This is a genomic window from Niastella yeongjuensis (assembly GCF_900110245.1).
Taxonomy (GTDB): Bacteria; Bacteroidota; Bacteroidia; order Chitinophagales; family Chitinophagaceae; genus Niastella; species Niastella yeongjuensis.
This window is the reverse complement of record NZ_FOCZ01000022.1, coordinates 57,672-107,713: the sequence shown is the minus strand read 5'-3', so window position 1 is coordinate 107,713 and position 50,042 is coordinate 57,672. Positions and strand designations below refer to the sequence as shown.

General features: G+C 44.5%; 44 protein-coding genes, 1 tRNA gene and 1 pseudogene. 18 read left to right on the top strand and 28 right to left on the bottom strand.

The features are described 5' to 3' along the window. Positions 1-267 precede the first annotated feature (267 nt). Both era and der read left to right on the top strand, forming a co-directional pair. Positions 268-1,137, top strand: a complete 870-nt coding sequence (era, locus tag BMX95_RS32710; protein ID WP_081197005.1) for a GTPase Era — start codon at positions 268-270, stop codon at positions 1,135-1,137. Positions 1,138-1,156: 19 nt separating this feature from the next. After that, positions 1,157-2,473: a ribosome biogenesis GTPase Der gene (der, locus tag BMX95_RS32705; protein ID WP_081197006.1), complete on the top strand. Its 1,317-nt coding sequence runs from the start codon at positions 1,157-1,159 to the stop codon at positions 2,471-2,473. Positions 2,474-2,545: 72 nt separating this feature from the next. On the opposite strand, the gene BMX95_RS32700 is transcribed toward der, so the two are convergent. The 5 genes from BMX95_RS32700 to BMX95_RS32680 form a co-directional block, all read right to left on the bottom strand. Further along, positions 2,546-3,337, bottom strand: a complete 792-nt coding sequence (locus BMX95_RS32700; protein ID WP_081197007.1) for a PASTA domain-containing protein — start codon at positions 3,335-3,337, stop codon at positions 2,546-2,548. A 192-nt stretch (positions 3,338-3,529) separates the two neighbouring features. After that, complete coding sequence (locus BMX95_RS32695; RefSeq protein WP_081197008.1) at positions 3,530-3,835, bottom strand: rhodanese-like domain-containing protein; 306 nt, start codon at positions 3,833-3,835, stop codon at positions 3,530-3,532. 17 nt (positions 3,836-3,852) lie between these two features. Next, positions 3,853-4,644 (bottom strand): PASTA domain-containing protein, encoded by a 792-nt coding sequence (locus BMX95_RS32690; RefSeq protein ID WP_081197009.1) that lies wholly within the window; start codon positions 4,642-4,644, stop codon positions 3,853-3,855. Between the two features lie 72 nt (positions 4,645-4,716). After that, on the bottom strand, positions 4,717-5,709 hold the full coding sequence (locus BMX95_RS32685) for a D-alanine--D-alanine ligase (RefSeq protein WP_081197010.1): 993 nt from the start codon (positions 5,707-5,709) through the stop codon (positions 4,717-4,719). Between the two features lie 283 nt (positions 5,710-5,992). Further along, on the bottom strand, positions 5,993-6,340 hold the full coding sequence (locus BMX95_RS32680) for a 4Fe-4S dicluster domain-containing protein (RefSeq protein WP_081197011.1): 348 nt from the start codon (positions 6,338-6,340) through the stop codon (positions 5,993-5,995). A gap of 81 nt (positions 6,341-6,421) precedes the next feature. Between BMX95_RS32680 and BMX95_RS32675 the strand changes: the two genes are divergently transcribed. After that, entirely contained in the window at positions 6,422-7,420 is a 999-nt protein-coding gene (locus tag BMX95_RS32675; RefSeq protein WP_081197012.1) for an acyl-CoA reductase, read from the top strand. A gap of 267 nt (positions 7,421-7,687) precedes the next feature. Continuing rightward, entirely contained in the window at positions 7,688-9,187 is a 1,500-nt protein-coding gene (locus BMX95_RS32670; protein ID WP_081197013.1) for a trypsin-like peptidase domain-containing protein, read from the top strand. An 82-nt stretch (positions 9,188-9,269) separates the two neighbouring features. Here BMX95_RS32670 and BMX95_RS32665 read toward each other — a convergent pair whose 3' ends face one another. After that, complete coding sequence (locus tag BMX95_RS32665; RefSeq protein WP_242672950.1) at positions 9,270-10,541, bottom strand: alpha-amylase family glycosyl hydrolase; 1,272 nt, start codon at positions 10,539-10,541, stop codon at positions 9,270-9,272. A gap of 86 nt (positions 10,542-10,627) precedes the next feature. On the opposite strand from BMX95_RS32665, the gene BMX95_RS32660 reads away from it, so the two are divergent. Together BMX95_RS32660 and BMX95_RS32655 are read left to right on the top strand one after the other, a co-directional pair. After that, on the top strand, positions 10,628-11,857 hold the full coding sequence (locus BMX95_RS32660) for a 4-hydroxy-3-methylbut-2-enyl diphosphate reductase (RefSeq protein WP_081197014.1): 1,230 nt from the start codon (positions 10,628-10,630) through the stop codon (positions 11,855-11,857). A 125-nt stretch (positions 11,858-11,982) separates the two neighbouring features. Then, entirely contained in the window at positions 11,983-12,273 is a 291-nt protein-coding gene (locus BMX95_RS32655) for a hypothetical protein (protein ID WP_081197015.1), read from the top strand. Positions 12,274-12,348: 75 nt separating this feature from the next. Here the strand turns inward: BMX95_RS32655 and accC are convergent, their stop codons facing one another. The 5 genes from accC to BMX95_RS32630 form a co-directional block, all read right to left on the bottom strand. Next, positions 12,349-13,686 carry an acetyl-CoA carboxylase biotin carboxylase subunit gene (gene accC, locus BMX95_RS32650; protein WP_081197016.1) on the bottom strand — a complete coding sequence of 446 codons (1,338 nt, stop codon included), beginning with the start codon at positions 13,684-13,686 and terminating at the stop codon, positions 12,349-12,351. 90 nt (positions 13,687-13,776) lie between these two features. Continuing rightward, entirely contained in the window at positions 13,777-14,271 is a 495-nt protein-coding gene (accB, locus tag BMX95_RS32645) for an acetyl-CoA carboxylase biotin carboxyl carrier protein (protein WP_081197017.1), read from the bottom strand. 173 nt (positions 14,272-14,444) lie between these two features. After that, positions 14,445-15,011: an elongation factor P gene (gene efp, locus BMX95_RS32640; RefSeq protein ID WP_081197018.1), complete on the bottom strand. Its 567-nt coding sequence runs from the start codon at positions 15,009-15,011 to the stop codon at positions 14,445-14,447. 95 nt (positions 15,012-15,106) lie between these two features. After that, the gene (locus BMX95_RS32635) at positions 15,107-16,909 is read right to left on the bottom strand and encodes a M56 family metallopeptidase (protein WP_081197019.1); all 1,803 of its coding nucleotides are present in this window, start codon (positions 16,907-16,909) and stop codon (positions 15,107-15,109) included. Between the two features lie 73 nt (positions 16,910-16,982). Next, a complete protein-coding gene (locus tag BMX95_RS32630) occupies positions 16,983-17,348 on the bottom strand; it encodes a BlaI/MecI/CopY family transcriptional regulator (RefSeq protein WP_081197020.1) in 366 nt (121 codons plus the stop codon). 227 nt (positions 17,349-17,575) lie between these two features. Here BMX95_RS32630 and BMX95_RS32625 point away from each other — a divergent pair, with 227 nt between their 5' ends. From BMX95_RS32625 to BMX95_RS32610, 4 genes are all read left to right on the top strand, one after another. Further along, positions 17,576-18,082 carry a TlpA family protein disulfide reductase gene (locus BMX95_RS32625; RefSeq protein WP_081197021.1) on the top strand — a complete coding sequence of 169 codons (507 nt, stop codon included), beginning with the start codon at positions 17,576-17,578 and terminating at the stop codon, positions 18,080-18,082. A gap of 85 nt (positions 18,083-18,167) precedes the next feature. Further along, a complete protein-coding gene (gene mdh / locus BMX95_RS32620; protein ID WP_081197022.1) occupies positions 18,168-19,097 on the top strand; it encodes a malate dehydrogenase in 930 nt (309 codons plus the stop codon). A 196-nt stretch (positions 19,098-19,293) separates the two neighbouring features. Beyond that, entirely contained in the window at positions 19,294-20,067 is a 774-nt protein-coding gene (locus BMX95_RS32615; protein ID WP_133053814.1) for a discoidin domain-containing protein, read from the top strand. Between the two features lie 154 nt (positions 20,068-20,221). Next, positions 20,222-20,740, top strand: coding sequence for a hypothetical protein (locus BMX95_RS32610; protein WP_081197024.1), 519 nt, complete (start codon positions 20,222-20,224; stop codon positions 20,738-20,740). A gap of 9 nt (positions 20,741-20,749) precedes the next feature. Here the strand turns inward: BMX95_RS32610 and BMX95_RS32605 are convergent, their stop codons facing one another. From BMX95_RS32605 to BMX95_RS32590, 4 genes are read right to left on the bottom strand one after another with little or no spacing between them, the layout of a single operon-like run. Continuing rightward, positions 20,750-21,760 carry a glycosyltransferase family 9 protein gene (locus BMX95_RS32605; protein ID WP_081197025.1) on the bottom strand — a complete coding sequence of 337 codons (1,011 nt, stop codon included), beginning with the start codon at positions 21,758-21,760 and terminating at the stop codon, positions 20,750-20,752. Between the two features lie 14 nt (positions 21,761-21,774). Beyond that, positions 21,775-22,995, bottom strand: coding sequence for an MFS transporter (locus BMX95_RS32600; protein ID WP_081197026.1), 1,221 nt, complete (start codon positions 22,993-22,995; stop codon positions 21,775-21,777). Positions 22,996-23,000: 5 nt separating this feature from the next. Beyond that, a complete protein-coding gene (locus tag BMX95_RS32595; protein ID WP_207631440.1) occupies positions 23,001-23,975 on the bottom strand; it encodes a DedA family protein in 975 nt (324 codons plus the stop codon). A gap of 34 nt (positions 23,976-24,009) precedes the next feature. After that, a complete protein-coding gene (locus BMX95_RS32590; RefSeq protein ID WP_081197027.1) occupies positions 24,010-25,518 on the bottom strand; it encodes a dicarboxylate/amino acid:cation symporter in 1,509 nt (502 codons plus the stop codon). A gap of 198 nt (positions 25,519-25,716) precedes the next feature. On the opposite strand from BMX95_RS32590, the gene BMX95_RS32585 reads away from it, so the two are divergent. The 3 genes from BMX95_RS32585 to BMX95_RS32575 all read left to right on the top strand — a co-directional run bounded on the left by BMX95_RS32585 (position 25,717) and on the right by BMX95_RS32575 (position 28,812). Beyond that, positions 25,717-27,405: an amino acid permease gene (locus BMX95_RS32585; RefSeq protein WP_081197028.1), complete on the top strand. Its 1,689-nt coding sequence runs from the start codon at positions 25,717-25,719 to the stop codon at positions 27,403-27,405. 182 nt (positions 27,406-27,587) lie between these two features. Next, a complete protein-coding gene (locus BMX95_RS32580; protein ID WP_081197029.1) occupies positions 27,588-28,310 on the top strand; it encodes a YebC/PmpR family DNA-binding transcriptional regulator in 723 nt (240 codons plus the stop codon). A 91-nt stretch (positions 28,311-28,401) separates the two neighbouring features. After that, positions 28,402-28,812, top strand: a complete 411-nt coding sequence (locus BMX95_RS32575) for a thiol-disulfide oxidoreductase DCC family protein (RefSeq protein ID WP_081197295.1) — start codon at positions 28,402-28,404, stop codon at positions 28,810-28,812. On the opposite strand, the gene BMX95_RS32570 is transcribed toward BMX95_RS32575, so the two are convergent. From BMX95_RS32570 to BMX95_RS32560, 3 genes are all read right to left on the bottom strand, one after another. Next, positions 28,809-29,123 carry a hypothetical protein gene (locus BMX95_RS32570; protein WP_081197030.1) on the bottom strand — a complete coding sequence of 105 codons (315 nt, stop codon included), beginning with the start codon at positions 29,121-29,123 and terminating at the stop codon, positions 28,809-28,811. The two genes, BMX95_RS32575 and BMX95_RS32570, sit on opposite strands and share 4 nt — an antisense overlap. 12 nt (positions 29,124-29,135) lie before the next feature. Then, positions 29,136-29,927 carry a PhzF family phenazine biosynthesis protein gene (locus tag BMX95_RS32565; protein WP_081197296.1) on the bottom strand — a complete coding sequence of 264 codons (792 nt, stop codon included), beginning with the start codon at positions 29,925-29,927 and terminating at the stop codon, positions 29,136-29,138. A gap of 146 nt (positions 29,928-30,073) precedes the next feature. Further along, positions 30,074-32,467 (bottom strand): alpha-ketoacid dehydrogenase subunit alpha/beta, encoded by a 2,394-nt coding sequence (locus BMX95_RS32560; RefSeq protein ID WP_081197031.1) that lies wholly within the window; start codon positions 32,465-32,467, stop codon positions 30,074-30,076. Positions 32,468-32,690: 223 nt separating this feature from the next. Here BMX95_RS32560 and BMX95_RS32555 point away from each other — a divergent pair, with 223 nt between their 5' ends. From BMX95_RS32555 to BMX95_RS32545, 3 genes are all read left to right on the top strand, one after another. Next, positions 32,691-33,143, top strand: a complete 453-nt coding sequence (locus BMX95_RS32555; RefSeq protein ID WP_081197032.1) for a DUF1573 domain-containing protein — start codon at positions 32,691-32,693, stop codon at positions 33,141-33,143. Between the two features lie 13 nt (positions 33,144-33,156). Continuing rightward, a complete protein-coding gene (locus BMX95_RS32550; RefSeq protein ID WP_081197033.1) occupies positions 33,157-33,603 on the top strand; it encodes a DUF1573 domain-containing protein in 447 nt (148 codons plus the stop codon). Between the two features lie 236 nt (positions 33,604-33,839). Then, complete coding sequence (locus tag BMX95_RS32545) at positions 33,840-35,033, top strand: pyridoxal phosphate-dependent aminotransferase (RefSeq protein WP_081197034.1); 1,194 nt, start codon at positions 33,840-33,842, stop codon at positions 35,031-35,033. 565 nt (positions 35,034-35,598) lie between these two features. Here BMX95_RS32545 and BMX95_RS32540 read toward each other — a convergent pair. The 9 genes from BMX95_RS32540 to BMX95_RS32500 all read right to left on the bottom strand — a co-directional run bounded on the left by BMX95_RS32540 (position 35,599) and on the right by BMX95_RS32500 (position 47,754). Continuing rightward, positions 35,599-38,817: a T9SS type A sorting domain-containing protein gene (locus tag BMX95_RS32540; protein WP_081197035.1), complete on the bottom strand. Its 3,219-nt coding sequence runs from the start codon at positions 38,815-38,817 to the stop codon at positions 35,599-35,601. Between the two features lie 134 nt (positions 38,818-38,951). Beyond that, positions 38,952-39,959 carry an AAA family ATPase gene (locus BMX95_RS32535; RefSeq protein WP_081197036.1) on the bottom strand — a complete coding sequence of 336 codons (1,008 nt, stop codon included), beginning with the start codon at positions 39,957-39,959 and terminating at the stop codon, positions 38,952-38,954. Further along, a complete protein-coding gene (gene pnuC / locus BMX95_RS32530; RefSeq protein WP_242672951.1) occupies positions 39,952-40,584 on the bottom strand; it encodes a nicotinamide riboside transporter PnuC in 633 nt (210 codons plus the stop codon). The genes BMX95_RS32535 and pnuC overlap by 8 nt, the downstream gene beginning before the upstream one ends. Continuing rightward, the gene (locus BMX95_RS32525; RefSeq protein ID WP_081197037.1) at positions 40,581-42,569 is read right to left on the bottom strand and encodes a TonB-dependent receptor; all 1,989 of its coding nucleotides are present in this window, start codon (positions 42,567-42,569) and stop codon (positions 40,581-40,583) included. Before BMX95_RS32525 ends, pnuC begins: the two co-directional genes overlap by 4 nt. Positions 42,570-42,633: 64 nt before the next feature. Beyond that, positions 42,634-43,431: a helix-turn-helix domain-containing protein gene (locus BMX95_RS32520; RefSeq protein ID WP_081197038.1), complete on the bottom strand. Its 798-nt coding sequence runs from the start codon at positions 43,429-43,431 to the stop codon at positions 42,634-42,636. Between the two features lie 34 nt (positions 43,432-43,465). Beyond that, positions 43,466-44,347 carry an oxidoreductase gene (locus BMX95_RS32515; protein ID WP_081197039.1) on the bottom strand — a complete coding sequence of 294 codons (882 nt, stop codon included), beginning with the start codon at positions 44,345-44,347 and terminating at the stop codon, positions 43,466-43,468. 95 nt (positions 44,348-44,442) lie between these two features. Further along, the gene (locus BMX95_RS32510; protein ID WP_081197040.1) at positions 44,443-45,192 is read right to left on the bottom strand and encodes an SDR family oxidoreductase; all 750 of its coding nucleotides are present in this window, start codon (positions 45,190-45,192) and stop codon (positions 44,443-44,445) included. Between the two features lie 70 nt (positions 45,193-45,262). Further along, on the bottom strand, positions 45,263-45,850 hold the full coding sequence (locus BMX95_RS32505; protein WP_081197041.1) for a TetR/AcrR family transcriptional regulator: 588 nt from the start codon (positions 45,848-45,850) through the stop codon (positions 45,263-45,265). A gap of 83 nt (positions 45,851-45,933) precedes the next feature. Continuing rightward, positions 45,934-47,754 (bottom strand): UvrD-helicase domain-containing protein, encoded by a 1,821-nt coding sequence (locus BMX95_RS32500; RefSeq protein WP_081197042.1) that lies wholly within the window; start codon positions 47,752-47,754, stop codon positions 45,934-45,936. 324 nt (positions 47,755-48,078) lie between these two features. Here BMX95_RS32500 and BMX95_RS32495 point away from each other — a divergent pair. Together BMX95_RS32495 and BMX95_RS35915 are read left to right on the top strand one after the other, a co-directional pair. Further along, a tRNA-Met gene (locus BMX95_RS32495) sits at positions 48,079-48,152 on the top strand. 282 nt (positions 48,153-48,434) lie between these two features. Continuing rightward, a pseudogene (locus tag BMX95_RS35915) lies at positions 48,435-48,587 on the top strand (DUF262 domain-containing protein); the annotation flags it as partial. A gap of 7 nt (positions 48,588-48,594) precedes the next feature. Here BMX95_RS35915 and BMX95_RS32485 read toward each other — a convergent pair. Then, positions 48,595-50,013 carry an AAA family ATPase gene (locus BMX95_RS32485; protein ID WP_081197043.1) on the bottom strand — a complete coding sequence of 473 codons (1,419 nt, stop codon included), beginning with the start codon at positions 50,011-50,013 and terminating at the stop codon, positions 48,595-48,597. Positions 50,014-50,042 lie beyond the last annotated feature (29 nt).

Below are 50,042 nucleotides of genomic sequence, written 5' to 3'. Positions count from 1 at the left end.
GAACCGCGTCCGCCAGCTGGCGGATATGAGCCCGACGAGCTACCGCTGCTCTACTTCGCGATGTATATTTTTCGAATATCGCTATTTACTTCGCGATATAATAAGTTAAATAAATCTGCTTTTAAGAACTTCCCAATCACCTAACATCTTTATTCCCAACCCTTCTTCACTAAACCGTCTTCGTTAATTGGAGTGCAAAGATAAAGGTATATATGTTTGCCACCAAACTTATTTTAATCTTTTACCTTTGCAGGAATTTAAAAATAGATGAAAGCGGGTTTTGTTAGCATATTCGGACGCCCCAACGCGGGTAAAAGCACTTTGCTCAACGCTCTTATGGGCGAAAAGCTGGCTATTGTATCTCCCAAAGTGCAAACCACCCGCCACCGCATCAAGGGCATTTTAACCGAGCCAGAGTACCAGATCATCTTTTCCGACACCCCCGGTATCATTGAACCTAAGTATAAACTCCAGGAAAAAATGATGCACGCAGTAAAACAGGCCCTCGAAGATACCGACGTGGCCCTCCTGCTGGTGGATGTGAACGAAAACCACGAAGAAGTAAATGCCATTTTTGAAGCACTACGGCTAAAAGTACCCGCCATCATCGTCATCAATAAACTGGATGAAGCGTCTGAGGCAAAAAAGAAAGCGGTGTTCGAGCTCTTTGGGGCCAAATCCTATTGCAAGGGCCTGGTAGGCATCTCAGCCCTTAATAAAACAGGGTTGAAGGATTTGATCGACGCCATCCTGAAATTGCTTCCCGAAAATCCACCTTTCTTTGAAGGCGATGAAATGACCGATCTTCCCACCCGCTTTTTTTGCGCGGAAATGATCCGGGAAAAGATCTTCTATTTATACCAGGAAGAAATACCTTATCATACAACGGTTATTGTGAACGAGTTCAAAGAGAAGTCATCACTGATAAAAATTGCTGCTGACATAATCGTGAACCGGGAAACCCAGAAAGGCATTTTACTGGGCGTTGGTGGTAAAATGATCAGACAGTTAGGTACGGAAGCAAGAAAGGATATAGAGCAGTTTCTTGGACAAAAAGTGTTTCTGGAACTGTTTGTTAAAGTGCGGCCCAAGTGGCGCGATAACGAGTACATGTTAAAAGAATACGGCTATCACTAATAATTTTTGAGCAAACAATATGGCAGGTTTTACAGTAGCAATAGTTGGAAGGCCCAACGTAGGTAAAAGCACCTTTTTTAACCGCTTGCTTGAGCAGCGTAAAGCAATCGTAGATGATGTAAGCGGTGTTACCCGCGACCGGCAATATGGTGTGGCCGAGTGGAATGGTAAATCATTCAACGTCATAGATACCGGTGGTTTTGTACCGGAAAGTGAAGAGGCTTTTGAAAAAGAGATCAATAAACAGGTAATGATCGCTGTTGAAGAAGCGAACGCCATGTTATTCATGGTTGATGCCGCTACCGGTATTACCGATCTCGATGAATCGATGGCCGATGTATTACGTCGTACCGCCAAACCGGTGTACCTCGTAGTTAATAAAGTAGATAATCACGAACGCCTGCTGGAAGCTACCGAGTTTTACGGCCTGGGCTTCGACAATATCTTTTTCCTTTCCTCTATGAGTGGCAGCGGCACGGGCGAATTGCTCGACGCGGTGGCCGATTTAATTTCCGAAGAACAGGTGGCCGCCATTGAAGCCGAAGGCGCTCTGCCCAAATTTGCCATCATTGGGCAACCGAATGTGGGCAAGTCATCATTGCTGAATGCACTGATAGGACAGGAGCGTACCATCGTAAGTGATATTGCCGGCACTACCCGCGATACCATTCACACGCATTATAATCTGTTTCAGAAAGAATTTGTATTGATCGATACGGCAGGTCTCCGCCGAAAAACAAAAGTGCACGAGGACCTGGAATTCTATTCGGTGATCCGGGCTATTAAAGCAATGGATGAAGCCGATGTGTGTTTGCTAATGCTGGATGCCGAAAAAGGTATTACGCAACAAGACCTGAACATTTTTAGTCTGGCTTCGAAAAAAGGAAAGGGCATTGTGCTGCTTGTGAATAAATGGGATACCATGGCCAAAGAAACCAATACCGCGCGGGATTACGAAAATGAGTTGAAGAAACGGATTGCCCCTTTCTCCGATGTGCCCATCCTGTTTATTTCTGCACAGGAAAAAGTACGTATTCATAAAGCTATTGAAGTGGCATTGGACGTTTATGATAACAAACAACGTAAAGTACCAACTTCTGAATTGAATGAAGTTATGTTAAAGGCCATTGCTTCCTACCAGCCACCTGTGGTGCGCGGCAATCCTATTCGCATAAAATACGTAACGCAGTTGCCTACGCATGTGCCTTCGTTTGCGTTCTTCTGTAACTACCCCGACGATGTAAAGCAACCTTATAAGAACTATCTCGAAAACCAGTTACGCCAGAATTTTAATTTTACCGGCGTACCGGTACGATTGTTCTTTAGAAAGAAATAAAACACATTGATATAAAAAAGAATCCCTGACGATTACCGTCAGGGATTCTTTTTTATATCAAATACATTCTTGTTATTGCCCTTGCGCTGTACTGTCTCGAACCGGTTTCTCGGTTTGTATCCACAGATCAATAAACTGTCCCTGCTTAATGTGGTTTACGGTACCACTGATGGTTAAACGGGCTGGATTTTGCTTATAAACATATCCATTGGGATCTGCGTCGGTGGGTTGAACAGTGCCCAGTGTTAATCCGTTCGATTCCAGCATAACTTTGGCTTCGTTATAACTCATCCCAAACAGGTCCGGTACTTCAAACTGCTCGGTACCTTCACCACGTCCTAAAACCAATGTAATACTACTTCCCATGGGTATTTTAGTCCCTTCTTTAATTTGCTGACCTTTATAGTGCTGTTCAAGCACCATATCTCTGGCAAAATAAGGCGCATAGATGGTATCCTCCAGTTTCAGTTTCTGTTGCTGCAAAGTGATCTCTGCACCACGGAAACTTAACCCTGTCAACTTGGGCATTTCGATATCCGGTGCGGCATTGCGATTTATGGTTAAATAAACCGTACGATTCATCTTAACTTTTGTGTCGGCAGTAGGGAACTGTTTTACTACCGATTGCAATGCTGCCGTGTCGTTATACACGGTATCCTGGATCTCTACATCAAACCCCTGCCGTTCCAATACCTTTTTAGCTTCGTCGTACGACTTGCCGGTTACCGATGGTACAGCCAGCGTTTTATCGTGCCGGGTGATCCAGGATAAGGATTGTAAAAAAACAAAAAACAATACAAGCAAAATACCAATACCCAACAGGATATTCGCCCAAAGTGGTTTTCCGGTAATGAACTTAAACACAGGTGATATTGATTAAAATTTAAAAAATCAGGGATACAGACCTCACCTACGTGTGAATCGGCAAACGGCAAACGTAAAACGGCAAAAATTGACTCGCGAGCTTAAGATTACTTAGCTACCTTGCAATTCCAAAATTCTTCTGCCTTCTGCCTTCTGCCTTCTGCCTTCTGCCTTCTGCCTTCTGCCTTCTGCCTATTGACCAAACTTCGACTGCCAGGCCAGCATACCGCCAGACAGGTTCTTTGTATTGGCAAAGCCCATTGTCTCCAGTATCATTGCGGCTTGTCCGCTGCGGTTGCCACTGCGGCAGTAAACGATCACTTCCTGGTTCTTCAGGTTCTCCAACTCATCTGCCTGCATCATTACCTGTCCCAGGGGAATATGGATGCCACCTATGTTGAACTCTTCACGCTCATGGGGTTCCCGTACATCTAACAGGTTTAATTGTTCACCTTTGTCAAGACGCTCTTTTACTTCTTCCGGAGTTATGTTTTGCATAAAAACTATTTACAATTTTATGGTTGTTGTTGCGGTACTTCAGGAACCGTTGTCGCCTTTACGGGTTTATCGCGCTGTAACCACAGGTCTACCGTTTGCCCCTGGCGAATGCGGTTCACGCGACCATCAGGTGTCATGTGTTCAGGGGTTTGGCGGCCCACAAAGGCACTTGAATCGATGCTGGGTATCACTGTTCCTACAGATAACCCATTTGATTCTAATAACACTTTTGCATCGTTATAGGTTAACCCAACAAGATCAGGCACACTAAAATCTTCATGTCCTAACCCGCTGCCCAGGATGAGCGTGATCTTACTTCCCTGCGGAATTTTTGTACCTGCTTTTATCCGGTCACCATTGTATTGCTGTTCCAATACCGAATTCTTGGCAAAGTCCATCCGGTACATGGTATCTTCCAGTTTCAGGCTATACTGGTTCAACGAGATCTCTGCACTGCGGAAGCTCAATCCTTCCAGGCTGGGCATTTCAATAAGCGGGGCTATTGATTTGTTGATGGTAAGATAAACCGTACGGTTCACTTTTACCAATGCTTCCGCTTCAGGAAACTGGCGTAATACCGATAAAGGCTTTGCCGTATCATTATAAATTGAATCCTGAAACTCTACTTCAAAACCTTTGCTTTCCAATATTTTCCGGGCGTCTGCATACGATTTACCAGTTACGGCAGGAATGGTAAGGGTTTTATCATGCCTGGTAATCCAGTAAAGCGATTGCAGGAACACAACTATCAGCAGGACTATTATGCCCAGTCCCACCAGTAAGTGTACCCAAAGGGGTTTCCCTGTCATGAATTTAAACAAGGTAGTAACAATTTTATTTATTGATCGTGAATCTTCTGGTCGGTAATCGGTCTCATTGGATCAACCCTTCTTCCTCGTCAACGCATCTTCAATGAGGGCTGAGTAAAACTCCTTCAATGTCCATCCCATGGCACGTACCTGTTGGGGAACAATGCTTGCTTCACTTTGTCCTGGTACTGTATTTATTTCAAGCATATAAGCGGCCTGTTTGGCTTCGTTGTATATGAAATCAATGCGTACTACGCCGCTGCAATTAAACAACTCATAGATCTTTTTGGCCGTGCTGCGTATCTTTTCAGCTATGGATTCATCTACCTGGGCCGGGGTAATTTCTTCACTTAATCCTTCGTATTTGGCTTCATAATCAAAGAAGTCCTTTTTCGAGATCACTTCCGTGATCGGCAGGGTAATGATGCCCTTGGTTGATTTAAACACCCCAATGGTGAATTCACGACCGGCGATAAACTCTTCCACCAGGATCTGATCGTCTTCTTTAAAGGCCTTTTCCAGGGCACCCGCCAGGTAGGCAGCCTCGTTCACCTTGCTCATGCCAATGCTTGATCCGCCATTGTTCGGCTTTACAAATACAGGCAGCGATAACTGGCTCAGGATCTGGTCGGGCAGAACCGGACTGTGTTTAAAAATATGAACAGATTTGGCAACATTTATGCCAGCAAAAGCCGCTACGGCTACGGTATATCTTTTATTGAAAGTGAGTGCAGAAGTAGCTGAGTCACAGGAGGTATAGGGCAATCCGGTGAGGTCGAAATAACCCTGTAATTTTCCATCTTCACCCGGGGTTCCGTGGATCCCGATCAACACCGCATCAAATGTTATTTTTTTACCATCGATGGTCAGGGAAAAATCCTGGCGGTCAATTGTTATTTTTTCGCCTTTGCCTGATTCGTAGAACCAGCCATTGGGCGTGATGTCGATCTTGTATACGTTGAACTTGTCTGTGTCAACATTCTTTTCAATAGTAAGCGCGCTTTTATAGGAAATAACCGCTTCTGTAGAGTACCCACCGGTAACAAAGGCAATATTGGGCTTCATGTAAGGTTGGAAAATTTTTAGCAAATAAACGAAAAAGGGCTGGAAGCCCGAAACGCCCCAGGCAGGTATTTATGCGGGAACACCGGGTAAAAAGCAATAGAAAAGTTAAAAGCCGGAATTTAGTCCAATAAAAAAGGTGAAGGTCGTTAATCCTTCACCTCAATACGGCAGGAAATATCACCCGCCACTTTCAAGTAGCACTAAGGCTACATTACTATTCTTACAGAAAGGTAGGGAAATTATCAGCCACAACCCAAATTTTATTTGGGCAGCCCTTACCTTCTTATACGTGCAGTTTTTCCTTTTTTTCCATCAACTGTTCCACTGTTTCAACATACATTTCATCAGGTACACAACAGTCAACGGGACAAACGGCTGCACATTGCGGTTCTTCATGAAAACCCTGGCACTCTGTACATTTATTAGGAACGATATAATACGTATCTACACTAATTGGCGCATTAGCAGTATCGGCGTCGATTAATGTTCCATCCAATAAAACAAATGATCCTTTTACTGTAGTACCGTCTGCTACTCTCCATTCTACTCCACCTTCGTATATCGCATTATTGGGGCACTCGGGTTCGCAGGCGCCGCAGTTAATACATTCTTCGGTGATTTTTATTGCCATAACTTGCTGAATTTTATACCTGCCTGCTTGCAGGCTCGTGAATTGAATACAACTATTTTTGCACGACAAATATAAGGTGTAATGAATTTACAACAACGAATCGTTTTATTGAACCGGTTAGGTGAATATATTTTACAGGATAACGATAACTGGCAGGCTGCCAAGCAGAAAGCCAATTTCCAGAACAGCTGGTTCACCCCCGAATTTATTGACCTGGCTACCCGAAATATTGCCCTTGCTTTTTTACAAAAAGATAAACTCACTGGCTGGGCCCAACAATATAATCTCCCTACCGAAAACACCGCCCCCAAAAATGTGGGTATTATTATGGCCGGTAATATACCACTGGTTGGTTTTCATGATTTTTTATGTGTATTTATTACCGGTCACCGGCAAACCATAAAACCTTCTTCCAAAGATGACGTACTCATTAAACACCTGGTGCAACAACTGCACGAGTGGGATGAATCCACCCGCCAGCTGGTGACTTTTGCCGAAATGCTGAAGGGCTGTGATGCCTATATTGCTACTGGCAGCAATAATTCTGCCCGGTATTTTGACTACTATTTCAGCAAATACCCCCATATTATCCGTCGCAACCGAACCTCGGTGGCCCTGTTAACCGGAGAAGAAACGCCCGGCGACCTGGATAAGCTGGCTGATGATGTGTACCAGTACTTTGGGCTGGGCTGCCGTAATGTGACCAAATTGTATGTGCCTGAACAATATGATTTTGTTGCCCTCATCAATGCTTTCAAAAAATACGATTACCTCGCCGACCAGCATAAATACAAACACAATTACGATTATATGCTGGCTGTTTTGATACTTAACAAACAGTTTTATATGAGTAATCAAAGCATTCTGCTCGCCGAAAGCAAGGAACTGTTCTCTCCTATCAGCCAGCTGAACTATGAGTTTTACAACAACGCAGCAGCCGTTAAAGCGTCGCTCACTGACAATGCCGACGTGCAATGTATTGTTGGAAAAAACCATCTTGACTTTGGTCAGGCGCAGCACCCTTCGCTCACCGATTATGCAGACGGCGTAGATGTCATGAAATTTTTGCGGGAATTGTGAAAAACTGGCAAACTAACCTGTAAAAATTACATGTAACGGCTATCAAATACTTATAATAATTTTTAACTTTCCACCTGCGGCAGGTTCGTTTTTAGCGTTTCCTGCTTACTTTTAGTAAATTTGAGAAGCGAAGTACGAAGACTTTAGTAAATTAATTGTTAAACCAACTTATCAACACTGGTTTCCATTAGTTCCTGACGTTAAATTTGTTGTTGTCAGGCATGTATTTTGAAACAAGTATAAAATCTCATAAAATTTTTAACGATTATGAAGTGGAAACAAATTCTGGCTATTGTGCTTATTAGCGCCTCCACTACCGGCGTGACCATGTGGGGAGTTAACCATTTTAGCCATGATAGTACGTACGTATATCAAAAGGAAGGCGATACTGGAAAGATACCAGCTAACTATGCCGGCTTTAATGGTGCAAATGGAGCTAACGGCCCGGTTGATTTTTCACCCGCCGCAGAAGCAGCTATTCCTGCTACAGTACACATCAAAACAAAAGCTACCCGTACAGTAAGTAATAACCTGCCCCGGAATAATCCATTCGGCGATCTGTTCCCCGACCTGGATGATTTCTTTGGCAATGGCACCCGCTCTATTCCTCAAATGGCTTCCGGTTCAGGTGCCATCATCAGCGAAGACGGTTATATCGTTACCAACAACCACGTAGTGGATGGTGCAGATGACATTACCGTTATGCTTAACAACAAAAAATCTTTCAAAGCCAAAGTGATAGCCGCTGACCCCAGCAGTGACCTGGCTGTAATAAAGATAGAAGCAAAAGGTTTACCATTCCTGTTATATGGTAATTCTGATGAAGTGAAGGTGGGTCAATGGGTACTGGCAGTTGGTTATCCTTTAACACTGGAAACAACCGTAACGGCTGGTATTGTAAGCGCCAAAGGCAGAACGCTTGAAATAAACAAACGCCAAAGCGACTCTCCTGTTGAATCATTCATTCAAACCGATGCGGCTGTTAACCCTGGTAACAGTGGTGGCCCGCTCATCAGCCCCGATGGCAAACTGGTTGGTATTAACTCAGCCATAGCTTCGCCTACAGGTGCCTATGCGGGTTATTCCTTCACCATTCCGGTTAATATCGTGAAGAAAGTCGTTTCTGACCTCATTAAATTCGGAACGGTACAAAGAGCTTATCTGGGAATTGAATATCCGAGAGATAACATCAGCGATGATGAGAAAAAACAAAACGGCATCAAAGACGATGGTGGTGTATATGTAATGACCGTTCGGGATGGTGGTGCTGCCTTAGCCGCCGGTATTAAAAAAGGCGACGTGATCACCAAGATCGATAACATGCCTGTGGTTAATGGCGCCGACCTTATTGGTCAGATTGCTACACACCGCCCCGGCGATAAGATCACGCTTACCTACCAACGTGGTGGCAAGGAGTATACAACTTCTATTGTTTTAAAAAACAAAACCGGCAGCACTGAGATCGTAAAAACTTCTGTGCTGGATAAATTAGGCGCTGAACTGGAAAACCTGAACAAGGACGATGCGAAAGAAATAGGTGTGAAAGGTGGTGTAATGGTGAAAGCGATCGGTTCCCGCGGTTTGTTAAGCAAAGTACGCATTCAGGAAGGTTATGTGATCACTAAAGCCAATGGCAAAGACGTAACCAGCGTTGATGACCTGCGCAAGATCCTGGAAGGTGCTTCAGGCAGTGTAAAACTGGAAGGTGTTTATCCCGGTTACGAAGGCATTTACCCCATCGTGATCAATTTAGATAGTGCGAACTAGTACTCAGTACTGACAACTTATAAAAAAAGCCCCGATGCACTCAGGCTATCGGGGCTTTTTCGTTTTATTTCTGTCTTATAATTTAACGCGTTAACACCAGGTATTCATATGCTTTCAGCGGTGCTGAAAACGATGCGTTTACAGTAACCGGTTGTTGGGTGAACAGGTTGGTGAATTTGCCCTGAACCGGCGTGTTGGACAGTTGCACATTTACCTCCTGCGCACTCAGGTTCAGGAGCACTACCAGTTCTTTGCCTTCATTTTTTCGGGTAAACGCCAGCACGTGGTCATTGTCGCTGGTTTCCAGCATCTGTGGTTTGGCCACATCGCCTGTTTGCAGGGCAGGATGTTGTTTCCGCAGCTGTAATAATGTTTTATAAAAAGTATGCAGCTCCGGGGTGCCATTCCAGTTCACTTCATCTTTATCAAAGAAAGGCAATCTCCTACGCAAGGGCAATTCCTGGGCAGTATAAATAAGCGGAACGCCGTTCCAGGTGCAACTGAACACTGCTAACGGTGCAGCCATCTCCCCGTATTTTTCGTATTCGGTACCATTCCAGGTATTTTCGTCGTGGTTGCTGGTAAACAACATGGGGAAAGTACCGGAAGGCAAATCATATTGATAGTGGTTCAGTACATCTTTTAACTGGCTCAGGGTAATTTCCTGGCGATAATATTTCTGTGTGGCCGACATCCAGCGCCAGCCATACAAACTATCGAAGACCTGTAAATAAGGCACATCCAGCGTTTCGCCCAGCCAGAACAAAGGTTTTACGGTATCCAGTTCCAGGCGCGCCTGATTCCAGAAATCCAGGGGTACCAGGTGGCACATATCGCAGCGAAAACCGTCTATATCGCATTCTTTAACCCAATACCGCATGGCGTCTATCATGGCATTACGCATGCCGTGGTCGTAATAGTTCAAATCAATTACATCGTGCCAGTTATTGGTATCGTAGAAATTGCCTTCAGCGTCGCGTTTGTAGTATTCGGGGTTCGATTTTGTCCAGATATGATCCCAGCCGGTATGGTTGGCCACCCAGTCAATGATCACTTTCATTCCCAGTTCACGGGCTTTTTTTACCAGTGCTTTAAAATCGGCCAGGGTTCCAAATTCGGGGTTGATGGCTTTATAATCTGCACAGGCATAATAACTTCCCAGTGTTCCCTGTCTTTTTTCCCTGCTTATTGGTGTAATGGGCATAAACCATAACACTTCTACCCCCATGTCTTTTAATCGGGAAAGGTGTTGGGCAAATGCGTTAAATGTGCCTTCGGGCGTGTACTGGCGAACATTTACTTCATAGATATTGCTGTTAATGCTCCAAGCTATTGGTGAAAATCGTCGCGTCATAATCTCTTTCCTGGTTGGTTTAATCAAAATTACGGTCTAATATTTACATCCCCTCTAACAATCAACTTTTGTACCTTCGCCCTGGCATGAAAACATTCAATGTACCGCTTACCTATCGCAGCCCGCTGATCACGGCCATCAAGAACAGTCGCAAACAGCAGGATAAAATGAAGAAAGATTTTACTCCTACCCTGTTGGAACTCGGGTCTTTACACATTTACCTGGCCCGCCATTTCGGGTTCTGCTACGGGGTAGAAAATGCCATCGAGATCTCTTTCCGCACTATAGAATCGAATCCCGACAAACGTATATTTTTATTGAGCGAAATGATTCACAACCCGCAGGTGAACTCCGATTTGCAAAGCAGGGGCGTTCAATTTCTGCAGGACAACTACGGCCATCAGCTGATCCCCTTTGAGGAATTAACTGCCGATGATGTCGTGATCATTCCTGCTTTTGGTACAACGCTTGAAATTGAGTCGAAATTGAATACACTGGGTATTCCGGTTGAAAAATATAATACTACCTGCCCCTTTGTTGAAAAAGTTTGGAACCGCAGTGAGCAGATAGCTAAAAAGGGATACACCATTGTTATTCACGGCAAACCGAAACATGAAGAAACCAGGGCTACTTTTTCCCATGCCGCCAGCAATGCCCCGTCAGTAATTGTCAACGACATGCAGGAGGCGGAAAACCTGGCGAAATATATTACTGGTGAAAAACCGGCCGACCTCTTTTATACAGAATTTGCCAATCGTTTTTCCGACGGGTTTGATGTGACCCAACACCTGCAACGCATTGGAGTGGTGAATCAAACTACGCAACTCGCCACCGATACACAAGCCATTGCAGAATACCTGAAGCAAACCATTCAAAGCCATTTCGGCTTAACGCCTGAAACCATAGAGAGCCGTTTTGCCGATACCCGCGATACCCTGTGTTATGCCACCAATGATAACCAAACAGCGGTTACAGGCATGCTGCAGGCGCCCGCAGACATTGCCGTTGTAGTAGGCGGTTATAATTCCAGCAACACCACGCACCTGGCCGAACTGTGCGAGCAGGAATTACCTACCTATTTCATCAATTCTGAAGAAAAACTCCTGTCTGTAAAAGCTATTCAACATTATAATTTCCACACAAAAGAAGAGCTCCATACAGCTGATTACCTGCCCACCGGCAACCCCGCCCGTATTTTGGTCACCAGCGGTGCTTCCTGCCCCGATGCGGTAGTAGAAAGCGTTATACGCAGGCTGGCCTCCTTTTATGGGGTTGAAGGCAAGCTGGAAGAACTAACGAAGGAATTGGCTGGTTAATCGTTTTCTCCGCTGCATTCATCCTTAAAAAAGCAGCGTACACCCAATTTCAGGCATACCAATTATTCCCGGGTTAAACTACTGCGTTACTGCAGGGTCAAAATACCAGGATAAACTGAATAGTCATGAAATGGGTATCAATTGTTTTACTGGGATTGTTGATGTTCCTGGGCAGTACCGCCGTCGCACAGTGGCGTTCGGGTGCGGAGCGGGGATTACGGCAGCGAATGAGCGAGCTGCAATTAACAGCAGAACAAAAAAGAAGGATTGCCATTATCATTCGCCGCCAGCGAATGCAAAATGTAATGAACCAGCGTGAGCTGAATGAAATACTTACGGAAAAACAAAAGTTGCAATTGGAAAAGTGGGGAGAAAAACGATTGAATAGAATCGATAGCGCTGAAGTGAAGCATTAAGTTGGGCAGTTAACAGGTTGACAAGTTAACAAGGGTTTTGAACCTGTTAACTCGTCAACATATCAACTGGTTAACTTATACCATCTTAAATGTCTCTAAGAATTTGGTATTGAAGTTACCTTTTATAAAGTCTTCGTTCTTCATCAATTGCTGATGGAACGGAATGGTAGTTTTTACACCTTCAATCACATATTCGCTCAATGCACGGCTCATGGTATTGATGGCTTCTTCGCGGGTACGTGCTACGGCAATGATCTTGGCGATCATGGAATCGTAGTACGGCGGAATTACATAGCCGGCATATACGTGTGAGTCGATACGGATACCGTGTCCGCCGGGTTGATGCAGTGTAGTGATTTTGCCCGGGCTGGGACGAAAATCATTATACGGATCTTCGGCATTGATACGGCACTCGATGGCGTGCATCTGTGGTTCGTAGTTCAACCCACTGATGGCTTCACCCTGTGCAATCTTGATCTGTTCTTTAATGAGGTCGAAGTTGGTCACTTCTTCGGTTACGCAATGTTCTACCTGAATACGGGTATTCATTTCCATGAAGTAGAAATTGCGGTGTTTGTCAACCAGGAATTCGATGGTACCCACGCTTTCGTAACCAATGGCAGAAGCAGCTTTGATGGCGGCTTCCCCCATGCGTTTACGCAGTTCCGGAGTCATGAAGGGAGAAGGGGATTCTTCAACCAGTTTCTGGTGACGGCGTTGGATAGAGCAGTCGCGTTCACTGAGGTGACATACCTTACCGTAGCGATCGCCGGCAACCTGTATTTCGATGTGGCGTGGTTCTTCCACAAACTTTTCCATGTAAATACCGTCGTTCTTGAACGCGGCACCTGCTTCGGCTTTGGCGGTGTTGTAGTTCTTTTCCATTTCCCCCTCATTCCAAACAACACGCATCCCTTTACCACCACCACCGGCAGTGGCTTTCAGAATAACGGGATACCCTACTTCTTTTGCCAGTGCGAGGGCTTCTTCCAGGCTTTCCAGCAACCCTTCGCCACCGGGTACCACAGGCACACCGGCTTTGATCATGGTTTCTTTAGCTGTTATTTTATCACCCATCGACCGGATCTGGTCGGGCGTGGGTCCAATAAATTTGATGTTATGTTCGCCGCAGATTTCCGCAAAGCGGGCGTTTTCGGCCAAAAATCCGTACCCGGGGTGAATACCGTCGGCATTGGTGATCTCTGCCGCGGCCATAATGTGCGGAATGTTAAGATAGGAATCAGAGCTGGCAGCCTTTCCAATACAAACAGCTTCATCGGCAAACCGCACGTGCAGGCTGTCTTTGTCGGCGGTGGAATAAACAGCAACCGTTTTGATGCCCATTTCTTTACAGGTGCGTATCACCCGAAGGGCAATTTCTCCACGATTGGCAATTAATATTTTCTTGAACATTGAATTTTGATTGATTAATGCGCTAACATGTTAACAGGCACAATCCAACTAATGTTGGGATTGGCTGCTTATCACATTGGCTAATTAAGGTTAAGCTGGTTCAACCAGGAATAACGGTTGGTCGTACTCTACGGGTGAAGCATCTTCCACCAATACTTTCACGATACGGCCTTTTACTTCGCTTTCGATCTCATTAAAGAGTTTCATGGCTTCGATAATGCAAACCGCTTTACCTGGAGTAACATCGTCACCTATTTCAACAAAGGCAGGTTTGCCGGGAGCTGAGCTGCGATAGAAAGTACCGATCATCGGACTCTTAATAGTGATCAAATTGTCAGCAACCGCATCTGCAGCTTTTCCTTTATCTGCAGCGGGGGCAGTTGCCTGTGCAGCGGGTTGAGTAGCCGCCATTTGCTGTGGCATAGCAGTCATCATAGGAGTATGTACAGGAGCTGCAATGACATTTTGAACCGGTTCTTCTTTTTGTTTGATGGTTAATTTAAATCCCTTTTCTTCAATCGTCACTTCCCCAATATTTGATTTGTTGATCATTTTGATCAACTCCTGAATTTGCTTAAAATCCATCTGTTAAAAATTTTAGTTTGTCGTTTAAGTCCTGTATAACAGGCGGCTAAGATAAGGATTAGACGCTAAATATATCCAAAACCGTTTTTTTATGTTGGCCGCTCGGTTGTACCCAAAAAAAGAGGACAATGGATTTGAAGTTCCATTGTCCTGGTATAACGTAAGTTTTAGTATTATTCTTTTACCCGTTCTACATATTCCCCGGTCTTCGTATTTATACGAATCAGCTCGCCTTCGTTTACAAACAGCGGTACGTTTACGGTAGCGCCGGTTTCAACAGTGGCCTGCTTCAGGGTGCGGGTAGCGGTATCGCCTTTTACGCCTGGCTCGCTATAAGTTACTTTCACCACAATTTTATCGGGCAGTTCCACACTCATCGGTGTTTCGGTTTCGGTATTGATGAGTACTGAAACTTCCTGTCCGTCTTTCAGGAACTGTGGAGCATCTACCAGGTTTTCGCCAAGGGCTACCTGCTCAAAAGTTTCATTGTCCATGAAATTGTAACCGGTATCGTCCTTGTACAGGAACTGGAAGGTTTTGCGTTCAACGCGCACGGGATAAATGGTATCACCGCTGTTCCAGGTTTTTTCAATACTGCGGCTGTTGTCAACGCCTTTCAATTTTGCCCATACCTTGGCAGCAGCCCGGGCAGTTTTATTTTCGCCAAATTCAACCACTGTGTATAAACTTCCATCCAATTTGATGATCATGCCGCGGCTGATATCTGAGGTATTTGCCATAAATGATAAAAATTTCAAAAGTCAAAAAACAGGTACCAATTCTAAAAAGAGGAGGCAAAATTATGGCAAAATTGGCAGGTAGCAAAATGGTCTGATTACTGTTCTTTTGTCGGGGCCGCCGGTTTGGCTTCCGCGGGCTCTTTCGCCTCCCCGACCGGTTTAGCCACAGGCGTTAAAATAAGGGTGGTTTTCTTAACTTCCGCCAACCTCGGTTTGATTGCTGTGGCCTCGTTCGCCCCCACAGGCGTTAAATTAATAAGGTCGGGCCTGATTTCTGTAACCCCGGCCTTGTCCATTGAACTCCCTTTGGCTATTTTAACAGTAACAATCCTGTTATTAGTGGCTATCATATTTTCCTTTTTCGCAGTCTCGGCCATTTTAACATAGGGGTTTGGCGTGCTTTTGGCAACGGATCCCGCATTCGGGCGCCCTCTTCTCATAATGTAAACAGGCGCCACATTGCCGTCGGGCGTTACGCTATACATAGGCAGGTATTTTTGTTTGTAGGTTGTGTAATACGTATTGTCGCCTACAATTTTTTCGTCGGTTCTGACAGTTGCCGGCTTTATCGTCTTCAGCCTTAGCCCATTCCCTATAACTGTTTTTGGCAATAAGAAGATCTGCCTTGGCGGTACTTCACCGTATTTGTCTTCATACTGTTTGTCTTTATTCCAGTCGTTTAGGGAAACCGCTAGCACTATTTTATTGTTTTTGTCTTTCACGATCACGGTGGCCTCGCCACGATTGTCGACTACGCTCACGCAATAGCCTTTTTGGTTGTAGCAGTCCTGAATAGCAGGGTCCCGCGGCGGCGGGGGTGGAACCGGCGTTAAATCGATCAATACCGGGGATTGGGGGGCTGCAGAAGCGTTCGGCACTACATCAATTATAACTTTTTGGGGAGCAGCGGGCGCGACTGGCTTTTTAGGCACTTCCCTTACTGCAACTTTTACAGACGGCGGCGGGGGCGGCGGGGGCGGTACATTTTCAACAGATGGAACCGTATCGGTTATCGACGACCGCAATGGTTCATGATGCGTTTGTGTAGCATTGCGGAAGGCCAGCAACACCACTACCAGCAGGGGAAACAGAAAAAGGAACCTGATCAGGTGCACCCGGGCACTTTGGTTTTTGTTCATCATGGCTATTCTTTTTTTGAGTGATGAAAAATTGAAATTGTTAGCTATACTAAATGAATTGACCCCAATAACTTTTAACAGCAGGTACTGGTATTGTTTGCGATCCAGACCAGTTTGCAGCACCTGCTGATCGGCAATAAATTCCAGGTTCTGGCGGATATCATGGCGTAACAACCACGCAAAAGGGTTGTACCAGTTCAGAATGCAAAGCAGTTCGCTCCAGATAATATCCAGTGAATGCCGTTGTTTTACATGTATGAATTCGTGCCGAATGATCTCTTTCAATTCGTGTTCATTGTGCTGATGTTTGTTTACATAAATACCCCGGCCAAATGAAAAGGGCATTACCGGCGCATCTATGTGGTATAACTTTACTTTGTTATCGTACAACAACACCGCTTTCGACCGCATTTTGTATAAGGAATAATATTGCACTCCCAAACGAGCTATCATTACCAGTATACCAATAACGAATACAACAGCCGTCAGCAGCCACCAGTTATTACCAACCCAGGTGGTGGTATTGACGGGCGTTATTTGCGTAATGGCCGGTATATAGTTAACAAAGGCCGATTCGCGCAATGCCGGTTTTTCCAAAATGGTGATCACATTTATAAAGGGTATTATAAAACATACCAGGGAGTATATCAACAGGTACCAGCGGTTCCAGTTATAAAAGGTAAGCCGGCGCAGGAATAATTGATAGAAGAGGTATACTATGGAGAGACTGATCGTTAGTTTAAGCAGGTACTGTAACATAAAGCTTCTTTTTAGGTGTTTTACCTTGTCAACTTATTAACTGGTTAACTTTTCAACTGGTTAACTTTTCAACTTACTTTTTGCCCCCTTTCTCAATCATGTCAATGATGTCTTTAAGCTCCTTCGAACTTAATTTCTTCTGCTCTACGAAAAAATTCACCAGCTGCTTGTAAGAGTTGTCGAAATAATCCTTCACTACCCCGCTCATAAAATGCTTTTTATATTCTTCCTCCGAAATAGCTGGTTTGTACAAATAGGTATTCCCTACCAGTCTGCTTGCTATTAACCCTTTTTTCTCCAGGTTTTTTACAGTTGATGCCAGCGTGGTATAGGGGGGCTGGGGTGCTTCCATATTTTCAAGAAACAGTTTTATGTTCCCCTCACCTGTTTTCCAGATCGCCTGCATGGCTTGTTCTTCCTGTGTGGTCAGCTTTTCCATCTACGATATTTTCGTAAACCTACGACTTATTCGTAAACAATCAAACATCTTTTTTGTTAAATGCTATTAACAACTGGCTATCCTCTTCATTTCCTGTTATTTTTGAAAGGTAATTATATATGAGAAGGGTTATTTTTGGAGTATATTCCCGTTAGCAAAGAATAAATTGAAACTTTATCGCGCGTTCTGACCGAACGAACGCCTAACACCAGCAAATTTTTTGACAAATGAAAAACCGGCTTTTATTACTTATTCTGGCATTTACCGTTAAACTGGCATCAGCGCAAACGTTACCACCCGACAGTCCTGCCTACAAGCGGTTCCCCGGCATTCCCCCATTTACCATATTGCAGGTAGACAGTACCAATTTAACCAAGGATAACCTGAAACATCATCAGCCTACGCTTATTATGTATTTCAGCCCCGATTGCGACCATTGCAAACATCAGTGGGCCGAAATGGAAAAGCAGATGAATGAACTGAAGAAATACCAGATTGTGATGGTTACCTATCAGCCGTTTCAGGAAATGGTAGATTTTTACAAGGAACACAAGATTGCCGGCTATTCCAATGTTAAGATGGGCCGGGATACTAAATTCTTCCTGCCTCCTTTTTTTAAAATTAAAAGTCTGCCCTTTCAGGCGCTGTATGATAAAAAGGGCGAGCTCATTACCACTTTCGAGGGCAATGTAGAAGTTGCCAAAGTTTTAAAAGCCTTTGCCAAAAAGGATTAGCAGCTTCTTAAAATAAAAAATAGATATCTTCAATCGCGCACTATTTTTGCGCAAACATTAGCTCAACACCTTAAATTTTTTTCTGATGAAAGTAACTGTTGTAGGCGCCGGTGCAGTAGGTGCTACCTGCGCTGATAATATCGCCCGGGCCGAACTGGCACAGGAACTGGTATTATTGGATATTAAAGAAGGTCTGGCCGAAGGTAAGGCCCAGGATATGATGCAAACTGCCGCATTACTGGGTTTTGATACCCGCATCACCGGAAGTACCAATGATTACAGCAAAACTGCCGGCAGCGATGTTGTAGTAATTACATCAGGCTTACCCCGCAAACCTGGTATGACCCGCGAAGAACTGATTGGAACCAATGCCGGTATTGTAAGAGGCGTTGCGGAAAACATTCTGAAACACTCGCCCAACGCTATCATCATTGTTATCAGCAACCCAATGGATACCATGACCTACCTGGCTTTAACCGCTACCGGTTTGCCAAAGAACAGGATCATTGGTATGGGTGGTACACTCGATAGCGCCCGCTTTAAATATCAACTGAGCCAGCACCTGGGTTGCAGCCCTGCCGACCTGAATGCTGTAGTGGTAGGTGGACACGGTGACACAACTATGATCCCCCTTATTCGCCAGGCAACCTGGAACAGCGCCCCTGTTACCAAATTCCTGAGTGAAGAACAACAAAAACAAATAGTTGCCGATACCATGGTAGGCGGCGCTACCCTTACCAAACTGATTGGTACCAGCGCCTGGTATGCACCCGGAGCAGCCGGAGCAGCCCTGGTAGAAAGCATTGTACGCGATCAGAAAAAATTATTTACCTGCTGCGTATCACTGAATGGCGAATACGGTCAAAAAGATATCTGCCTGGGTGTTCCCGTTATTATCGGAAAAACCGGCTGGGAAAAGATCGTTGATTTTGGCTTAAATGCCGACGAACAAGCCCTCTTTAACAAGAGCGCGGATGCTGTAAGAAGCATGAACGATGTGTTGAAAACGCTGTAATGAAGTAAGATATAGGAAGTAGGAAGTATGAAGCTCTTCAAATTCGTACTTCCTATTTTTATTTCCGCTCCCCCCTCTCCTGCCCCACTAACAATCCAATAACTTCCCCCGGCATTGAATTTGATGCCTGTTAGATATAAGCAACTACCTGCAGCGACTGCGTGTAACTCATTATTGAACTCTAAATGCGTTTAGTATGAAATACGTATACTCCCAGGTTAGCAGAACAGTTTGTATTACAGCCATTTTACTAATAACCAGTATAACAGGAATGAACGGGGTGCGGGCACAAACACCTAAGAATTACTCCTCCGCCGATTATGTTCCGGTTAATATGGGGAAGGTTATTCCCAACGAATACATCGATTTTCGGCAAAAGACCAGGTACGTATATGAAGGAAATAACAGCATGACCGCCCTGCCCACTCCGGTAGCCATGCGTGATCTGATCATTACGCCTTCCAGCGACGATGGCATTGTATTACAATGGCGTTGTACCTGGGAACCCGATAACCTTAAATTGTATGAAATAGAATTCAGTTCAGATGGCATCAACTTTCAACGGGTAGGTGTATTGCCTGCAGGAAACTATCAAAGCGGAAAAGTCTATTCCTACAGGCACTATCCGGTAAATGTACGCGATATGTTATTTTATCGCATTCGTATAACCGATGCAGCCGGCCGGTATGATTACACGCCTATATTAAAAATCGCTGCAACCGGTTCTACCCAGAATTATGTTTTCCCAACAATTGTAAATACAGGAATGGTAAGTGTATACCTGAGCGATTCATTCCAGGTGGCCCAGATCGTAAACAGCCAGGGCCGTATTTTACAAACCCAGCAATTAAGTGGCAAAACCGGCCGCATAGATATTCCATTGAATCCCCAGGCAGAAGGCATTTGTTTTGTACGCCTGTTAGGACAGGATACCCAAAGAGATGTGGTGCAGAAGATATTTATCCATTAGCGTTATTGGCCTTTACCATTGATCAATAAAAGCGGTCTGGCTCCATAGTCAGGCCGTTTTTGCTGGTACCCGAATTAACGTTTCTTTAGTTTTACCCAGGCATTGTATCAATAGATTTTTCTGTCTATTTTGTAGCACCCTTAATTCAAACGATATGTTATTCCCAACCAAAACGCTGGTTGTTGCCGGCCTGATTGCATTTACCTGTTCCTGTGCTTCTATTTTTAGCAGATCAACTTACCCGGTTACCATCGACACCGAACCACGTGGTGCCCATATTACTATCTACAACCGACGGGGTATGGAAGTTTTCAATGGTGGCACTCCGGCCTTGGTAAAATTAAAACCAGGTGGCGGCTTTTTTCAAAAGGCCATTTACGACATCGAGATCAGCAAGGAGGGGTATGTTACCAAGAGAATACCGATCAGTGCAAAGCTCAATGCCTGGTATTTTGCCAATATCCTTGTTGGTTGGTTTGGTGTGCTTGGTTTTTTGGTCATTGACCCCGCCACTGGCGCTATGTACCGGATAAACGATACAGCTGTTATGGAAACACTGGTTGCCGAAAATAAAACAGCGGCTGCCGCAGCCCCGCAAACGCCTCAATTGAAGATCTACGATATCAACGAGATACCGGTAGCGTGGAAGAGCAAGCTGGTTGCCATCAAATAATTGTAGTGGTTACTTACTCAATCGCTGGTTCACCCTGGCAACGATATCGGCGATTGAGATCTTCTCCATACATTTAAAATGACCGAGCGGACATTTATTATACCCTATTTTGGAACAGGGCCGGCAATACAAAGGCCGGATCTCCATGATGTCGTAGGGCAATTTGTCTTTGGGTAACTGCGGTGACAGGGCGCCGTAATATGGATACATACCAAACTGTGGCACCGTATTACCCCAAATGGAGATGACCTGCTTTTTAAATGCAGAAGCGATGTGCATTAACCCGGTATCGTGGGTTATGATGAGTTTGGCGCGGCGTACCAGGTCGGCCGATTCGTTGATGTTGAATTTGCCGCAGGAGTTATAAATTTTATGCGGGTCAACACTGGCAATTTGTTCGCCTGCTTCCCGGTCTTCTTTACCACCCAATAATATAATGGGATGAGCTATGGCGCCGCATAACTCCTTTAACTTGTGGATCGGTAGTTTTTTGGTATTGTGGGCTGCACCTATTACCACCCCAATATAACCGGCCAGGTGGCCGCCAGGGATATCACTTTCTTTTACCTTATCCGCATCGGGAATAAAATAGTCCAGCCCGCGGCCATCATTTTTCACCCCCAGGGAAGCTACTGTTTCCAGGTAACGGTCTACAATATGTACATCGGGTAGTACATTCAGTTTGAGAGTGGTTAAGACAAACTTCTGAATGTTGAGCTTATTGAAAGAAAACGACTTTTTACCCAGTGCTTTTTTTACCCGCATGGTGCGCAGGTTGTGATGCAGGTCTATCACATAATCAAAGTTCTCGGCCTGTAAGGCAGGAATAATTACCTGCAGGTCATCCTGCAGGTAATGCGTTTTATCGATATAGGGATTGGCTTCCAGCACCGCCTTGAAACTGGCTTTGGTAAGATAATGTACGGCTGCCTCCGGCAACTGCTTTTTCAGGCAGCGGATAACAGGCGTTGTTAAAACTATATCCCCAATGGAACTAAATCTGATAATTAGAATTTTCATACTTCAAGCCCGGATCACTCCTCTACGTAATTAAGATCTTTATGAAAAGTTTCTTCTGTTAAAATAGCGGCGCCTAAGCCAATGACCATGGCCACTATACCGGTGATCAACCCGCTTTTTACATAGCCGGCTGAAGCCTGCAGCGAGGTGAACAAGATAGAGATCAGGATCAATGCGCCCCGTACCATATTGGGTACGGTAGTAGCAGCAGTAGCCCTGATGTTGGTACCGAATTGCTCGGCAGCCATGGTAACAAAGATGGCCCAGAAACCGGTCCCAAAACCTAATAAGGCACTGGCCGCATACAAACTGTTCACCGATTGCCCTCTTAAATTAAAGAACCACACGATGCCAATAGCCGTTATTCCATAAAAAATATACAGGGCCTTTTTACGGCTCCGCAGTGCCTGGCTTACAAAGCCAACGGCAATGTCTCCGATGGAGATGGCGGCATAAGCAAACATAACTGCTTTACCAGGATCAACGGTGCCTACAACACCCATTTTCTCCCCAAACTCTTTTGAGAAGCTAACCAGGATGCCGATCACATACCAGGTAGGCAATCCGATCAATATACTGCAGAGGTATTTTTTTAAGCGTTTGCCATTGTTCAACAACATGAAAAAGTTTCCCTTCTTTACGTTGCTGTGCTGAATGTCTTTGAACATCCCTGATTCCAGCACACCTACCCGCAACATCAGCAGCAAAAAGCCCAGGCCGCCGCCTATGAAATAACAGGTACGCCAATGAAAGTTCTCCCTGAAAAAGAAAGCTACCACGGCACCAGTCAGTCCAACACCGGCTACCAGTGACGTGCCTATCCCTCTTTTTTCTTTCGGTAACAATTCGCTCACCAGGGTAATACCGGCACCCAGTTCACCTGCCAGGCCCACACCGGTTAAGAACCGAACGGCTGCATACTGGTTTACCGTTTGTACAAAGCCGTTGGCGATGTTTCCCAGTGAATATAAAATGATGGAAGCGTACAATACTTTTAACCGGCCTTTCTTATCACCCAGGATGCCCCATAAAATGCCACCGATCAGCAAGCCGGCCATCTGGATATTAATAATGAAAAGACCGTCTGATGCAATTTGATCCTGGGTTAATCCCAGGTCCTTTAAGGAGGGGACCCGGATAATACTAAAGAGTAAGAGATCGTAAATGTCGACAAAGTAGCCCAGCGCAGCTACAAATACTGCCAGGCTAAAAACAGATACTGGTTTTGCTTGCATTGGATTTAATTAGTTGGCGGTTGAGAAACCTTCTTTTTTCCGGATAATAATTTAATAAGTACTGGTGCAGTGGTTACTATTACAATGCCCAGAACTATCAGTTCAAGGTGTTTCTTTAGGTCAAAGTTGAATTGGGTGAAGATCCATTTTTGCAGGAAGTGTCCGGCAATGATCATACTGAAAACCCAGGCAACACAACCAATCATGTTGAAGAAGGAGAACTTCTTTTTATCCATATCAACGATACCGGCTACAATAGGAGCAAACGTTCTTATGATAGGCAGGAAACGGGCAAATACAATGGCGCCGCCGCCATGTTTTTCATAAAAATCGTGGGCATCGTATAAATATTTTTTCTTGAACAGGAAACGGTCGCGCCAGTGGAACATGGTAGGGCCAATTTTTTTACCAGTCCAGTAACCAATGGTATTTCCCAGGATACCTGCCAGCGAGATCAGGGCGATCAACACAAACAGATCGAGCGCTTCATTGCGTACGCCGCCCATGCCTATTTTTCTAAACAGGTCATTGGCCAGGTTGGCGCTGTAGATACCGGCCACAAACAACAGGCTGTCGCCCGGTAAAAAGAAACCGACAAACAAACCGGTTTCGGCAAATACAATAAACAGCAACAGAAAAAAACCACCGTATACGATGTAGAACATCGGGTTAAGCAGGTCTTTCCAGGTAAATGATTTATGCAGGGTGATTACACCGTTCTCTTTTAAAGTACCGGCAGCGACTGTAAGGGGATCGTGGAACTGGCTGGTGATGGTAATTGTTTCAGCCGGGTTTACCGCGATGGCTGTAAAACCTGATTTGTCGGTTGTATACTCTGAGGATTGCCCGCCGGTTGTTACGGTTATCTTACTAACCGGTGTTTCGTACTGATTGGTACATTGGATTCTTATTTGTTGCTGCGCCATGGTTCCGGATACAGTCAACACAGTCAACAATAAAAAAATCAGTCGTTTTAACATAAAAATTTTAATGAAAAAGGTTATTTGTTTTCGCTTAATCTTTTATCAATACCGGTTCTGTCTGTACCATTTCAGGCTTCAGTTCTCCCTCCCATTTGCTGACTACAGTGGTTGCCAGTGCATTTCCCACTACATTCGTCATGGTACGGAACATATCGCAAAAATGATCGATCGGTAATATTAACGCTACACCCTCCGGTGGTATTTTAAATAGCGCGCAGGTTGCTGTAACCACCACCAGCGATGCCCGCGGTACGCCGGCAATTCCTTTACTTGTCAGCATCAATACCAGCAACATCGTTAACTGGGTCCCCAGATCGAGATGGATGCCCGACGCCTGTGCAATGGCCAAACTGGCAAAGGTCATGTACATCATACTCCCATCGAGATTGAAACTATACCCCAATGGTAAAATGAAGGACACTATTTTATCCTTGCAACCAAAGCGTTCCAGTTCTTCGGTGAGTTTGGGAAAAACCGCCTCACTGCTGGTAGTACTGAAGGCAATCAGCATGGGCGAGGCAATTCTTTTCATGAGATCGCCTAACCGTTTTCCCAGGATCAAAAATCCGACTGATAACAAAACCGCCCACAACAAAGCAATTCCTATTAGAAAGAACAGCAGGTATTTGCCATAGAAAATGAACACTTCCAGTCCTTTGGTGGCAATTACCGCCGCAATGGCGCCAAATACCCCCAGGGGCGCAAAGTTCATTACATAGCCCACCATTTTTAAAATCACATGTGCTATCGCATCCAGCGCTTTTACCACTGGTTTGGTAATATCTCCCAGTGCCGACATAGCCACTCCAAAAAAAATACTGAAGATCACTATCTGCAGTATTTCGTTGGTAGCCATGGATTCTATTACGCTTTTCGGGAATACGTGCTCCACAAATTTAGCCAAAGAAAATTCCTGCGATTTTCCAATCAGGTCTTTGGCGCCTGCAGCGTCTTCCATACCCGAAATGGCGTTCCCCGGTTTCGACAGGTTAACGATCAGCATTCCAATGAGCAGGCTCATCAGGGATGCAGAAATAAACCACAACAGGGCTTTGCCCCCTACCCGGCCCACGGTCTTCAGATCACCCAGTTTGGCAATGCCCACCACCAGTGTACAAAATACAAGCGGCGCGATAATCATTTGAACCAGTCGCAGGAAAATAGTAGTCAATAACTTAATATTATCACTGAACGACTGAATGGCTTTTATACTTGCCGTGCCGTGAGCAGGCCCAACTTCAATTTTATTAAGCGAATACTGTTTATCTATTTCATATATATCGGTGGTATTGGCCACCACAACCCAGGTGCCGGCGGCTGCTTTTGTTTCGAGCAATGCAGCAGAATCCTTAACGACCTCAATGGGTTGAATTACTTCTTTCCCCGACAAAACCAACGTTATAGCGTCTTTACCCGTATAATCTTTAGCAGGGGAATAGGTTATTTTGTGCCCTGTTCCTGCCTCGTGCATCAGGTAACCCACAATAATACCCGCAGCCATGGCTATCAGGATATAAAGGGTGAGCCGGTTTTTCTTCATGTAGTTTGGTTAAAAAGTAATAGGGTGCAATATAATATTAAATGTATAAACCAATTTGTTCGATCATTTTATCTTTTACCCCGTTTTGGGGCGTGTATTTATGATATCTTTTCACCGGTGATTTTAATAAATCCTTATCTTTCCGACCTTATACATGATTTAAAGAAATACTTTCATCAAAAACTCTAACGCGCTCTTATGAGTCTATTTGTTAAAAAACCGTTGGATTCATTATTGAATGAAGCAAAGGATTCCAGTGGACACACGCTTAAAAAAACGCTTGGTGCCTGGGCCCTTGTAGCATTGGGTATTGGTGCCATCATTGGTGCCGGTTTATTCTCCATTACGGGTGGCGCAGCCGCTAACCAGGCTGGTCCCGCCATCACTATCTCCTTCATTGTGGCAGCATTGGGCTGTGCCTTTGCCGGTTTGTGTTATGCTGAATTCTCCTCTATGATCCCCGTTGCGGGAAGTGCTTATACCTATTCTTACGCTACCATGGGTGAGTTTGTAGCCTGGATCATTGGCTGGGACCTGGTGCTGGAATATGCCGTGGGCGCTGCTACGGTGAGTATCAGCTGGAGCCGTTACCTGGTTAAATTCCTGCATGGGTTCAATATAGAACTGCCAGTTGCCATGACCGCCGGCCCCTGGGACGGTGGCGTAATAAATGTTCCTGCCGTTTTTGTCGTAATACTGATGAGTTTGTTACTGGTAAAAGGCACCAAGGAAAGTGCTACCATCAACGCCATCATTGTTGCCCTGAAAGTAACTGTTGTATTAATATTTATTTTCCTGGGTTGGAAATACATCAACACAGCTAACTATACTCCTTACATTCCTGAAAATACCGGAACCTTTGGGGAATTTGGTTTCAGTGGTATCATCAGGGCAGCGGCCATTGTGTTCTTTGCTTACATTGGGTTCGATGCGGTAAGTACCGCCGCCCAGGAAGCCAAGAACCCCAAGAAAGACATGCCCTGGGGTATTCTTGGTTCACTGGCCATTTGTACCATTCTGTATATCTTATTTGCGCACGTAATGACCGGTGTTACCAGTTACCAGACATTCAGAGGTCAGGATGGTATTGCGCCTGTTGCCGTAGCCATTGACCACATGGGTACTGCTGACGCTGCAGGTGTGGTACATGCCGACTATCCCTGGTTGAACAAAGCCATTGTATTGGCCATTCTGGCTGGTTATATGTCGGTGATACTGGTGATGTTGATGGGACAAAGCCGGGTATTCTTCAGTATGAGTAAGGACGGTCTGTTGCCAAAAGTGTTTTCTGAAGTACACCCCAAATTCCGCACGCCGGCCAAAAACAATATGTTGTTCCTCCTTTTTGTGAGCCTGTTTGCAGCTTTTGTACCGGCCCGCGTAGTAGGGGAAATGACCAGTATCGGCACCCTGTTCGCCTTTATTCTCGTTTGTCTCGGCGTGGTTATCATGCGCAAAACAATGCCTAATGCGCCCCGTGCTTTCAAAACACCGCTGGTGCCATTAGTGCCTTACCTGGGTGTGTTCACCTGTTTGTTCATGATGGTGTTCTTACCACTCGATACCTGGATCCGGTTGATCGTTTGGATGATCATTGGCCTTGATGTTTACCTGACCTATGGCGTTCGCCACAGCATATTATCGGCTAATAGCCCTGAAACGGTGCCACAGGGTAATAAGATCGGTGGTCTTTCAGGATTGGCATTATCAGTGGCACTAGCCATTGTAGCCTTTGTGCATCACTCACTTACGACTACAGAGGCGGCGCAGGCCGTGGCTAAAGGGTCAACAGATGTGCCCAGCGATAACGGCCTCTTCTACTTTTCATTAGCATTTGCCGCGCTCCATATCATTGTATTCGGGGCCAAAATGGCTAAAAAGAAATAATTAAGAAGTATTATTATAAAACAAAGCCCTCCCGATGCATCGGGAGGGCTTTGTTTTATACGAGTGAGTTGGCCAGGTGAGCCAGTTATTTTATTTTTGCAGCCCGGAAAACAGCTACATTCGCCAGCTGGCGGAATCAGCCAGCCCGGCAATCAGAAAACTAAAAAAACCATAAAGAATATATGGGTCGCATATTTGAAGTACGTAAACACGCCATGTTTGCCCGGTGGGACCGGATGGCCAAACAATTTACCCGTATTGGAAAAGAAATCGCCATTGCCGTAAAAGCCGGCGGCCCCGACCCCGCTACCAACCCGGCGCTGCGTCGTTGTTTTCAGAACGCCAAGAGTGTGAACATGCCTAAAGACCGCGTTGAAGCGGCTATTAAACGGGCCTCTGGAAAGGAAATGGAGAACTACGACGAGATCCTGTATGAAGGGTACGGACCAAACGGTGTTGCCATTCTGGTAGAAACAGCTACCGATAACCACGTACGCACCGTAGCTAATTTAAAAGCCATTTTCAATAAAGGAAACGGTACCCTCGGTAACAGCGGCAGCGTAAGCTTCCAGTTCAAAAAAATGGGGGTATTCAAACTGAAACCGGAAGGTCTCAGCCAGGACGACCTGGAGCTGGAACTGATCGATGCCGGTTTGGAAGAAATGGGTGAAGGTACCGGCGAAAACGGTGAAAACGTACTGGTGATCCGCGTTGCTTTCAACGATTTTGGCAATATGCAAAAGGCACTGGAAGAAAGAAATCTTACCCCTATCAGTTCCGAGGTAGAATGGATCCCTGGTACTACCGTACAATTGGGTGAAGAAGCTGCCCAGGAAGTACTGAAACTGGTTGATAAAATTGAACAGGACGAAGACGTGCAGAAGGTGTTCCACAATCTGCAGTAATCGCTGAAGTTCGAGATATTTTAAACCCTCCCGATGCATCGGGAGGGTTTTGTTTTTATTGAGGTATGATTTTTATTTAATTTTATCTTTCATGTCTGGAGTTAAATCGAAATACATTGTTCTCTTTGATGGCGTATGCAATTTGTGCAGCGGTACCGTGCAGTTTCTTTTAAAAAGAGATAAGAAAAAGCGCTTCCTTTTTGGGTCGTTGCAGGGAAAAACCGGTCAGGAGTACCTGCGTAAATACCACCTGCCCACCGACCAGTTCCATTCTTTTATGCTTATTGAGGGAAATGTATTGTATACCCGTTCTACAGCCGTGTTGCGCATGCTGCGGTACCTGGGCCGTGGCTGGCAATTGTTGTATGTGTTTATCTATGTGCCGCAGCCTATTCGCGATGGCGTATATAAACTCATTGCCACCAACCGCTATAAATTGTTTGGCAAGAAAGACGCCTGCCGGGTGCCTGCCGCCGATGAACGGGAACGGTTTTTAGACTAGTTTTCATTCCCGTTATTCATTTCATCGCGTTTTATTCCTTCTCTGACTTCCCGTTGAATGATCTTTTTAAATCGCTTTTCATTATACCACCAGCTTATTATGGTGGCAATGGTAACAATGCTGAAGCTTCCAATAGCGATCAGCACAAGGTTAGTGGGCAGATCGATTCCCACCATCAGCGTTAAAAAGGAAAGCACCAGGGTGGCCACAAATGAACCCGTTATTATATACAACAGGTAATATTTTATTTTACCGCCCTGACGCTGATCTTCCCAGTATTTTATAAATCGTTTTTCGGTTGCTGTTAGCACAAATATTAATGTTTATAGATCAATCTCCCCTTTCATAAAGAACACACACTGGCCGGCCATGGTTACCCGGTCGCCCAGGTGTTCGCACCATAATTCACCGCCGCGAGCAGACAGCTGTTTGGCGTACAATGTTTTCTTACCCAGTTTTTCAGCCCAGTAAGGAATCAGTTGCGAATGAGCCGATCCGGTTACCGGATCTTCATCAACACCAACTATTGGCGCAAAGAACCTCGATACAAAATCAGCCTTGCTTCCTTTGGCAGTAAGGATCACTTTGTGACCCAGCTTTTTCAATAAGGTAAAATCGGGCTGGCATAGTTGAACCAGGCTCTCATCGGCCACTTCAACCAGGTAATCGCGGTACTTGTGCACACTGCTGATGGCAATGTTGCCCAGGGCGGTGGCTAATTCAGCCGGTACATCGGCAAGTGGTTCCGGTTTCCAGGCGGGGAAGTCCATACTGATCTTGTCGAAATTTTTGGTTACTACCAGTATGCCGCTCTTCGATTGAAAACGGATAGCCGGATAACCATAGCCCATTACATGGTATAAAACAAAAGCGGAAGCCAGGGTGGCATGTCCGCACAGATTGATCTCTGATACCGGCGTAAACCAGCGGATCTCAAAATCGGCATCCGGTCTCTTTGAGGGCACAAAGAAAACAGTTTCGCTAAGGTTATTCTCCATAGCCAGCCGTTGCATCAGGCTATCACTGATCCATTCTTCCAATGGAATTACAGCTGCCGGGTTACCTCCGAACAAATGGTTGGTAAATGCATCAATCTGATACAAATGTAGCTTCACAGGTATTGTTTTGGGGTTATATAAGTTCTGGTACAAAGGGCACTTAAAACCCGGTTATTATTTCCGGGTTCTAAGTTAGAAGTTCTATTTATTAAGTTTTTAGTTCGATTGTTAAGAATTTGTTTTCGACCTGACCGCCGAAGCCGCTACTCACTCATCATTTCCTGGATCACATCTACAATCTGCTCTACGTTTGGCTTGCTGAAGTAATCGCCATCACTGCCATAACTTGCCCGGTGCGCCTGACCGGTAATGGTACGGGGCGACACATCGAGCCAGCGATAACCGCCCTGCTCTTCCAGTACTTTATTGTACATATAACCAGCAGCGCCACCAGGTACATCTTCATCAACAAAGACGATGCGATTGGTCTTTTTCAGCGAATCGAGAATGAGGTGGTTTACATCGAATGGCAACAGCGTTTGCACATCAACGATCTCTACACTGATATCTGCTTTCTCCAGGATGTCTGCGGCTTCGCTGATAACACGCAACACACTGCCATAAGAAACAACAGTAATATCAGTACCCTCCCGGATAACTTCCGGTACGCCCAGCGCTACTTTATAATCAACTATATTGGAAGGCAATTTCTCCTTGAGGCGATAACCATTCAGGCATTCCACTATAACCCCGGGATCGTTACCCGATAATAAAGTATTGTACATACCTGCTGCCTGCACCATATTACGTGGAACGCAAATGTGCATGCCCCGCAGCGCATTCAACATCATACCCATGGGTGAACCACTGTGCCAGATGCCTTCCAGGCGGTGGCCACGCGTACGTACAATGAGCGGACAAGCCTGACGGCCTTTGGTACGCCAGTACAACGTTGAGGCTTCATCGCTCAGCTGTTGCAGGCCGTATAACACATAATCGATGTATTGAATTTCCGCAATGGGACGCAAACCACGAAAAGCCAACCCTATGCCCTGCCCCATGATCGTTAATTCACGGATCGAGGTATCGAAGATGCGGTTCTCACCATACTTATTTTGCAACCCGGAAAAGCCCTGGTTTACATCGCCGATCTTACCAACGTCTTCCCCGAAGGCCAGCACTTTTGGATTTTTGGTAAACAGCTCATCGAAGTAATGATTCAGGATCTCATACCCGTTCATACTGGGTGCATCATGAGCAAACTCCAACGGCGTGGTAGTGATCTTCATCGGGCTCTTCGGACTTTCGTCGTACAGATAACTGCCGTAATTGATATATCCTTCCTTTTTCAGTTGCTCATAGAATTCTTTCACCTCTGCAATCAGGTGCGAATCGCCGGCAGCCTGAATGGTTTTGTGTAAAGCCTGGATAACATCTTTGCGTAATGGCTCGCGGTTAGCGGCCAGGGTATTCTTTGCAGCGGTTATTTCGCCGGTAGTATCAGCACCATGCCCAACCAACGTATCGAGCATTCCCAGACATTGGGCTACCAGCTGCTTTATAGGGGTAATGTACTTTTCCCAGGCCCGCACTTTACTTTGGCGCACCAGTTCTTTGGCGTTGTTCTCAATGTCTTCCAGCTCTTCTTCGCTGGCCAGGGTATTTTCGAGGATCCATTCCCGCATTTTTTTGTTTCCATCCCATTCGCGTTCCCACGACAAACGTTCCGGTGTTTTATACCGTTCGTGACTGCCCGAAGTAGAATGGCCCTGCGGCTGGGTTACTTCCTCTACATGGAAAAGGGCAGGAATATGTGTTTCGCGCATGCGGCGGATGGCCGACTCAAACACTTCACACATGCCTGCATAATCCCAGGCTTTTACTTTATAGATATCGAAACCATTGGTATTGTCTTTACGTTGCATACCACGCATGGCTTCAGAAATTGAACCTTTAATGGTTTGCATCCTCCGCGGAACGGAAATACCGTATCCATCATCCCACACAAATACGGCTAAGGGGATCTGCAATACACCGGCTGCATTCAGGGCTTCCCAAAAATGGCCCTCAGACGTTGACGCGTCGCCGATAGTACAGAAACAGATCTCATTACCATTGTTGCTCAAATGATCTAATTCTTTCAACGCATCTGAATGGCGGAATAATTTGGAAGCCAGGGCCATGCCCAATGCACGCGGCATCTGGCCGGCAGTAGGCGCCAAACCGGCAGCAATATTTTTCCGGTTAACCAGGTCGAGCCATTCCCCCTGTTTATCAACGATGGCTGTGGCAAAATGCGCATTCATTTGCCTGCCGCCACTATGGGGGTCATTCGCCGTATCAGGATCGGCATACAGTTGGGAAAAGAATTCTTCAATGGTGGCCTGGCCCGTGGCAAAAGCAAACGTTTGATCGCGATAATAACCCGACAGGAAATCGCCGGGCTGGAAAAATTTGGAAGCCGCAATTTGCGCTATCTCTTTGCCATCACCAAAAATGCCAAACTTGGCTTTACCGGTAAGTACTTCTTTTCGACCCAGTAAACTAACCTCCCGGCTTTCGCAGGCCAGGCGGTAATCTCTTAGTACTTCTTCGCGAAATTTATCGAAAGACAGCTTCTCGCCGGCAAGCGATTGATTGTGAGTGCTATTTTCCATGCGACAAAAGTATTAATTCTAAAGCCATTTTGAGGGGTTGTTAAAAAAATGTCACAAGCCAAAAAATTAATTGGCCATTAGCTCGTTAAAAATGTAATTTTGAACCTGTTATGGTTGCAGATGTTATTCCCATTAATAGAAAAATGCATCATTTTTTAATCTGGGATTAACAGATAATGTGTAGATTAGCCAATACCATCCAAAAACCTTAAAATTTGTACGTATGAAGCGCGTATTTTTACTGGTTTGCCTGGCAACAGCCACCCTCATAACAAAAGCGCAAACCTCAACGAATACACCGGTTGAAACAAAGCCGGTCGAGGTAATTCAGTTAAAGGAAACCTCTTATGACTTTGGAAAAATTCAACAAGGTCGCCCTGTTACCCATAACTTTGAGCTGGTAAACCTTGGTAAAGAACCCCTGATGCTCGAAAATGTACAGGCATCCTGCGGTTGCACCACGCCCGAATGGAGCAAAGACGCCATTCAACCCGGCGCCACCAGCGTAATTAAAGTAGGTTACAATGCGGCAGCGGAAGGCCAGTTTGCAAAAACGATCACCATTACATACAATAATCACCAATTCAAGACAATAAACATTACAGGTAATGTTTTTAAAGGTCCGGCAACCTCAGCACCTGTGAATGCGTCTTTATCTTTATTGAAAAACAATTAAAAAACATAAACACATGAAAAGTTTCGTATTAGCATTTGCAGCATTGATCTTTAGTGCTGGTGTATTTGCTCAGACAACCCCTGCTGCAACTGTTAAAAAGGTGGATAGCTATGTTAAGTTTAAAGATGTAGCCCACGACTTTGGAAAAATCAAACAGGGTGTACCTGTTACCTATGCCTTCGCATTTTCTAATATCACCGATAAACCCGTAGTGATTGAATCAGCCACAGCCTCTTGCGGTTGCACTACACCCGTAAAACCAGAAGCTCCTGTTGCTAAAGGTAAAGATGATAAAATCACTGCCGGTTTCAATGCGGCGGCCGCCGGCCCCTTTAATAAAACCATATATGTAAAAGTAGCCGGGGTAGACCAACCTTTAGAATTGAAAATTACTGGCGAAGTGCTGAATGCAGACGAATTCGCTAAGTTCGAAAAAGAAAAAGGAGCCAAAAAAAGCTAACTCTCTGAAGTAGAAAAGTAATAATCGATAAAAATAATTGGTCCTCACGGCAAAAGCTGTGAGGATTTTTTTTTGAACCCATTGTTCGCTATGCCTGTTTGTGCTGGGTGTAATCCGTTGACTTTCATCATCCCTTCCGGGAAACAGTCTACCAGAACAGTATTTTTTGTAAATACCACATTCTCAACCGGAAACAAAGCATTTTGAACATAAAACCAGTACCCTATATTTGCGAAATGCTAACACTTAGTAGTCGCGGCCAACTGATGCCGTCTTCACCTATACGTAAACTGGTACCCTTTGCTGAAGGAGCTAAAAAGCGGGGCACTAAAGTATATCACCTGAATATCGGCCAGCCCGATATTGAAACGCCGGAGCCAATTCTGGATGCCGTTCGTCACAGCGATTTTAAGATACTTGAGTACAGTCACAGCGCCGGTAACGAAAGCTACCGCCGAAAACTGGTACAGTATTATAAAAAGCATGCGATTGAAGTAACCCATAACCAGATCATTGTAACAACCGGAGGGTCTGAAGCCATTCTATTTGGCTTTATGAGCTGTTTGAATCCGGGCGATGAAGTGATCATTCCAGAACCCTTTTATGCCAATTACAACGGATTTGCCGTTGCTGCAGGCATTAATGTAGTTCCTGTAACCTCCTATATAGATAAAGACTTTGCTTTACCGCCCATTTCAGCATTTGAAGCATTGGTTACGCCTAAAACGAAAGCCATTCTTATTTGCAACCCCAATAACCCTACAGGTTATTTATACAGCCGGGAAGAAATGGAAACGCTGAAACAGATCGTGCTGAAACATAACCTCTACCTGTTCTCTGATGAGGCCTATCGCGAGTTTTGTTATGGCGGCGAAAATGTCAGCGCCATGCATTTACCCGGTATTGAAGAGCATGTTATATTGATGGATACAATTTCCAAACGATACAGCGCCTGTGGCGGCCGTATAGGCGCTCTGGTAACCAAGAATCAGCAGGTGCTGGATACAGTGATGAAATTTGCCCAGGCAAGATTAAGTCCGCCCTCGTTCGCTCAAATACTGGGTGAAGCAGCCGTTGACCTGCCCGATAACTACTTCGACGCCACCAAAGCTGAATACCTGAAACGCCGGGATGTACTGGTAAAACGCCTGAACGACATGCCCGGGGTTACCTGTCCTAACCCGCGTGGTGCATTTTATGCCATAGCACGTTTACCCATCGATGATGCAGATGTGTTTTGTCAATGGCTGCTGGAATCGTTCTCTTATAACGGACAAACGTTGATGCTGGCCCCAGCGAGTGGATTCTATGGCACCCCCGGACTGGGCAAGAATGAAGTGCGTCTGGCGTATGTATTGAATGTAAATGATCTCAACAGTGCTATGGACTGTTTACAACAGGCATTGAAAGAGTATCCCGGTAGAAAGTAAATAATCTAACTGATACGTAAATTACCAGAGGCTGCTCATAAGGGCAGCCTTTATGGCTTTACACAAAGAGTCCCGTCACGGTTAAACCGGGACGGGACTCTTATATTGAAGGTATTAGAAACGTTTGTTGACCGGTCGGCTTAAAACGCTGACCATTACCCGCCGGTAAAACCGGCGGTAAGCGTTTAGCATTCAGCGTTAAAAAACGGTTCTGTCATCATGCCGTAAAGATAACCAAGGCATCGGCATGATGCGGGTACGGATCCAGGAAGTAAGCATTTATATTTTGAAAAGATATCAGGTTTAAAAGAGGGGGGCAGATAAAAATAACGCCCCCGCTTTAAATCCAATATCCTTTGAATATCCTGATCGCTTTATTACAAATTGCATTCCAACTGCTATGCATTTCTACTCTTTCTTTAAGTAATTCTTGTAAATAATTATTTCAGCGCTTATACGCACTGTTATTATCGTATAATTACGAACAACCTTATGTAATACAAAAAGCCCTGATCTCGGCTTAACCGGGACCAGGGCTTTGTTTATATCCTTGCTGGTTATTACTTTATGGAACTATCACTTTGTATGATACGGAAGCTCCATCAACTGTTTTAATGTTGATCAGGTACCAGCCTTTAGGCCAGCCTATAGTAGAAATGTCTGTTACCTGGCCATTGATGATCAACTGGCGGAACAGGGTACCATTGCTGCTATATACTGTTACTGTTTTTGTACCTGGTTTGTCGGCCAATATCGAGAACCGGTTGTTTACAACAGGGTTCGGATACAGGGTGATCAATGGCAACTGACTATCAAAATCAACATATCGTATCGGGGTCACCGCAGTTATACCACCATGTTCAATGGAGCGAATGCTATAGTATGCTTTACCGCTGGTGGTAACGTTATTATCCGTATACGAATAGGTGGTTTGAACCATAGCTGCCGGTACAAAACCAATTGAAGTAAAATCGGTTCCATTGGTTGAACGGAGTATTTCGAACCTTTCAACACCTTCCAGTTGCGCACTCTTCCAGTTCAATACTACAGATTTGCTTTGTTTGCTGGCCGTAAAATATTCAAATATTACCGGCAACACATCGCTCGGAGCTAACAGAATATTTGAGCTGAATTTCCTGAAATTATCTGTCGCCAGGTCTTTAGCTGCAATGGCATCACCATAAAAGACATTGTCGCCATTGTCGCTGATTACCTGCAACCTGTCATCCATCAGCACCCCACCTATGTTTATGGGCAGTACGCCTTCCACATTCAGCGCAGTGATATCCATGACCGTAATTTGCTTTGGTGCCTGACCAGGATAACCAGTCCAGGTATAGATGGCGCCCATAGCAGTTTCATCATAGCTGCCTGCAATGATGACATAATTCCCATTCGACAAACGGATCATATCCCTGATGCCCCGGCCACCGAGGTCTAATTCTATGGGAGCGCCAATAGAGATAACGCCGCCATTGTTATACCAGTTCTCAAAATCCTGTACAGGCGCAATAAGCGCTTTTGTGCTGCTGCCCATAGGTACCAATGGTGCACGGAAACCGATGTACAGAGTGGTATTATCAGGACCAAACACCATGCCCTCTATATTAAAACCAGTGCTGGCTTTAGGGTCTGTTCCATCCTTGGTAGCGTTGGTAAAATCATACCCATTGTTATCACCCCAGGCAACCAACTCTTCCCGCAGGTTATTAACATACTTATCAAAAGTAAATGAAGTAGCGGCACCGGTACCGTTTACAGTAACCGTGAACACTCTGTTACGGTTTTGCTTAAAGTCCCAGGGAGAATTTGAGCTATTGCTCATAGAACCCATCCAGTAAATTTTTGCAGGGTCTATAATACTTCTTACACCCGCTTCCAGATCTACTTCTGAACTACCTGAAAGGGCCAGCAAACTACTGAAATCGTAAGTTTTAACCGGTAACCCTGAGTTCTTCCGATCGAATACATACAACAGGTTGGTTTCATCGTTCGCAACGATCATATAATCATCATCCAGCGCAATAGCGGCCGACGCATCGGCAATACCGGTAGGCCAGTAACTAACAGGCGTAACCTGAGGATTCAGCGAAGCTGCATACTTGATCACAAGTGTTTTGCTATCTCCACCGCGGGTTAGTGTTAATGTAATATCACTGTAACCAACTACCAGCGGATCGATCTTTACAGTTGCCTGACCATCGGCAGTTGTAATTGCTACATTGGCATCGGGCACCACCCCCTGGTTACTGCTGGAAGCTGTCAATGTATAATTTGCGGCCGGAATATCAATTCCATTTTCCTGAACGGTAACAATGATACCGGTTTGTTTAGGCGGATCACCCGCATCGTTGATAGTACCGCTTACAGCTGGAGGGTTAAGAAAGGGAGTAGTTGAAGCACTGAAAGCCAGCGACAGGCTGTTATCACCCAACCCGCTTACAGCCACATTCACTGCAGCTGCCAGGCTACCACCGGTAACGGTCACTATACCTGATTTGGCCCCAGATGATGTTGGTGCAAACCGGATCAGAAAACTACCTATGCTGGCGCCACCGCCGGTGTAAGCAACGGTAGTAGACGCGCCCCAGCTTAACCCGTCACTGGAAACTTCAAAATCAGCACCGGGTGCAGTCACGGTCAGTGATCCTGCGGCTGGAGAAAGATTTTCGCCAGTAAGGGTAACCGTTTGCGCGGCAGAAACAGACCCCGAAAATATGTTTCCAAAATTTTTAGAAACAGGTGATGGTATTACTGATGGACTGGTAGATGCTACCGGCGCAAAGGCAATTCCCTTCATAATGGTACCGGCAGGGGATGTATATAAAACGGAGTTATTAGCTGTTGTAATATTGATAGTTGTATTATAACCCGCATCATCCGTTAAACGAACAACATTATTAGCAGCAACTGTGCCATCACCGCTGGTGGCATACAGGTTAAAGCCGCTGCCACTTTTTTCTGCAGCCAGACCAAGGCCGCCAAAGCTGGTTGTATAGGTTCCGTTGCTCACCCAGGAGCCGGTTACCAGCGAGTATTTTGAAATGGCCCCCAAAGTAGCACTATTGCCTTGCAGAATGTACAACACATCGAATGCACTGCCATTGCTGCCGGATGACACCATATAAAAATCAACACTTTTATCTGGTCCGTTGGCAAGACCAGGCAAGGCAGTAACGGTTCCACCGGAAGCAGCAGACAGCGTTCCTACTACCGGTACGGCAGTGCTTGACTGGAAGATATAAACAGTGCCGCCAAAAGCTTTTACACTTTTGAAATTGCCCGCGGGACTCGGCGTAGCATTAACATCATTGGTATATACCCCAGCCTGGTCAGCAATAAACATATTGTAATTGTCCAGCGTAGTGGCGCAGCGGGTTTGTTGACCATCGGTCCCCTTATAAGTGGCAGCCAGCCTAAATGTACCTGCAGCATTTAAGGTACCTACGCCCCGCTCCAAAATTGAATTAGCATTGTCTGCGGTGTTTGTAAAATTATGACCAGTAAAACAAAGCAGGGTACCATCGTTAGAATTGGCCATATAACCGGTAGTGCCGGCGCTGCCCGAAATTCTTAACGCATTCGGCCCTGTTCCCAGAATACCGTAAGAACTAACGGGGAGCGACTGGCCGGCAGTAACCCGGTTCAGTTCAATAATAGTTACAGTTGTGTTATTGGCTTTTACATCAGCCCTGAATACAGCCAGGTTGCCGGCTGTAAATTGAGCCTGGATTAAATAGGTAATGGACAGTAATAAAAAAGTAAGTAAAAATGGTTTTCTCATTCGCAATGATTTGCGGCAAAGATTCCGTTACCTTATGACGATCACATTACCATAGTATGAACTTTATGTTACCTCTTGATAATATAACAATAAAGCACCATCTAAGATATCTATATGCCCAACAAAAGATCAGGCTATTTACCGGTGGGATGCTGGATATACTGTAATGTACTTAATTTCTTTATCTGCGCTACAGCCAGTTGAAAACGTTCATCCCAGTTACCGGTAATCTCTACCAGGTTAATATTGGCTTCCTGTAATACCTGCCGGTGAAAACCATCGAGCCGGTCGCGCTCCTGTTTACTCAAACGGGTACCATCCTGAAAATACGCAACGTCATTGTTCAGGTAAAAATAAAGTTGTGCTTTATTCGAATGGTAAATGGCAGCGGACACCTCCAGGTCTTTTTCAAAACTAAAACGGCAGTATGATCGGGTAATATGAATATCGGTATCGATAATAACGAGCGGACTGCTGCCATCTGCCGCCGCATCAATTCGTTTTGCATGCTCTTGCGCTACCGCGTGCAGGTCATGTATACTGAACTCATTTGAATCGGGGATCAGGTCCCTACCCGCTTCCATTACCTTATTACAGTTAAAAAAAGCGGCCAGCATTTCGGTAAGGGTTGTTTTACCAGTTGACTCCGTACCCAGGATCACTACCTTACTTACCAGGTCGCGCCTTACGGCATCAGGTACAAATGGCCAGTTAGCCAACAGATTGTTGCGCACCGAAGTAGCTGACACAGGCACCAGCTTTTTGGGGAGATCAAACGGCACATGTTGGATCTCCATAAATTCTGCCAGGTAATAACCATACTGTTCCGAGGTAACCACCAACGAGTAGTCAGGAAACAATTCTTTAAAAACAGTAGCCCAGATCCTCGATACTTCGGTAGAAGAAACAGATGAGTTGGGCAATTCATCTTCTTTATAATCCAGTACCCTGACTTCAATCTTCTTATGCGCCGGAAAAGTTTTTTCAATCCATCCCTTTCTTAACCCGCCCGAAATAGTTTCCTTATCACTGGCGCACACCAATACCGTAAGGAAATCGCACTTGCTCAAAGCAAAATTGATCATGGCCTCATGCCCTTTATGAAAAGGTAAAAACTTGCCAAACACAAACCCCTTAACCATGTTTCAATGTTTTGTTCCAATGATACAAGCCGTAGGAGGCCAGTCCTAAAAATATCAGGTACTCAAGGGAAAGAAAATAGATCTCCTTTTTAAAATACAACACTACGCATACCACATCGCCGGTTATCCATAAAACCCAGTTCTCGATCTTTTTTCTTGCCAGCAAAACGGTTGCCAAAATGCTCAATACCATCACAAATGAATCGGCAAAAGGATAGGCTGCCGGGGTGGTAAAAAAGGCTGGTAATAAAATATGAATATGCCGGAACAGGCAGCCAAATGCAACGGTGCCCAGCACTGCGGCAGCCAGCAGGAACAACCTGCCCTTACCAGTAGTAGCAGATACTTTCTTTTCTACTGTACTTGTTTTCCAGTGATACCAGCCATAGATGGTGACAATGAAAAAATATACTTGTAAAAACATGTCGGCATACAGCTGTACCTGAAAAAACAGGATAAAAAGAAACAGCTCATTGATGATGCCTGTTGGCCAGGTGACGATGTTTGCCCGCGATGCATAGAATACAGAGATCAAACCAAACAGGGTACCGATCAGTTCTACATAGCTGACGGGATATCCCATCACAGCAATAGCTACATTCGTGATATCGAAGAAGTGCATCATAAGGTATATTTTATGGAAGCATACACCGTAGTGGGCGCTTGTACAAAATACTTTTTGCTTCCATCGTAATCAACATAGCCGTTATTAAAGTATTTGGCATTGGTGAGGTTGTCTGCAAAAACAGCAAACTCAAAACGTTTGTAGTTATATCCAATGCGGCTATTCAGCAAGGTATACCCTTTTACCGAAGAGGTGTTGGCAAAATCGATAAACGATTTATCCTGGTACCGTACCGTCATACCTATGGAAAAATTTCTGTATCCATACACTACTTCCTGGTTGATGATCACAGCAGGAGTAAGTATGGGACTGAAGATTGTTTTTTGTTCTTTTATGCGGCTGTGGTTGTAGGAAGAATTGTTGATGAATGTAAAATGCCGGTCTACATGAAAAGTGGCACTTAGTTCAACACCGGTTCTGAAGCTTTTCTCCACGTTATTGGTAAGTGCTAATCCGTTAGGACCGAACTTACCATTCAACACGATCTCATTTTCAAAATTCATGTAATACCAGTTCAGGTTGATGTTCCATTTTTTTGACTGGTACCGCAACCCGGCTTCATGATCAACTACAAATTCAGGGGCTGTGGTGGAAATAAGCGGACTGCCTGTACTGTCTGCCAACAGATCATCATTTCCCAGGAACAGGTCATTTCTTGTTGGTTCTCGGCCCGTACGCGCGATGCTGTAATAGGCAACCAGCTCAGGACTTATCTGAATACTGGCGCCTGCTTTAGGATTGAAGAAATTCCAGTTCAGTTTATTCAGGTGAACGGTTCCATGATAATCAAACTCCGTATAGCGGTATTGGAGATCGGTAAACAAAGAAAGCGAGCCCAGGTGATAGATCGCTTTTGCAAAAGCACTGGCTTCATTCTTGTAGCCGGTGTTTGTATACAGTTGCCCAAGTGTTCTTTCGGTATAAGTATGTTGCCGGTTATACACATTTCCATGCACGCCTGTTGTTACATCCAATCCTTTCCAGACCAGGTTATAATTGCTGTAAAAACCAGCTAACTGATATTGAAATCCATAATGAAATAGCTCATCGGTGGTGGGCAACCCTAAAAAGTTGTTGTTGTTATAGTCGTACCCACCTTTCTGTGTTGAATAATACAAACCAGACTGTAAAGAGGAAGAACTGCTCAACTGCCACCTGTTCAGCAATTGGGTCATCCATTGCGTGAATTCATCTTTCTCATTTTTGTTGGCGTTCGTTTTTCTGTCAATAGCGATCAACGAGTCGGAAACGCCTATCCACGCCAGTTCGTTTTGTTGATGACCGGCCAGGATATTCAGCTTCCACGATGTTTTATTTCCAAACCAGCCACCGCTTACAAAAGCGGACTGGGAATTATTGGCAGAATTGTATTTATAGCCATCGGAATACACTTCAGACACCCGTGCATACAATGCTTTTCCGTTCTTTATTCCGCTGTTGTATTCACCGAACGCCCGTAAACTATTGAAGGATCCATAACCCACACCAATGGTTGTTTTAGCAGAATCATGCAAATCAGGGGAGAACAATTGCAAACTACCACCGTAACTCGCTACCCCATTCTTACTGGTGCCCGCGCCCCGTTGTATCTGCATTCTGCTTACAGAATTGAGCAGATCGGGATAATTGGAGAAATAACCGCCCTGGTCTTCCGGATCATTCAACGGAACGCCATCCAATGAAATATTGATCCGGGTTTGATCAATGCCGCGCATCCTGAAATAGGAATAGCCCTGGGAATGACCTGCATCGGAATAATTGGTAATGGAAGGTAATTGGTTCAGGATAAAAGAAGGTTCCTGACCAACAGATTTTTTGTCGAGCGCTGCGGAACTGATATTCTGGAAAGTAACGGGGGTTAATTTATCGGCCACATAAGGCACCACTACTTCATTCAAAGTGTTATAACTCCGGAGGGTGTCCTGGGCCACAACAAAATTTCCAACCAGTAATGCTACAAGCGCCAGGGCAAAGGATCTTATCATGCGGTTTAACCATTTTTAAGGGTCGAAATCGCATAAAGATACTCAGAAATCCCGCGGATCAAAACTAGATCTTCGATGGCGCTACGCCGTATGCATTCTTGAATGCATACGAAAAATGCGACAGGTCTTCAAAGCCTACTTCCAGATAAACATCTGAGGGTTTGTTGCCTTTTTCTTTTATAAGGTAATGGGCTTCCTGCAGTCTTTTTTGTAATAACCAGTTACCCGGACTTGTATGAAATACCTTTTCAAAATCGCGTTTAAAAGTGGCCAGGCTGCGGCCGGTAAGATAGGCAAAACGATGAAGCCCCACATTGAACTGATAATGCTGCAGCATGTATGCTTCCAGGTCTATCTTGCCGGGTTCTGTAAAATCAAACAACACCTCTTTTAATTCAGGGTCACTACGCAGTAATAACAATACCGCTTCTTTTACTTTCAATGCCAACAGATCGCTGGTTTCTTCCGATGGCAGGTGTTCGTATGGAAGTAAGGAATCCATAAACGACTTTATCAATGGATGCGGTGGAATTTTGAAAATGGAATCAGAGGTATGATGTTTGGAAGCAGTATAGCCATGCTCGATACTCAGGTTACGCAACGTTTCCTGATCGATGATGATGGAAACAGATTTGAATACCCCGTTTTCAGGCGGGTGTTTTACAAACTTTCCCAACTGGTTTCTTTTTACGAAACGAATATCCCCTTCAGCAAACCGGTGTTCCTGGTTACCATCATTCACTATCAACGTGCCCGACACGTGATAACTCAACACGTGGTCCTGAACAAATTGTTCACCCCCGCGACTCACCTGGTGATAGCAGGAGTAAACAATTTGAGGTTTTGACGGCTTTTGCGCCATATCATCTGGTTTTTATAAGCTTTAACAAAGATCCTTATTTTTTGCCAAGCAATTCTTTCCCGTATTCTGTTTCCAGGAAATTGATGGCCTCATCATGATCTGTAGACAATGATACAGGCAGCCATTTTTCAAATTCGGCTTTTCTGTTTTCATCGGCCTGTTTTAACATACCAGCCGCTTCGCTACCCAATATCAGGTGCATAGGTGGCTCAGGATGTTCAACCAGGTTTACCATTGCCTGCGCTGCTTTTACCGGATCGCCTACGGGTACAAATTTACCGCTTTGAAAATATTCAGCACGGGCATTAACAGTTGTTTCATAACCTTCAATAGCAGGCGCATAAGTCATAGAGTCACCAGCCCAATCGGTGCGGAAACCACCCGGCTCAACCGAAGTGACCTTGATACCCAATGGCGCCACCTCTTTTGATAAGGCTTCTGAAAATCCACTCAAACCAAACTTCGCAGCCTGATAAACAGATACGCCCGGATTACCGGAACGGCCACCAACAGAACTGATCTGCAAAATGCGGCCACCTCTTTGCTTACGCATGTAGGGCAATACCACGCGGGTAATTTCAATAGGGGCATAGAGATTCGTTTCGAGCTGACTGCGTACCTGTTCATCGGTAAACGCTTCAGCTGCGCCAACTACGCCAAATCCGGCATTGTTCACTAATACATCTATACGGCCAAAATGAGTAACAGCCTGTTCAACAGCGGAGGTGATCTCTTTCTTATTCGTTACATCTAACCTGAGTGGAAGTATCTGCTGCGGATATTTCGATACAAGGTCATCTAACTGCTGCGGGGTACGTGCGGTTGCCGCTACTTTATCGCCTTTAGCTAATACGGCTTCTGTAAGTGCTCTTCCCAATCCCCGGGAACTGCCTGTAATGAACCAAACTTTTGTCATGGTGATTAATTTTATTACCACAAAGTTGGTACTTACAGGACTTGTAAGCTTTGTTTAAGAGCTCAAAGGTGGTTTGTTAAAAAGCTCACTCTTTTTTAAGCTTCTATTTGATTAAATACCTTTAAGAAATCTTCTGGTGATTGCCTGTAAGCCACATATACATCCTTTGTAATTCCATTTCTTACAGCATATTCATTCTTTTGCAAGGCATTATATAAATCCTGGGCTACTTCCTCAGCTGTGATCTTTTCCGCTTCTATGCCTTTTGTAAGATCTGTATCAACATAAGGAGGGAATACCTCAAATACTTTGATATGCGGATTTGATTGTTCTAACGTCAGCCGCAATGCCAGTGCATATGAGTGCAAGGCCGCTTTTGTAGCACTATACGTAGGCAGTGAAATAGCTGGCAAATAGGAAACAATGGATTCCACATTGATGATCGCTGCATCTTTACTGGCTTTCAGGAAAGGCAGAAAACGTTCTGTAAGATTTACAACAGACAGGTAATTCAGCTCTATCTCCAATCTGGCATTTTCATACGCTTTTCCAGCATCACTGTCGAGCTGGTAATAAAAACCTGTACCCGCATTATTCACCAGGATATCAAGCCCGCCGAATTTAGCCTTCACTTGCTTCACCAGGTTGTCTACATCTGCATCTTTGGTAACATCGGTAACAATGTAGGTTGCGTTGGGCAGTTGGGCTACAGCTTCCTTTAATACGTTTTCTCTTCTACCTGCCAGAATAAGGCTGTTACCATTTCCTGATAACTTTTTGGCTATAGCAAAGCCAATTCCTGCACCACCTCCTGTAACCAGGATGGTTTTGTTTTGAATGTTCATATTATCTGTTTTAATTGTTTGTCTTTCTTTATTTTATACCGATCGGTATATTTTAGTTCAAAAAAAAGGACTATTGGCAATAGTCATTAATTTCCTGTTTCAATACGTCGATGATCAACAGCAATTGTTTAGGAGAACCTTGCAGTCGGGCGATCCACATACCACCTTCAATCATGGCGAAGGCTTTTATGGCGAACGCGTCTGCGTCTACTGTTTTTTTAAACTCCCCACTTTCAATTCCCGCGCGGATTATTTTAGCAAATACGCTTTGGGTATTGACAATGGCCTTGTTTACTTTCACTTTTACTGCCGGATTAGTGTCATCTGCTTCAGTGCCAAAATTCATAATGGGGCAGCCATAATTGTTCTCACCAGTTACATTGCTAATGTAATAACTAAAAAGTGCATCCAGTTTTTCGCGGCTGGTAGTTCCGCGCGACATAGCCTGACTCATATCAGCCCCTACCCTTTTTACCAGGTAGTCGAAGGCTTCCAGACAGATCTCGTCCTTGCTTTCAAAATTACCATATACACTACCCTTGGTCAGACTTGTAGCCTCTACAATATCATTGATAGAGGTACCAGCCATCCCCTTCCGGTTGATGATGGGGGCTGCTTTTTCCACTATAAAATGTCTTGTACGTTCTGCTTTTGTCATAACGACACAAAAATATACCGAATGGTATAATTCACCAAATATTTTCTCTTCTTTTATTAAAAGAGTTTATAATTCATTGATTGTTATTCCTCGTCGAAATAGTGATTTAGCTTTTTAAGGCGGGAAATGATGGCGCCTTTGGTTCTGCCGAAATGAGCGGCTATTTTACCAAGGGCAGTGCCATTGTCGTAGTGGTTTTTCAGTTCATCATCCAGTTCGGGAGTCCAGGGTTTGTAAGCATCTTTGTTGGTTTCTCTTTTCAACACATTGTATGCTCTTTCTTTGGGCGCGGTGGTAACAATTTTCTTTTTAACAGCAGCGGGTTTCAAAACTGTTTTTTCAACAGCATTGTAATTATAGCTCAATTCAGCTTCCCTGGCTTTCACTTTTATGATGCGGGCAGAAGCAGGAAAATCCTTTGGCAATAAAGTTTCCGGAATAAACAATTTATTACGCGTACGGGTAATGGCTACGTAGAGCAGGTTGATCTCCTCATTGAGGCGGGCTGTGTCGAAAGTGACGGTCTTGTCGTTTTTATGTTTTTCTTTCAGGTCTTTCAATTTACTTTCCGACAGGAAATCGTTTACCAGGTGTACCACATCATATTCCATTCCCTTGGCGCGGTGTACGGTGGAGAAGATCATTTCAGCCTTGTTCCGGTTTTCATCGCCGGTATGTAATTCTTTCAACGATTTAATAATGCCATGCACCTCATTCCCATATTCACGAACTATTTCAATCATGGTAGCCAGTGTGTGGTCTTCTGTTTTTTCAACATATTCTTCCAGGTCGTCGATGTTTTTCATAGAACCTACCAGCTGGTCCCGGATGCGATCGTGATTACCATTGTATAAATTCAGCACATCGTACAGGGAAGTACCATCATCACCATACGTATACGAATTGATATTTCCTTCAAAGTAGATGTGTTTTACTTTATTATCGGTAATATAATCGATGGCATTCAGCAACAGTCCCAGATTGGTACGGGCAATCGTAGCCTTCACTACATCCTTTACCCCGGGACCTTTACCGGCAATAGCTACCGGTTTGGTTTCGAATAAATGATTCTTCCAGCTAAGCACTTCAATGGCCAGGTTGGCAATTTCCTGGGGAAACCGGAAGCTGGTAGATAATTGTAAGGTATTGAAACTGGCTTTGTCTAATGAGTTTACAGCGTGCCGCCAGCCGTAGATCTGTTGGTGGGTGTCGCCCACGATTACTTTGATGGCTGTTTGCTTCATGAATACATCGAGCATAGCGGCAGAAGCGTCCTGCGCTTCATCAAAAAGAATGTAATCGTAAGGCAGGTCGGGGTTCGATAATTGAAATTTCTTCAGGTAGAAATCGTGTGTGATCTCGATTTCATTACGGTCCATTTTCGCCAGCAACAGCCTGGTGCCATCCTCGATATATTTATAATAGGAACGTACAAATGTTTTGGCATTAGCATCTGCTATGGTATCGAGGTAGTTCAGGTCCTGCACTTTTACCTTATCGCTATTGCAGAAATAAGCAGCGAACTTGCTGATGTGATTGGCGACTACAAATTCCGCATGTTTTTCTTCATTGCCGCGGATATCGAGCAGTTTACAGATCTCGCTGTTTTTATACCCCTGGGCTTTTACCTTATAATTGAACTTGTATACGATATTTTTGAATGCCAGGGAATGGGCTGTTTCCACCTTTGTATTGGTAAGACCATACTCCTCGAACTTGCGGGTAGCTTCCAGTTTCACCGATTTATTAAAGGCCAGATACAGAATGCGGGCATTCTTTGGCCGGGAGGCGGCGTATTCAATGATGGTGGTGGTTTTACCCGAACCGGCCACCGCATTGATACGAAGATTGCCACTGGATTTTATGACAGCAGTTTGTTGCTCAGTCAAATTTTGTTTACTCATAGCCACAGGGTCTTTATAAAATGAAAAAAAGGCTCCTAAGCCGAGCCTTTTACCAAAACGCGAAGATCAGCGTTTTTTAGGTTTTGAGCAAGGGTGTTGAAAAGTTGACGGGTTAACCAGTTGACCAGTTTAAATTGCCATTTTCAACCTCAAAAGTCATTTTTCTTAAATAATTGTCTCATAATTCCTTAATAAAATTTTCCGGACAATGATTTTTTTCTATTTTTGCACCCCATTATTCAAGGCACAGTAAAATGTGTGGAATGATGGAGAAGCGTTGGATTCATATCCGCCAGCTGGCGGACTCGGGTTCAACTTATAATTGGCGGGATAGCTCAGGTGGTTAGAGCGTTGGATTCATAACCCAAAGGTCTCGGGTTCAACTCCCGATCCCGCTACACAGACTGCAAAGGTTTCACGAAAGTGGAGCCTTTTTTATTTTTGTCCCATCCACAGGTATACTCATGGATCGTTTATACAATTTTAAATTACATATAACACATAATTTCGTATTATATTAATTTTATAAGAAGTCGATATCTAAATCATTTCATTATGGCATTACAGGACGAAATAGAAAAAAGGACAAAACAAATTCACACAGACGGGTACGTGTTATCAATTGGTGAATTAATGTCACTCTACAAGGACAAAGAAATTGACATCATCCTGAATTCCAACGATTTTTTAGATGGACATCTAATCAAAAAACCAAACTAATCGAATCAATTTTATTAGGGATTCCAATTCCACCAATATTTGTTTCACAGAGGGAAGATGGGATTTGGGATGTAATGATAAATAAAAATTTTTTCAAGCCACTCCATAATTAATATGGCTCTATTCGAATAACACATCCATAGTAAGATCATTCTGTACAAGCGACATCGAATATTGGTTTGTAGCCAATCCAAACGTTGTGATCATCGTTAAATAGATAGACTTACGTGTTTTTATTTCTGAAGTAAAAACGCCAATTTTATTTCTTAGTTCCTCTGCATATTTCTTATCTATGGTAAAAGCATTAAGAGAGAATTTCATTTCACAGACGTTGATTACATGATCTCGCCTGTCAATAAGCAGATTTATTTGCGCTCCTGACTCGCTGTTACTTACCCAGGCGGAGGTTGTTGCTTGAACCCCACTAATACCCAGCGCCTGTTTTATTTGCCTTACATGAGCCAAACAAACTTGCTCAAAAGAATAACCGCTCCATGCTCGCTGCGCCGGACTATCCAGACTATTGATCCAACCATTATCGTCCAGAATGCTACTTTTCCTGATAAACCGCAAATAAAAAAGGGAATAAAAATCAATTAATTGATACAAGTTGTTTTTTTCTTTATTCCCATACGCTGTATACTTTCTTATAAATCCGCTTTCTTCTAATTCAGAAAGGATTTTTGTAAGACTCCCGCCTGAAGGAAGTTTAGCCTCATCAATTAATTCACTACGTGTTAAACCCTTAGTTTTCTTGCTTAAAGCTTCTACAATGGCAATATGCTTACCGGCATTTTCAAATAATGATCTGTAGAGGTTATCAAACTCGGCACGCAAAATGCCATCTTTTTGAAAGCATAATCTATTGATGTTTTGTGCCGCACTTAGACTACCATCTACTTGCTCCAGATAAAAAGGGATTCCTCCCAAAACCATATACAATTGTATAATCTGATAACGATCAAAATTTGCTCTCCTGGACAGTAGAAATTCAGAGCATTCTTTTAAAGTAAACGGTTCCAGCCTGATACGATTTGTAACCCGATTATGTAGCCCCCCTTTGTTATTGATAAGCTTACTGATTATCCATCCTGCTGCCGAGCCACATACTATTAGAACTATATCAGTTCTTGCACTAGCCCAGGAATTCCAAAAATGTTCGAGTGCAGAGATAAAGCCAGATTGAGGTGTATCAAACCATGGAAGTTCATCCAAAAAAATAACCTTTTTTCCTGCGCGGCCTGACTCTAATAAATTGGCAAGTTGCTGGAATGCCGTAAACCAATCTTTAGCAGGCTCTATGCTTTCAGCATCTGGATTATATTTCAAAAGAGATGCACGGAAGTTTATTAGTTGCTGTACCAGGCTTACTTTAAAAAGGCCAGTAACAGAAAAATCAAAGTCGTTATTAAAGGCGTTTCTGATTAAAAAGGTTTTACCCACCCGCCTTCTGCCATAAATAGCTATAAATGAGGAAGATATCTCTTCCTTAACTCGCTTTAAGAGCTCTAGTTCATCTTTTCGCCCAATTATTTCCATACTTCAATTTGGCCATAAATGCATGGAAA

What these genes read in the sequence shown, in the direction of transcription:
- era (WP_081197005.1), top strand. Translation starts at nt 268, where the DNA reads ATGAAAGCGGGTTTTGTTAGCATATTCGGACGCCCCAACGCGGGTAAA.
- der (WP_081197006.1), top strand. Translation starts at nt 1,157, where the DNA reads ATGGCAGGTTTTACAGTAGCAATAGTTGGAAGGCCCAACGTAGGTAAA.
- BMX95_RS32695 (WP_081197008.1), bottom strand. Translation starts at nt 3,835, where the DNA reads ATGCAAAACATAACTCCGGAAGAAGTAAAAGAGCGTCTTGACAAAGGT.
- BMX95_RS32690 (WP_081197009.1), bottom strand. Translation starts at nt 4,644, where the DNA reads ATGACAGGGAAACCCCTTTGGGTACACTTACTGGTGGGACTGGGCATA.
- BMX95_RS32685 (WP_081197010.1), bottom strand. Translation starts at nt 5,709, where the DNA reads ATGAAGCCCAATATTGCCTTTGTTACCGGTGGGTACTCTACAGAAGCG.
- BMX95_RS32680 (WP_081197011.1), bottom strand. Translation starts at nt 6,340, where the DNA reads ATGGCAATAAAAATCACCGAAGAATGTATTAACTGCGGCGCCTGCGAA.
- BMX95_RS32675 (WP_081197012.1), top strand. Translation starts at nt 6,422, where the DNA reads ATGAATTTACAACAACGAATCGTTTTATTGAACCGGTTAGGTGAATAT.
- BMX95_RS32670 (WP_081197013.1), top strand. Translation starts at nt 7,688, where the DNA reads ATGAAGTGGAAACAAATTCTGGCTATTGTGCTTATTAGCGCCTCCACT.
- BMX95_RS32665 (WP_242672950.1), bottom strand. Translation starts at nt 10,541, where the DNA reads ATGACGCGACGATTTTCACCAATAGCTTGGAGCATTAACAGCAATATC.
- BMX95_RS32660 (WP_081197014.1), top strand. Translation starts at nt 10,628, where the DNA reads ATGAAAACATTCAATGTACCGCTTACCTATCGCAGCCCGCTGATCACG.
- BMX95_RS32655 (WP_081197015.1), top strand. Translation starts at nt 11,983, where the DNA reads ATGAAATGGGTATCAATTGTTTTACTGGGATTGTTGATGTTCCTGGGC.
- accC (WP_081197016.1), bottom strand. Translation starts at nt 13,686, where the DNA reads ATGTTCAAGAAAATATTAATTGCCAATCGTGGAGAAATTGCCCTTCGG.
- accB (WP_081197017.1), bottom strand. Translation starts at nt 14,271, where the DNA reads ATGGATTTTAAGCAAATTCAGGAGTTGATCAAAATGATCAACAAATCA.
- efp (WP_081197018.1), bottom strand. Translation starts at nt 15,011, where the DNA reads ATGGCAAATACCTCAGATATCAGCCGCGGCATGATCATCAAATTGGAT.
- BMX95_RS32635 (WP_081197019.1), bottom strand. Translation starts at nt 16,909, where the DNA reads ATGTTACAGTACCTGCTTAAACTAACGATCAGTCTCTCCATAGTATAC.
- BMX95_RS32630 (WP_081197020.1), bottom strand. Translation starts at nt 17,348, where the DNA reads ATGGAAAAGCTGACCACACAGGAAGAACAAGCCATGCAGGCGATCTGG.
- BMX95_RS32625 (WP_081197021.1), top strand. Translation starts at nt 17,576, where the DNA reads ATGAAAAACCGGCTTTTATTACTTATTCTGGCATTTACCGTTAAACTG.
- mdh (WP_081197022.1), top strand. Translation starts at nt 18,168, where the DNA reads ATGAAAGTAACTGTTGTAGGCGCCGGTGCAGTAGGTGCTACCTGCGCT.
- BMX95_RS32615 (WP_133053814.1), top strand. Translation starts at nt 19,294, where the DNA reads ATGAAATACGTATACTCCCAGGTTAGCAGAACAGTTTGTATTACAGCC.
- BMX95_RS32610 (WP_081197024.1), top strand. Translation starts at nt 20,222, where the DNA reads ATGTTATTCCCAACCAAAACGCTGGTTGTTGCCGGCCTGATTGCATTT.
- BMX95_RS32605 (WP_081197025.1), bottom strand. Translation starts at nt 21,760, where the DNA reads ATGAAAATTCTAATTATCAGATTTAGTTCCATTGGGGATATAGTTTTA.
- BMX95_RS32600 (WP_081197026.1), bottom strand. Translation starts at nt 22,995, where the DNA reads ATGCAAGCAAAACCAGTATCTGTTTTTAGCCTGGCAGTATTTGTAGCT.
- BMX95_RS32595 (WP_207631440.1), bottom strand. Translation starts at nt 23,975, where the DNA reads ATGTTAAAACGACTGATTTTTTTATTGTTGACTGTGTTGACTGTATCC.
- BMX95_RS32590 (WP_081197027.1), bottom strand. Translation starts at nt 25,518, where the DNA reads ATGAAGAAAAACCGGCTCACCCTTTATATCCTGATAGCCATGGCTGCG.
- BMX95_RS32585 (WP_081197028.1), top strand. Translation starts at nt 25,717, where the DNA reads ATGAGTCTATTTGTTAAAAAACCGTTGGATTCATTATTGAATGAAGCA.
- BMX95_RS32580 (WP_081197029.1), top strand. Translation starts at nt 27,588, where the DNA reads ATGGGTCGCATATTTGAAGTACGTAAACACGCCATGTTTGCCCGGTGG.
- BMX95_RS32575 (WP_081197295.1), top strand. Translation starts at nt 28,402, where the DNA reads ATGTCTGGAGTTAAATCGAAATACATTGTTCTCTTTGATGGCGTATGC.
- BMX95_RS32560 (WP_081197031.1), bottom strand. Translation starts at nt 32,467, where the DNA reads ATGGAAAATAGCACTCACAATCAATCGCTTGCCGGCGAGAAGCTGTCT.
- BMX95_RS32555 (WP_081197032.1), top strand. Translation starts at nt 32,691, where the DNA reads ATGAAGCGCGTATTTTTACTGGTTTGCCTGGCAACAGCCACCCTCATA.
- BMX95_RS32550 (WP_081197033.1), top strand. Translation starts at nt 33,157, where the DNA reads ATGAAAAGTTTCGTATTAGCATTTGCAGCATTGATCTTTAGTGCTGGT.
- BMX95_RS32545 (WP_081197034.1), top strand. Translation starts at nt 33,840, where the DNA reads ATGCTAACACTTAGTAGTCGCGGCCAACTGATGCCGTCTTCACCTATA.
- BMX95_RS32540 (WP_081197035.1), bottom strand. Translation starts at nt 38,817, where the DNA reads ATGAGAAAACCATTTTTACTTACTTTTTTATTACTGTCCATTACCTAT.
- BMX95_RS32535 (WP_081197036.1), bottom strand. Translation starts at nt 39,959, where the DNA reads ATGGTTAAGGGGTTTGTGTTTGGCAAGTTTTTACCTTTTCATAAAGGG.
- pnuC (WP_242672951.1), bottom strand. Translation starts at nt 40,584, where the DNA reads ATGATGCACTTCTTCGATATCACGAATGTAGCTATTGCTGTGATGGGA.
- BMX95_RS32525 (WP_081197037.1), bottom strand. Translation starts at nt 42,569, where the DNA reads ATGATAAGATCCTTTGCCCTGGCGCTTGTAGCATTACTGGTTGGAAAT.
- BMX95_RS32520 (WP_081197038.1), bottom strand. Translation starts at nt 43,431, where the DNA reads ATGGCGCAAAAGCCGTCAAAACCTCAAATTGTTTACTCCTGCTATCAC.
- BMX95_RS32515 (WP_081197039.1), bottom strand. Translation starts at nt 44,347, where the DNA reads ATGACAAAAGTTTGGTTCATTACAGGCAGTTCCCGGGGATTGGGAAGA.
- BMX95_RS32510 (WP_081197040.1), bottom strand. Translation starts at nt 45,192, where the DNA reads ATGAACATTCAAAACAAAACCATCCTGGTTACAGGAGGTGGTGCAGGA.
- BMX95_RS32505 (WP_081197041.1), bottom strand. Translation starts at nt 45,850, where the DNA reads ATGACAAAAGCAGAACGTACAAGACATTTTATAGTGGAAAAAGCAGCC.
- BMX95_RS32500 (WP_081197042.1), bottom strand. Translation starts at nt 47,754, where the DNA reads ATGAGTAAACAAAATTTGACTGAGCAACAAACTGCTGTCATAAAATCC.
- BMX95_RS32485 (WP_081197043.1), bottom strand. Translation starts at nt 50,013, where the DNA reads ATGGAAATAATTGGGCGAAAAGATGAACTAGAGCTCTTAAAGCGAGTT.